Source organism: Pseudomonas sp. GW704-F2 (assembly GCF_059423025.1).
Map to the genome: position 1 here is coordinate 65195 of NZ_JBWKXO010000006.1, position 57004 is coordinate 122198.

The following is a 57004-nucleotide window of genomic DNA, read 5'->3' on the forward strand; positions in this document are numbered from 1 at the left end:
GGAGGTGCAGGAAGCCCAGGCCGAAAGCAGCGCGCATAAATTGCCTTCGCCTAAAGAAATCAGCGGCATCCTTGATCAGTACGTGATTGGTCAAGAGCGTGCAAAAAAGGTTCTGGCCGTAGCGGTGTACAACCACTACAAGCGTTTGAACCAGCGTGACAAGAAAAACGACGAAGTCGAGCTCGGCAAGAGCAACATCTTGCTGATCGGTCCTACAGGCTCGGGTAAAACCCTGCTTGCGGAAACCCTCGCTCGCCTGCTGAACGTTCCGTTCACCATCGCCGACGCCACCACCCTCACCGAGGCTGGCTACGTGGGTGAGGACGTCGAGAACATCATTCAGAAGTTGCTGCAGAAGTGCGACTACGACGTAGAGAAGGCCCAGATGGGTATCGTCTACATCGACGAAATCGATAAGATTTCGCGCAAGTCCGACAACCCGTCGATCACTCGGGATGTTTCCGGTGAAGGCGTGCAGCAAGCTTTGTTGAAACTGATCGAAGGCACGGTTGCTTCCGTACCGCCACAAGGCGGCCGCAAGCATCCACAGCAGGAATTCCTTCAGGTTGATACGCGCAATATCCTGTTCATCTGCGGCGGTGCGTTCTCCGGTCTGGAAAAGGTTATTCAAAACCGTTCCACCCGTGGCGGCATCGGCTTCAGTGCGGAAGTGCGCAGCAAGGAAGAAGGCAAGAAGGTGGGCGAGTCCCTGCGTGAAGTCGAACCTGACGATCTGGTCAAGTTTGGTCTGATCCCGGAATTCGTTGGTCGTCTGCCGGTCCTGGCGACATTGGACGAGCTGGATGAGGCTGCTCTGATTCAGATCCTCACCGAGCCGAAAAATGCCCTGACCAAACAATATGCCAAGCTGTTCGAAATGGAAGGCGTAGACCTCGAGTTCCGTACCGACGCACTCAAATCAGTGGCCAAGCGGGCACTGGAGCGCAAAACCGGTGCGCGTGGCCTGCGTTCGATCCTCGAAGGCGTATTGCTCGACACCATGTACGAAATCCCCTCGCAGTCCGAGGTGAGCAAAGTGGTGATCGACGAAAGCGTTATCGAAGGCAAGTCCAAGCCACTGTATATCTATGAAAACAGTGAGCCGGCTGCCAAGGCTGCGCCAGACGCGTAGGCGTCCGGCTGCTGCATAACAACAAGGGGCCTTTAGGGGCCCCTTTTGTTTTAAGGGCGTGTTTTTCCTGCATTTAACTGCTGGCATTGAGCTTGTTTTTTTTGCCGGCAGCCCCCATCTTGGTTTCATGCTTACTTTTCAACTGTCATAGAGGCGAAATCATGAAGACAACCATCGAATTGCCTCTCCTGCCGTTGCGTGATGTCGTCGTCTATCCGCACATGGTTATCCCGCTGTTCGTGGGGCGCGAGAAGTCTATCGAAGCCCTCGAGGCCGCGATGACGGGCGACAAGCAGATCCTGCTGTTGGCCCAGAGAAATCCTGCTGATGATGATCCAGGCGAAGACGCCCTGTATCGCGTCGGTACCGTTGCGACTGTCCTGCAATTGCTCAAGCTGCCCGACGGCACTGTCAAGGTGTTGGTGGAAGGTGAGCAGCGCGGTGCGGTCGAGCGCTTCATGGAGGTGGACGGCCACCTGCGCGCCGAAGTGGCACTGATCGACGAAGTCGAGGCCCCGGAGCGCGAGTCCGAAGTATTTGTACGCAGCCTGCTCTCGCAATTCGAGCAGTATGTGCAGTTGGGCAAGAAAGTCCCGGCTGAAGTCCTGTCTTCCCTCAACAGCATTGATGAGCCTAGCCGCCTGGTCGACACCATGGCCGCGCACATGGCGCTGAAAATCGAGCAGAAGCAAGACATCCTCGAAATCATCGACCTGCCGGCCCGTGTCGAACACGTCCTGGCGCTGCTCGATGCCGAAATCGACCTGCTGCAGGTTGAAAAGCGCATTCGTGGTCGCGTGAAGAAACAAATGGAGCGCAGCCAGCGCGAGTACTACCTGAATGAGCAGATGAAGGCCATTCAGAAAGAACTCGGCGACAGCGAGGAAGGCCACAACGAAATCGAAGAGCTGAAAAAGCGCATCGATGCCGCCGGCCTGCCGAAAGACGCCCTGACCAAGGCCAACGCCGAGCTGAACAAGCTCAAGCAAATGTCGCCGATGTCGGCCGAAGCCACCGTGGTTCGTTCCTACATCGATTGGTTGGTGCAGGTGCCGTGGAAGGCTCAGACCAAGGTGCGCCTGGACCTGGCTCGCGCCGAAGATATCCTCGATGCCGACCATTACGGCCTCGAAGAAGTCAAAGAACGCATTCTCGAATACCTTGCCGTGCAAAAGCGCGTGAAGAAAATTCGTGGCCCGGTGTTGTGCCTGGTCGGTCCGCCGGGTGTGGGTAAAACCTCCCTGGCCGAGTCGATTGCCAATGCCACCAACCGTAAATTCGTGCGAATGGCCCTTGGCGGCGTGCGTGATGAGGCGGAAATCCGTGGTCATCGCCGCACATATATCGGTTCGATGCCAGGAAGATTGATTCAAAAGATGACAAAGGTCGGCGTGCGCAACCCGCTGTTCCTGCTCGATGAAATCGACAAAATGGGCAGCGACATGCGTGGCGATCCGGCATCGGCCTTGCTCGAAGTGCTCGATCCCGAGCAGAACCACAATTTCAACGACCATTACCTGGAAGTCGACTACGACCTGTCCGACGTGATGTTCCTGTGTACCTCCAACTCCATGAACATTCCGCCAGCGTTGCTGGACCGGATGGAGGTGATTCGTCTGCCGGGTTACACCGAAGACGAGAAGATCAACATCGCCGTCAAATACCTCGCGCCCAAGCAGATTTCGGCCAATGGCCTGAAAAAAGGCGAGATCGAATTCGAGGTCGAGTCGATCCGCGATATGGTGCGTTACTACACCCGCGAGGCCGGTGTACGGGGGCTTGAGCGCCAGATTGCGAAGATTTGCCGCAAGGCGGTCAAGGAGCATGCGCTGGAAAAACGCTTCTCGGTGAAGATTACCGCCGATGTGCTGGAGCACTATCTGGGCGTGCGTAAATTCAGCTACGGGCTGGCGGAACAGCAGGATCAGGTAGGGCAGGTGACTGGCCTGGCGTGGACCCAGGTGGGTGGCGAATTGCTGACCATCGAAGCCGCGGTGATCCCGGGCAAGGGCCAATTGATCAAGACCGGTTCCCTGGGTGACGTGATGGTCGAATCCATCACCGCCGCGCAGACCGTCGTGCGCAGCCGCGCCCGGAGCCTGGGGATTCCCCTGGACTTCCATGAGAAGCACGACGTCCATATCCACATGCCGGAGGGGGCGACCCCGAAAGACGGCCCTAGCGCTGGCGTAGGCATGTGTACGGCCCTGGTATCGGCCCTGACCGGCATTCCGGTACGCGCCGATGTGGCCATGACCGGGGAAATCACCCTGCGTGGCCAGGTATTGGCCATCGGTGGTCTGAAAGAAAAATTGCTCGCCGCACACCGGGGTGGAATCAAGACCGTGATCATTCCTGAAGAGAATGTCCGCGACTTGAAGGAAATTCCTGACAATATCAAGCAAGATCTTCAGATTAAACCGGTTAAATGGATTGACGAGGTCCTGCAAATTGCGCTGCAATACGCGCCGGAGCCCTTGCCGGATGTGGCTCCGGAGATAGTCGCGAAGGACGAAAAGCGCGAGTCTGATTCCAAGGAAAGAATTAGCACGCATTAATGCGTTAAAGCCTGGGGGCTTCCTTGACAGCTTTTTAGAGCCCTTGTTATAAAGCGGCTCTTAAGTGTCTGTAGGCCATTCAGCACTGGTTTTTGCTTTCACCAAAAAACTTAGAATCATACTCAATAGATATATAAGGGGACTTAGAGTGAACAAGTCGGAACTGATTGATGCTATCGCCGCATCCGCTGATATCCCGAAAGCTGCTGCTGGCCGTGCGCTGGACGCAGTAATCGAATCCGTCACTGGCGCTCTGAAGGCCGGCGATTCGGTGGTACTGGTAGGCTTCGGTACTTTTTCTGTGACTGACCGCCCAGCTCGCACTGGCCGTAACCCACAGACTGGCAAAGCACTGCAAATCGCTGCTGCCAAGAAACCAGGTTTCAAAGCCGGTAAAGCCCTGAAAGAAGCCGTTAACTAAGCCTCGATCAAGCCTTTACCTACCCGGGTCCGACGCAGGTCTGGCCTGGCAGCGGAGCGGCAGCTGACCCACGTATCCATCGGGTCACCACGCCGGGGGTGTGGGTTCTAACCCCCGTCCGCTCCGCCAGTTACGAGAGAAGGCGCATCCTCGGATGCGCCTTTCTTCTATCCGGACTCTACCCACGCTCCACGGTTGCCAATTTTTGAAGTTCAACCGTTTCTGGGGGACGCATGCTGCAAAATATCAGGGACAATTCACAAGGCTGGATTGCCAAGACCATTATCGGGATCATCGTCGCATTGATGGCGTTCACCGGTATCGAGGCTATTTTTCAGGCTTCGACCAACACCAAGCAGGACGTGGCCAAGGTCAACGGTGAAGCAATCACCCAGACCGAACTGAGCCAGGCTGTCGACATGCAACGTCGCCAACTGATGCAACAGATGGGCAAGGATTTCGATGCTTCCCTGCTGGACGAAAAACTGCTGCGCGACGCGGCGCTCAAGAGCCTGATCGATCGCAAGCTGGTACTGCAAGGTGCCGCTGATTCCAAGTTTGCCTTCTCTGACGCCGCGCTGGACCAAGTGATCCTGCAGACGCCGGAGTTCCAGGTGGACGGCAAGTTCAACGCCGAGCGTTTTGACCAGGTGATCCGTCAACTGGGCTACAGCCGTCTGCAGTTCCGTCAGATGATGACCCAGCAAATGCTGATCGAGCAGACTCGCTTGGGCATCCTCGGTAGCGCCTTCGTGACTGATGCGCAGGTGCTGGCATTCGCCCGCCTGGAAAAACAGACCCGCGATTTCGCCACCGTCAATATCAAGGCCAACCCTGCGGCGGTGAAACTCACCGACGACGAGGTCAAGGCTTACTACGACCAGCACGCCAAAGAGTTCATGACCCCGGACCAGGTGGTCATCGACTATCTGGAGTTGAAGAAGTCGTCTTTCTTCGACCAGGTCACCGTCAAAGACGATGAACTGCAGGCAGCGTATGAGAAAGAAACCGCCAACCTCGCTGAGCAGCGTCGTGCGGCGCACATCCTGATTGAAGTCAACGACAAGGTCACCGACGCCCAAGCCAAGGCCAAGATCGAGGAAATCCAGGCGCGCCTGGCCAAGGGTGAGCAGTTCGAAGCCCTGGCCAAGGAGTTCTCCCAGGACCCGGGTTCGGCCAGCAATGGCGGTGACCTCGGCTTTGCCGGTCCTGGCGTCTACGATCCGGACTTCGAAGCTGCCCTGTACGCCTTGAATAAGGACCAGGTCTCGGCACCGGTGCGCAGCACCTTCGGTTGGCACCTGATCAAGCTGTTGGGCGTTGAAGCGCCAGAAGTGCCATCGTTCGCCAGCCTGAAAGACAAGCTGACTCACGAGCTCAAGAACCAACAGGTTGAACAGCGTTTTGTCGAAGCGACCAAGCAATTGGAAGATGCGGCGTTCGAAGCCTCCGACCTGGCTCAGCCGGCCTCCGATCTGAAGCTGACCGTTCACACCTCTGCGCCGTTTGGTCGCGAAGGCGGTGAGGGTGTCGCGGCCAACCGTGCCGTGGTCACTGCCGCGTTCAGCCCGGAAGTGTTGGATGAGGGTGCCAACAGCACCGCCATCGAGCTCGACCCGGAAACCATCATCGTGCTGCGGGCCAAAGAGCATCTGAAGCCTACGCAACTGCCGCTGGAAAGCGTGGCAGCGGCGATCCGCACCCAGATGACCAAGGAACGCGCCAGCGCGGCCGCCAAGACTCACGCTGACGAGTTGATCGCCAGCCTGCGTGATGGCAAGACCCCGCTGAACCAGCCCGTTGATGGCCAGGCCTGGAAAGTCACCGAAGCGGCTACCCGTAGCCAGGAAACGATCGACCCGGTGGTGCTGCAAGCCTTGTTCCGCATGCCCAAGCCTGCGTCCAAGGACAAGCCGACCTTCACCACCGTGACCCTCGCTGATGGCAGCCTGGTGATCGTGCGCTTGAACGGCGTCACCGAAGCGGCGGCTCCATCGGACGATGAGAAGGCGCAATACCGCCGTTTCCTCGCTTCCCGTGTTGGGCAGCAGGATTTCGCGGCGTACCGCAAGCAGTTGGAAACCAAGGCTGAGATCAAGAAGTACTGATCTCGGTTTGAATAAAAAGCCCCCGGCCTGAAAAGACCGGGGGCTTTTTCATGGGCGTTTGCAAAGGGCCAGCAACATCAACGCCACTACCGCCCAGGGAAACGCGAGCACGCCCCAGCTCTGCAACAACAACCCGCCCGCCAGACCGCCACCGGCAATGCCCAGGTTCCATACCGTCACCAGCATCGACTGCGCGGCGTCCGCCGACTCGCCCGCCGACTTGGCCAGGGCGGTTTGCAGCAAGGCCGGTAGGCCACCGAATGCCAGCCCCCAGGCCGCGACGGCGATGTAGATGATCGCCGGCGAGTCGATCCAGAACGCCAACGCCAGCGCCGACAGGCCAAACAGCATGCAACTGAACAGCACCAACGGGCGCAGCCATCGATCGATCAGCAGGCCCACCAGCCAGATGCTCAACAACGCCGTCAGGCCAAACACCAGCAGTACCCGGTCGATATCGGCCTGGATGCCGGCGGGCTCCAGCAGGGGGGCGATGTAGGTATAGAGAATGTTGTGCGCCAGCACGTAGGTAAAGGTCACCCAAAGCACCGGGCGAATACCGCGCAACCTCATCACCTGGCGCAGCCCCAGGCGTTGTTGCGCTGCTTGGCCGGCAAAGTCCGGGAGTTGCCAGCGCGCCCAGAGCAGCAATGCCAACGTCAGCCCGGTCATGATCGCAAAACTCAAGCGCCAGCCAACGAGGGTACCCAGCAGGGTGCCGGCCGGCACGCCCAGGGTCAGGGCCAGCGGTGCGCCAAGCATTGCGATGGCAATCGCCCGGCCTTGCAGGTGAGGGGCGACCATACGACTGGCGTAACCGGCCAACAGGGCCCAGAGCAACCCGGCGAATACCCCGGCGAAAAAGCGCGCTACCAGGGTCAGCCCGTAGTGGCTGGATACGGCCGTCACGCTGTTGACCAGGGCGAAGCCAGCAATGGCCACCAGCAGTAGGGGGCGTCGGCGCCAACCCCGCGTCAGCAGCGTCAAGGGGATGGCCGCGAGCAATGATCCGAGTGCATAGAGCGTGACCAGTTGGCCAACCAGGGCGGGCGACACACCCAGGCCTGCGCCCATCTGCGGCAAGAGCCCCGCAGGCATGGCTTCGGTGAGGATGGTGATAAAACCCGCGCAAGCCAGGGCCAACAAGCCTCCCAGCGGCAGCACGTCAGGCTCGGCGTTCGCCGGGCAATGGGTAAGTGAAGGGTTGTCGCTCATGACGCTTGATCCATATAAAAGGGGCAAGGCGGCAGAGTAAGGGGCTGTGCTGTGCGGAAAAACAGGCTAAGGTTCCGAACTTAGCGGACGTAGGTGTCCGTAATCAGTCGAGACGTGATCATGGACAGCTTGAGCAGCCTGTCGGTATTTGTGCAGGTGGCGGAGACGCGCAGCTTCACCGTCGCCGGTCGCGTGCTGGGGGTATCGTCGTCGGCCGTGGGCAAAAGTATCGCGCGCATGGAAGAGCGCCTGGGCGTCAGGCTGTTTCACCGCAGCACGCGCAGTATCACCCTGACCAGCGAAGGCTCGCTGTTTCTTGAGCGTTCGCGGCGCATTCTGGCCGAGGTCGAGGCGGCCGAGCAGGAATTGACGGACGCCAGCGCCACGCCGCGCGGCAAGTTGCGCGTCAGCCTGCCGCAGGTACGCGGCTTGTTGATGCCGGTGCTCAGCGACTTTATGCGCGCCTACCCGGATATCGAGTTGGATGTGGATTTTTCCGACCGCATGGTGGACGTGATCGAGGAAGGTTTCGATGCGGTGATTCGCACAGGCAAGCCCGAAGATTCGCGCTTGATGGCGCGGCATCTGGGCTATTACCAGTTGGTGCTTGTGGGCACGCCGGGCTACTTCGCTCAACACGGCACCCCGCAGCAACCGCAGGATCTCAATGATCACGCGTGCCTGCGGCACAAATTCTGCGCCACCGGCAAACTGGAAAACTGGCCGTTGCGTCACCTGCCGGGCGCCGCCGAGCCGACCTTGCGTACACCGCTGGTCAGTACCACCATTGAGTCCCTCAACCATGTGGTACACGAGGGATTGGGCATCGCCTGTCTGCCCGACTACATGGTCAACGAGGCCGTGGGGCAGGGGCGCTTGCTACGAGTGTTGGATGATTATCTCGAACACCGTGGCAGTTTCTGGATACTGTGGCCGTCAAGTCGTCATGCATCTGCCAAGTTGCGCGTGTTTATTGACCATATGTGCGCCGGGCTTTTCCCTGCAGGCACCGCTGTGTAGGCTTGTGACGTTTTATCGACAGGAATGCGCGCGCCAAGGCCTCGTTCTGTTGCACAATACCGCCCAGACCGTTTTCCTCAGGATTTTCAATGTCGACATCATTTCACTTGCGTAGCCTCGGGTTGGCGCTGGTGTTGGCGGGCGCCACGGGCTGCTCGTCACCCAAGACCGCTATTTACGAGCACGAGAATTTCGACGACTCCGGTACGTTCTCCCGTAATTACCCGGTCAGTGACATCGCCGCGTGCGAGGCCGCACGCCGTGCCTTGCTGAGCCAGGGCTACATCATCACCAGCAGCGATCCGAAGCTGGTGGTGGGTAACAAGAGTTTCCAGCAGACCGGCGAAACTCACATGCAGATCAGCTTCAATGTGGTGTGTGCCAATGATGGCAAAGGTAAAAGCCACTCGACGATGTTTGCCAACGCCCTGCAGGATCGTTATGCGCTGAAGAAGGTCAACAACTCCGCCAGCCTGGGTGTGGGTGTGCTGGGCTCGGTGTCGATGCCGATCGGCTCCACCGACGACTCGATGGTGAAGGTGGCGAGTGAGACCGTCTCGGCACCGAAGTTCTACGAGCGCTACTTCGCACTGGTGGATGTGTTCCTGCCCCAAGAGGTGAAGAAGACCGAACATATTCCCGAACAGCCCAAGGCTGAACTGGGGGTGCCGGAACCCAAAGTTGCCCCGGCAGCGGAGAAGGTGCCAGCGCCGAAGGAAGAACCTGTAGCGCCGGCCGTCTCGACGCCGGTTACACCGGCACCGGAGCCTGCGCCGATCGTCCCGCAGGCAGAACCGAGCCCTGCGCCGGCACCGGCACCTGCGCCAACCACGCCGGACCTGCCGCCGCCGACAGAGGCGATTCCGCCCCTGCCGACGCCCGCGCAGTGAGTCAGACCGCTACGGGATTGGTCTTGTCGACATTGATCCCGTAGCGACTGATCGCCTCACTGATTTTCTCGCGACCTATCAGCCCGTCATCGGCCAGCGCCTTCAGTGCCGCCAGCACAATGAAATGCCGGTCCACCTCGAAGAACTCGCGCAAGGCCTCCCGAGTATCCGACTGCCCGAAGCCGTCCGTGCCCAGCGCTACAAAGCGTCGGTTCGGCACAAAGGGGCGGATCTGGTCGGCGAACAGCTTCATGTAGTCAGTGGCCACCAGCACCGGACCCGTATGCCCGGCCAAGCATTGCTCGACGTAACTCAAGCGCGGCTCGTGTTCCGGGTGCAACAGGTTCCAGCGTTCGGCTTCATGCCCGTCACGGCGCAGCTCGGTCAGGCTGGGCGCACTCCATACGCTGCTGTGTACGGCGAAATCCTTGTCGAGCAACGCTGCCGCGGCGATCACTTCCCGCAGGATCGAACCGCTGCCCATCAATTGCACCTGTGCCTGCTGGTGTGTGCTCAGCGGATACAAACCCTTGAGAATGCCTTCTTCCACGCCTTCGGGCATTGCCGGGTGCGGGTAGTTCTCGTTGAGCAGGGTGATGTAGTAGTAAATGTCCTCCTGCTCGACATACATGCGCCGCATGCCTTCGCGAATGATCACCGCCAGTTCGTAGGCAAAAGTCGGGTCATACGATACACAGCACGGAATCACCGACGCCAGGATATGGCTATGCCCATCATCGTGTTGCAAGCCTTCGCCCATCAGGGTGGTGCGCCCGGCCGTGGCACCCAGCAGGAAGCCGCGTGCCCGGGCATCGCCTGCCGCCCAGGCCAGGTCGCCGACGCGCTGGAAGCCGAACATCGAGTAGAAGATGTAGAAGGGCACGGTCATCAGAGCATGGTTGCTGTAGGACGTACTCGCCGCGATCCAGGAGGCAATCGCACCGGACTCATTCAGACCTTCCTGCATGATCTGTCCGTCCTTGCTCTCTTTGTAGTAGCTCAGTTGCCCGGCGTCTTGTGGGGTGTAGAGCTGGCCGACGGCGGAGTGAATGCCGATCTGACGGAACAGGCTTTCCATGCCGAAGGTGCGTGATTCGTCCGGCACGATGGGCACGATCAGCTTGCCCAGGTGCGGGTCCTTGAGCAGTGTGCCGAGAATCCGCACAAAGGCCATGGTGGTGGAGATGGCGCGCTCGCCGGTGTCTTTGAGCTGGGTCGCGAAAGCGCTCAGTTCAGGAATCTGCAGCGACTCGACGGCGCTGTGGCGCGCCGGCACGTAGCCGCCCAACGCCTGGCGCCGGGCGGCGAAGTAGCGCGCCTCTTCGCTGTCGGCAGCCGGCTTGAGGTAAGGAATTTCAGCCAACTGCTCGTCGGGGACTTCCAGGCCGAAGCGATCACGGAACGCTCTGACGGCGTCGGCGCCCATTTTTTTCAGCTGATGGTTGATGTTCTGGCCTTCGCCGGCTTCGCCCATGCCGAAGCCCTTGACGGTTTTCGCCAGGATCACCGTGGGTTGGCCTGAATGACTCATGGCGGCAGCATAGGCGTTATAGACCTTGTCCGGGTCATGACCGCCGCGTGAGAGTTTCCAGATGTCCTCGTCTGACAGGTCCGCAACCAATGCCAGCAACGCCGGGTATTTGCCGAAGAAATGTTCGCGCACGTAGGCGCCGTCCTGGGATTTGTAGTTCTGATAATCACCGTCCACGCACTCCATCATGCGTTGGCGCAGCAGCCCGCTCTGGTCTTTTTCCAGCAGTGCATCCCAGCCGCCGCCCCAGATTACCTTGATCACATTCCAGCCGGCCGCGCGGTAGAGGCTTTCGAACTCCTGGATCACCTTGGCATTGCCGCGTACTGGGCCGTCCAGGCGCTGTAGGTTGCAGTTGACCACGAAGATCAGGTTGTCGAGTTTTTCACGCCCGGCCAGGGAAATGGCGGCCAGGGATTCCGGCTGGTCCATTTCGCCATCACCGAGGAACGCCCAGACCTTGCGGCCCTGGTGCTGCTTGAGCGCACGCAACTCCAGGTAGCGCATAAAGCGCGCCTGGTAGGCGGCGGTGATCGGTCCGAGCCCCATGGACACGGTGGGGAATTGCCAAAAATCCGGCATCAGCCGTGGGTGCGGGTAGGACGACAAGCCAGCACCGCCCGTTTCGCGGCGGAAGTTGTCGAGCTGGGCCTCGCTGATGCGGCCTTCGAGATACGCGCGGCCGTAGATGCCGGGGGAGGAGTGGCCCTGGATGTAGACCAGATCGCCATCGAAGGTGTCGGTGCGCCCACGGAAAAAGTGGTCGAAGCCGACGTCATACAGCACGGCGGCCGACGCGTAGGTGGCGATATGCCCACCGACGCCGGAGTGTTTACCGGCGCGCAGCACCATGGCCATGGCGTTCCAGCGGATAAACGCACTGGTGCGGCGTTCGAGGGCCAGGTTGCCAGGGTAGGGCAACTGGCGGTCCAGCGGGATTGTGTTGATGTAGGGCGTGGTTACCCGCCCGTAGACGTCACCATGTTGCGCCACGTCGAAATCCAGCAACTGGTCGATCAGGTAGTGGGCACGCGGGCGGCCTTCGGTGGACAGCACCGATTCGATGGCTTCCAGCCATTCGCGGGTTTCCTGTGGGTCGTCGTCCAGTCTTACTGCGGTATTCGGGGTCATGTGAGGCTCCAGGGTCGGCGAATATCAAGCAGCGTGCTCCTTGTGGGAGCGGCGCACATATAGTTGCAATTGCAACTACATGTCTGAATCTAGCGCGGGATGAGCTACTATTGCAACCTTCTTGAAATTCCCCGGATGGTGTTGCATGTCGTCGAAAGAGCCTGATGTCTGGTTCCGTTTTGTCAGGGCCCACAGGACGGTCATCCGTGAAATCGAGCGGCGCCTGGCCGCGGCCGACCTGCCGCCCTACGCCTGGTACGACGCATTGTGGGGCCTGGAAAGCGGCCCCGAAGGTACTCGGCGCATGCATGAATTGGCCGATGTGCTGGCCATCGAGCGCTACAACCTGACGCGCCTGGTGGACCGCCTGGAAAAAGACGGCCTGGTGGTGCGCTCCCGCTCCGACGGCGACGGCCGTGCCGCGTTTGCCACGATCACCGAGGCCGGCCGGGTGTTGCGCAAAAAGATGTGGGGCATCTACGAAAGCACGGTGGATGAGCTGTTCCTGTCGCAGATCGCACCGGAGCAGCGCCAGGGGTTTGCCGAAGCCCTGGAACGTACTGCCGGGTTGGCGATGGAGGCCGGTGTGCAGGTCCGTAACCGGCGCAAATCCTGAGACACGACGATTCAACGTGGAAGATGGCGTGGTCCCGATAACAGGCAGCTGTCGACTGACCCGCCGCTATCGGGAGCAAGCCCCTTGCGCCGTTGTTCGCATTCCGGCTCATTGCAGTGAGTAGCGCTTCATCGCCCGTTCGACCTGCTGTGCAGCGATAAGCCCGTCCTTCGCCAGGGCGCTCAATGCAGACACCGCAATCCAATAGCGACTGGGCGCCGATGCCTGCACCGAGCCCGCGCCCAGCCCCACGAACCGCGCATCCACGTAAGCCGCCAACGGGTCGACAATCGGCTGTGCATAGCCGGTCACTGCAATCACCGGCGCGGCATTCCCGGCCAGGCACTCGCGCAAGTGGCTGCTGCGTCTGGGGGCGGTGGGGTGCAGGCGATTCCAGCGTTCGGCCGCCGCGGCCTCTCGGGCCAGCCGCGTGTAGCTGGGGCAACTCCACAACTGCGCGGTGATATTCCAGTCCTGTGCCAACAAGCGTTTGGCCTGCACGACCTCTTCAAGCGCCCGACCTGCGCCGAGCAAGCGCACGTCCCCTGGGGCATCGCGCTGGAGCGGATACATACCCTTGAGCGCATCTTCACGGTCCTGCTCGGTCAACGGTACTGCGTTGTCGTCGTCATGCAGCGCCAGGTAGTAAAACCCGGGCTTGCCGTCGATATACAAGGTGCGCAGTCCCGCCAGCACGATCGCCCGGACTTCCTCACCCGTGGCAGGATCGTAGGGTGTGCAATGCGGATTGCTCGCCAGCCACAGCGGGAGAGAAGGCTGTGCGCCCTTGGGCCAGGCCGAGGGTTGGGTTTCGATGTCGTTGCACAGGATGCCGCGCTGCGCCGTCTCGGTCGACAAGGCACACAGTTGTGCCGACGACACCGCGCTGTGCAGGTACAGCAACGGTTTTTCCGCAGTTTTGCGCGCAAACCAGACGGGCCAACTGCCCACACGCCGGGAACGGGACTGGCCGCGAATCACCCAGGCCTGCCGGCTGGCTTCCAGGGTGTTGGCCATGCTCATGACGGTATGCAATGGCGAACTTCGTGTATGTCCGGCCTGGTTCAACGCATCACAGCAAAGCTGTGCGGCGTGCGCGGTGGTGGCAATCATCGGTCTGACTCCTCGGCAAGGGAGGCTTACCCTAAGGGAAATCGACTTATAATTGCAATTGCAATGGTTGCAATTGTTTTTTGATGGCCCAGTGCTAAATCCGCACAACGCTGCTACGTTTATTCTGAAGGTGTAGGAACGTCATGACACTGACATTTTTCCGTCATCACGGCACATTAGGCTGGCTGTGCAGGTCATTTACCTGCGGCTGCTTTCAACTCAAGAAGGAGTTCACCATGGACGATTACCAAGAAGAACTGCTGGAGTATCAGGCCTTTGAATGGGACCCTTTGGACCCTGCCGACGACGCTACTGAGCTGTAAGACCGGCTTCAGGCGGATTGCCGCTGACTGCGGCGAAATTCCCCTGGGGTTTGGTTGTTCCACCGCCTGAACGCCCGTTGAAAGGCCTGGGCCGAGGCAAAACCGAGCAAGTAGGCGATCTCGCCGAATGCCAGTTCCGTATCGCGGATATAGGTCATGGCCAGGTCGCGGCGGGTATCGTTGAGGATCGCCCGGAACTGAGTGCCTTCATCGGCCAGTTTGCGGCGCAGGGTCCAGGTCGGCAGCTTCAAGCGCGCCGCCACTTCTTCCAGGTCGGGTTCCCGGCCGCCATTGAGCATCGGCCCGAGCAGGCGGGTAATGCGCTCGCGCAGGCTGCGGGTGCGGGTCAACTGCTCCAACTCCCTTTCACACAGTTGTAACAGCAGTTGCCAGGTACTCGGGCAATGCTCCGGGTTGCGCAGCGCCAGGGTTGTCTGGCTCAGGCGCAGTTGATTGGCCTCGGCGCCGAAGTGGACCGGGCTGTCACCCAGCACGCTGTATTGTTCGCTGTAGTCCGGTGCTTCGAATTCGATCTCGATGCGCTGCGCCTGTACCGGCTGCTGGGCCAGGCTCGACAGTTGGTGCAGCCAGCCGGCGATGATCGAGTCGACCACAAAGCGGTTATAGGCGTTGTACGGGCTGATGGAGTAGAAACGCAGCCACGCGCCTTCGGCGTCTTCATGAAAGCTCGACTGCCCGCGATAGTTGGAGCCGTACAGCGCTTCAAAGCGCGTGAGGGTGCGGGCCGCTTCGCGCACGTTGGGCGCCTGGGCGGCCGTGACGCCGGCCAGGCCGGCCTGGCTCAAGCGGCTCGACTGGCCCATGCGCAGGCCGAGGCCCGGGTCGCCGGTCAGTTGAATGGCGGCATGGCCCAAGCGCATGTAACGCGGGATCGACAAGCGCGCGCCGGCTTCTGCGAGCCGTAGCGGGTCCAGGCCGTATTGCAGCAACAGCGGTTGCGGGTCCAGGCCGTGGCTGCTGATGGCGTCGGCCAGGGTGTGCACGAAGCCCACCGACAGATCCCCCAGGCGTACCGGCTTCACGGCGTTACAGCCAGATATTCAGCAAGCGCGCGCCACGGGCGTCGCCGTCGGCGAACACCTGGCCGTTGCTGCTGAGAAAGCTCTGGCCGGCGCTGCCCAGGTCCCAGAACTGCCCGCGCAGAAACACACTCATGCCCGCGATGGCCTGGCTGATGGGCGGCTGGCTGATCAAGGTCAGGCGCCGCCAGGCTTCGCCTTCGCTGAGTTCTTCGGGTTTGAGGCTGATTTCCGCGGGCGTCGACACGCTTTTGAAGCCGCGCCAAGGGCGGCCCCAGGTGTCGCGGCCGATAACAAACGCGGGGACGGCGATCAACCTTGCACCTTGCTCATTGAGCTTGCGGTAGTTGTCCGGGTACCAGCTGTCGCTGCCGATCAGGATGCCCAGGCGTCCGGCCGGGGTGTCGACCACGCTGACGGTGTTTTCATCCCCGGGCGCAATGAAGCCGCGCTCGTCGTAGATCGGGTAGAGCTGACGCTGCGGCTGGCCCAGGGGCAGGCCATCGGCCGCAAATACCAGGCTGGCGTTGTACAGCGCGCCATGCCCGACCTGCAGTTGCCCCTCGCTCACGCTGGGGTTGGGCAACGCGATGGAACCGGCCACCAGGGTCACGCCAAACTCCTTGGCCAGGCCGCCGAACAGCACTTGGTAGTCCCGCGCCATTGCCGGGGCTTTCATGCGCAAGTACGCGTCGTCCATGCGGTTGTCGCCGGTGGCGCTGATCCAGGCGCGCATGAACTGCAGCGGGTTGCTGATCGACAGCCAGTTCATCGCATCTTTCAGGTGGGTCGCCTGATACAGCTCGTTTTTTTCGCCGCTGAGCATCAGCCAGGTGCCGATATGTTCCGGCAGCACCACGATGGTTTTTTCATTGATCAGCCCCTGGTTTCGCGCCGTTTGCAGGTAGGCCGCGAGCTTCAGGTGCAGGCGTTCCAGGCTCTGGTAGTCGCCGGGGAACAGTTCCGGCTGAATGCCCAGCAGGTTGCCGCGATCGGCAGGCTGGCCTTCGTTGACGGCCAGGGTGATGCGCAGGTCGGACAGGTAATGCGCCACGGGGCGTTCCTGGGTCCAGACCAGATAGGCGGCGACGGCGGCAACCAGCGCCAGGGTGACGGTAAAAGCGAGAAGTTTACGCATGGGGGAACAGACAACAGACCGAGTGCAGGGTTCGCGACTAGGGTAGGGCCCGCGGCTCGGCTTGCCAAGGGGCGCTGTGCATTTGGATCAATAACTTGTCAGTTTCGGTCATTGAGTGCTAGCCGAACGCCTCTTAGTCTGTGGGACATAAACCGATGGCAAGCCGTAAGAGCGTGCCACGTCCCGTGATGATCCGTTGTGGAGCTTGACCATGACCGCTGCTGCGTACCCGCACCTGCTGGCCCCGTTGGACCTGGGTTTTACCACCTTGCGCAACCGTACCCTGATGGGCTCGATGCACACGGGGCTGGAAGAAAAACCGGGCGGTTTCGAACGCATGGCGGCCTACTTCGCCGAGCGCGCCCGTGGCGGCGTGGGCCTGATGGTCACCGGCGGCATTGGCCCGAACGATGAAGGTGGGGTGTATTCCGGCGCGGCCAAGCTGACCACCGACGAAGAGGCGCAGAAGCACAAGATCGTGACCCGCGCCGTACACGAAGCCGGCGGCAAGATCTGCATGCAGATCCTCCACGCCGGCCGTTATGCCTACAGCCCCAAGCAGGTGGCACCGAGCGCGATCCAGGCGCCGATCAACCCGTTCAAGCCCAAGGAACTGGACGAAGCGGGCATCGAGAAACAGATCCAGGATTTCGTCACCTGCTCGCTGCTGGCGCAGTCCGCCGAATACGACGGCGTGGAAATCATGGGTTCCGAAGGCTACTTCATCAACCAGTTCCTCGCCGCCCACACCAATCACCGCACCGACCGTTGGGGCGGCAGCTACGAAAACCGCATGCGCCTGGCGGTGGAGATCGTGCGCCGGGTGCGCGAAGCGGTCGGCCCGAACTTCATCATTATCTTCCGCCTGTCGATGCTCGATCTGGTGGAAGGCGGCAGCAGTTGGGAAGAAATCGTGCAACTGGCCAAGGCCATCGAGCAGGCCGGTGCGAGCATCATCAACACCGGGATCGGTTGGCACGAAGCGCGCATTCCGACCATCGCCACCAAGGTGCCGCGGGGCGCGTTCAGTAAAGTCACCGCCAAATTGCGCGGTGCGGTGCAGATCCCGCTGATCACCACCAACCGCATCAACACCCCGGAGATTGCCGAGCAGATCCTCGCCGCAGGCGATGCCGATATGGTCTCGATGGCGCGGCCGTTCCTCGCCGACCCGGAGTTCGTCAACAAGGCCGCGGCCGGTCGTGCCGATGAAATCAACACCTGCATCGGTTGCAACCAGGCCTGCCTCGACCACACCTTCGGCGGCAAGTTGACCACCTGCCTGGTCAACCCGCGCGCGTGCTACGAGACCGAGCTCAACTATCTGCCGGTCAAACAGATCAAGAAAATCGCCGTGGTCGGCGCCGGTCCCGCGGGCCTGGCCGCTGCCACGGTGGCGGCCGAACGCGGCCATCAGGTGACGTTGTTCGATTCGGCCAGCGAGATCGGTGGCCAGTTCAACATCGCCAAGCGCGTGCCGGGCAAGGAAGAGTTTTTCGAGACCCTGCGTTATTTCAACCGCAAATTGCAGACCACCCATGTGGAGGTGTGCCTCAACACCCGCGTCGACGTCGCGCAACTGACGGCAGGCGGGTACGACGAGATCATCCTCGCCACCGGTATCGCCCCGCGCACGCCGGCAATTGCGGGCATCGATAACCCGAAGGTGCTGAGCTACCTCGACGTGATCCTCGAGCGCAAACCCGTGGGCAAGCGCGTCGCGGTGATCGGTGCCGGCGGTATCGGCTTCGACGTGTCGGAATTCCTCGTGCATCAGGGCGTGTCCACCAGCCTGGACCGCGACGCGTTCTGGAAAGAGTGGGGCATCGACACGCAGTTGCAAGCGCGTGGCGGCGTCGCCGGGATCAAGCCGCAACCGCACCCGCCGGCGCGCGAGGTGTTCCTGCTGCAGCGCAAGGCTTCCAAGGTCGGCGACGGGCTGGGCAAGACCACCGGCTGGATTCACCGCACCGGGTTGAAGAACAAGCAGGTGCAGATGCTCAACAGCGTCGAGTACCTGAAGATCGACGACGCGGGCCTGCATATCCGCATCGGCGCCGAGGGCGAGCCGCAGTTGTTGGCGGTGGACAACATTGTGATCTGCGCCGGCCAGGACCCGTTGCGCGAATTGCAGGACGGCCTGGTCGCAGCGGGCCAGAACGTGCACCTGATCGGCGGTGCCGACGTCGCCGCCGAACTCGACGCCAAGCGCGCCATCAACCAGGGCTCGCGCCTGGCGGCTGAGTTGTAAAACGCCGAGAAGGGGCAGTGTTAGACTACTGCCCCTTTTTCATACGGACTTGCGCCGATGGGCCCTTTCGACTGGCTCCCCCATGCGCCCCTGGAACCGCTGCCGCTGGATTGGCTGAACGGGGTCGAATTGGCCGTGCTGCGCCTGGACCGCATCGACCCGCTGATCAGCGGCAACAAGTGGTTCAAGCTCAGCGAACACCTGGCCCTGGCGCAACAGGCCGGTGCCGGCGGGATCATCAGTCTCGGCGGGGCGTACTCCAACCACCTGCATGCGCTGGCGGCGGCCGGCAAGCGTTTTGATTTTCCCACCGTCGGCCTGTTGCGCGGCCATCCCCAAGACACGCCCACCGTTCTCGATTTGAAAGCCTTCGGCATGCAGTTGCATTGGCTGGGCTATGGCGGCTACCGCGCGCGGCATGAACCCGATTTCTGGCAGCCGTGGCACGAACACTATCCCCATCTCTACCCGGTGCCCGAAGGCGGCGGGGGCATCGCCGGGGCGTTGGGTTGCGGTGTATTGGTCGAGCAGGCGCGTGCGCAATTGAGCAACGTGGGGTGGGACGATTACGACGCATGGTGGCTGGCGGCAGGCACCGGCACGACTGTGGCCGGGCTGGCGCTGGCCGAGGCGGGGAGACATCCGGTATACGGTGCAATGGCGGTGCCGGACGATCACGGCGTGGCGCAGAACGTGCGCGCTATCGTGCAGGACGGCTTTGCGTTGTTGGACGCCAGCCGGGGCGGCTTCGCCAAGGTCGACCCGTTGTTGCTCGACTTTATCGAGACCACGCAACGGGCCTGCGGCCTGCCGCTGGAGCCGCTCTATACCGGCAAGGCACTGCTGGCGTTGAAGCAACAGGTCGAAGCCGGGCGCTTCCCTCCCGGCACGCGTCTGATCTTCGTCCACACCGGCGGCTTGCAAGGCCGCCGAGGGTTGGCTGCCTAACGCTTGGGCAGCATGCGCAACACGGTGTTATCGCGGATGAAGTAGTGGTGGTACAGACCTGCCACGGCATGCAGGCCGATCAACCAATAACCGATGGAGCCGCCCAGCTCGTGCCACTCTTTGATCTGCTTGGACAAGTCCTTGTTTTCGCCGATCAGGGGCGGTAACTCGATCCCATAGAACATCACGGAATGCCCTTGGGCGCTGACGATCAGCCAGCCAGCGATCGGCATGCCGATCATGAAGGCATACAGTGCAAAGTGCATCAGGGTCGCCAGCAGGCTCTGCCATTGCGGCGGTGCCGGTACGATTTTCGGCGCGACCCCCAGCGAGCGGGCAAACAGGCGCAGCCAGACCAGCACAAACACGGTCAGGCCGAACATGAAGTGCATTTCCACGATCAGCGCCCGCCCGCCACTGCCTTTGGGGAAGATCCCGCGAAACTCAATACAGGCGTAGACCACCGCCAGCAGCACCACCATCAACCAGTGCAACGCAACCGACATGGTGCTGTAACGTGACTCGGAATTTTTCCACGGCATCGCTTGATTCCTCACTCATCAGGGCAAACCTCCGTTCTTTGGCGACGAAGTCCTTTTACTGTAAGCCTGTTTTGCAGGGTTTGCCCGGCGCGAATGCCGTTGAGTTGACCTCGATCAGTGGCTTTGCGGCATTTCACCGCGGGCCAGGCGCTGGTTGATGTCGGCGATCACCGCTGGCAGGTCGGTGATGGTGTCGATCATGTAGTGCGGGCGCGAGCCTTCGAACATCGCTTCGATACGCGTGCGCTCATGGGCCAGGCCGGCGCTGTCCAGGGCGCGGAACTGCGCGTAGGTCAGGCCCAGGGCGTTGCCGGAACAGGTCAGCGCCACGGTCCACATCCCGGCGCGACGGCCTTCGAGAATGCCCGGTACGGTGTCGTCGACCTTGACGCATGCCGCCACATCGTCAACGCCCAGGGCGATCACGTTGGCCAGGGCCTGCGCCGGCCATGGGCGGCCGTTGGGCACTTCGTCGGTGGCGACTACATGGTCGGCGACGTAGCCGTTGGTGGCGGCCAGCGCGACGACCTTGTCCATCACTTGCTTGGGATAGCCGGAGCAGGAGCCGATCTTGAGCCCTTGCGCACGCAGTGCGGCGATGCAGTCGAGGGCGCCGGGGATCAGCGCCGAGTGCTCGGCGATCTTTTCGATCTGCAGCGGCATGAAGCGCTGGTAGATCGCGCTCACGTCCTCGTCGCTGGGCGTGCGGCCGAACGCCTGGCGGTAACGCTCGGCGACCTGCGGCTGGTTGCACAGGGTGCGGATATGGTCCCATTTGCCCATGCCCATCGGGCCACGGGCTTCTTCGATGGAGACCTGGACGCCGAACTCGGCGAAGGCTTCGACAAAAATCTGCGTCGGCGCGAACGAACCGAAGTCGACCACGGTGCCGGCCCAGTCGAGGATGACAGCCTGCAGGGTATTAGGGTGTTGATAGTTCATGGTTCAGATCCTGGGGGTAAAAAGGGCAATCAGATGTCCAGCACTTGCATCGCGTGCAGCGCCTGCGCAATGGCCGCGACCGCCGCGCGCATCTCGGTCGCATCGACGTGGCCGATGCAGCCCACGCGAAAGGTGTCCACTTCGGTCAATTTGCCGGGGTACAGAATGAAACCCTTGGCCTTGACCCGTTCGTAGAACGCCTTGAACTGGTAGCGCGGGTCTGTCGGCGCGTGGAAGGTGACGATGATCGGTGCCTGGATCGCCGCCGGCAGGAAGCTGCGCAGGCCCAGTTCGGCCATGCCGTCCAGCAGCACCTGGCAATTGTTGGCATAGCGTCGCTGGCGCGCGGGCAGGCCGCCGTCTTCGTGGTATTGCAGCAGCGCTTCGTGCAGCGCGGCGACCACATGGGTCGGCGGGGTGAAGCGCCACTGGCCGGTCCTGGCCATGTACTCGTGCTGCTCGAACAGGTCCAGCGCCAGGGAGTGGCAGTTGCCTTGGGCGGCGCCCAGCGCGTGTTTTTCAGCGAAGACAAAGCCCATGCCCGGCACGCCTTCCAGGCACTTGCCCGAGGCGGCGATGAGGGCGTCGAACGGTACTTCGCGGGCATCGATCGGCAGCGCGCCGAAGGAACTCATCGCGTCGACGATCAGGCGCTTGCCATGCTCTTTGACCACCTGGGCGATCTGCGGCAGCGGGTTGAGCAGGCCGGTACTGGTTTCGCAATGGATCAACGCGACGTGAGTGATGGCCGGGTCGGCGTGCAGCAGGCGGTCGACGTCGGCGGCGGTAGTGGGTTCGTCCTCGGCGGTTTCAAAGGTGCTGAAATCGCGGCCGAGCACTTCGCAGATCTGCGCCAGGCGCTTGCCATAGGCGCCGTTGATCAGCACCAGCACCTTGCCGTTGCGTGGCACCAGGGTGCCGATGGCCGCTTCGACGGCGAAGGTGCCGCTGCCTTGCAACGGCACGCAATGGTGAGTGGCGGCGCCGTTGAGGATCGCCAGCAGTTGCGAGCAGACGCTGGCGGTCAGTTGATTGAAGCGCTCATCCCATGAACCCCAGTCCACCAGCATTGCCTGGCGGGTGCGGGCAGAGGTGGTCAGGGGGCCTGGGGTCAGCAGGATCGGCGCGGCGCTGCTCATTTCAAGTCCTCGCAAAGTGTCCGGGGGTGGACGTTACGGCGCCTAAATTGCAGTTTGGCTTGTCATCAATCAAATTGTTTGTTGTTATGCGAGCTATCAGTCAGGCCGATAGAAAGGTCACTCAACATGAATTTGTTCCAACTGCGCGCATTCGATGCAGTGGCCCGTGAGGGCAGCTTTACCCGCGCGGCGGCGCGGTTGTTCATCAGCCAGCCGGCGGTGACCGGGCACATCAAGGCCCTTGAAGAGCACTACCAGATCCCCTTGTTGCGCCGCACTGCGCGGCGCGTCGAGTTGACCGAAGAGGGGACACGCCTGGCAGCGATCACCCGGGCGATCTTTGGCCTGGTGGACGAAGCCCAGGCCCTGCTGGAGGCCAATCGGCAGTTGCTCAGCGGGCGCCTCGAAGTGGCGGCGGACGGACCGCACCTGGTGATGCCGATGATCGCCAGCCTGCGCGCGCGCTACCCAGGGATCACCGTGAACCTGCGCCTGGGCAATGCCCAGGAAACCCTGGCGGCGCTGCTGTCCGAGCATGCGGATGTGGCGGTGCTCACCGAAGTCGAACCACGCAACGGCCTGCACTTGCAGGCGCTGGGCGAATCGCGGATCTGCGCGTTGGTGCCGGCCAGCCACCCGTGGGCGACGCTGGCCCAGGGCATTCAGTTGGAGCAATTGCACGAGGTAATCATGGTGCTGCGCGAGCCGGGCTCCATTACCCGGCGCACCTTCGATCACGCCTGCCTCGGCGCCGGGGTGCAGCCGAAAGTGCTGCTGGAGCTGGACAGCCGTGAAGCGGTGACCGAAGCCGTTGCCGCCGAGTTGGGGGTTGGCGTGGTGTCCTCGATGGAGGTCAGCCCGGACCCACGCGTGCGTGCGCTGCCGATCCACGGGCAGGGGCTGCTCAACCGACACATGTTGGGGTGCATGGAGCGCCGTCGGTCGCTGCGTTTGATTCAGGCGTTTTTCGAGCTGGCGCCGTGAAGGTTTTTTGGTGGAACGTTGCGTTTTTGCCCTATAAACTCTGCCCCCAAAGCGCCGGCCAGTAGACGTCTCGGCGCGATGCATGAGGAAGAGAGCAAGTCATGGGCGCACAGTGGAAAGTCAAACATAAAGAAGCGGCAGCCAATGCCAAGGGCAAGATCTTCGGCAAACTGGTGAAAGAGATCACCATCGCTGCCCGTAACGGTGCCGACACCGCGACCAACGCCCACTTGCGTCTGGTGGTGGAGCAGGCCAAAAAAGCCTCGATGCCCAAGGAAACCCTGGACCGTGCCATCAAGAAAGGCGCCGGTCTGCTCGGGGAAACCGTGCAGTACCACCGCGTGACCTACGAAGGGTTCGCCCCGCATCAGGTGCCGCTGATCGTTGAGTGCGTGACCGACAACATCAACCGCACCGTGGCGGAAATCCGCGTGGCGTTCCGCAAGGGCCAACTGGGCGCTTCCGGCTCCGTGGCCTGGGACTTCAACCACGTCGGCCTGATCGAAGCCGCGCCGGACAGCCCGGACGCCGATCCTGAAATGGCGGCCATTGAAGCCGGCGCCCAGGATTTCGAAGAGGGCGAAGAAGAGGGCACCACCCTGTTCATCACCGAAACCACCGACCTCGACGCCGTGCAGAAAGCGCTGCCGGAGCAGGGTTTTACCGTGCTGTCGGCCAAACTGGGCTATATCGCGAAGAACCCGGTGACGGGGTTGACCGACGAGCAGATGGCTGAAGTCGAAGCCTTCCTCGAAGGCCTGGACAACCACGATGACGTGCAGGATATGTTCGTCGGCCTGGCCGGCTGATCCATGCCTGAATAAACGCGCTCAAAACTGTGGGAGGGGGCTTGCCCCCGATAGCGGTGTGTCAGTCAACGACAATGTTGAATGGGCCACAGCCATCGGGGCAAGCCCCCTCCCACATTGGGTTCAGTGCTGTGGAATAGATTGCAGCAGCGCTTCGACTTCCTCGAAGCCCGGCCGCGCCAGCACTTCGGGCTGACAGCAGCGCGCCTGCAAGCCTTCCAGGATCTGGCGTGTGGTGTCGCTCAAGCCTACGTCGATCCGCTGCAACAACTCCCCGAGCAACACTCCGAACGCACGCACTTCAATGCGTTGCAGTGCCCGGGTTTCCAGGGTGTCGGCGGTGGCATGGAACGACGCCGCGCCGAAATCCCCGAGCAAGCAGTCGCCCGCCGCGTTCCACAGAATATTGTGGCCGTACAGGTCGCCATGGGTGATGCCATGGCGGTGCAGGTGCGCGCCCACCGAGGCGATGCCGCGAGCCATGCGCAATGCCACCGCGAGGCTGAAGCGGGTAGCCGGTTCGTAGATGTCGCGGGTGCAGGACGCCAGGCTCGGCAGGGCGGCGAGGTTGCGGTAGCTCGGCTCGATCAGGTCCATCACCAGCGCGGCCTGGTCGTCGGGGTGGCCAACCACGCGGCCTTCCACCTTGATCAGGTTGGGGTGCAACCCGGCGGCAATGCATGCCTGCATTTCGTGCAGCGGTGAGCCGTCGCTGGTGATGCTGCCTTTGTACAGCTTGACCGCCACCGGCTTGGCCGAGGGCTGCCAGAGTGCCTTGCGGATCACCCCGGAGGCGCCTTCCCCGAGCACCTCGGCCAGTTCCAGCGCCGACCATGGAATGTCGGGCGTCGCATCGTCGGCGGCCACGTCCGCCGCCATTTCCACCGGGTTGCCGGCGTAGGCCAGCCAGGTCAGGCTGGGCAGCGCCAGGAGCCAATCGGGCAAGCCGGTGAGGCGGTTGGAGGCGATGCGGATCAGCTCCAGGTTGTGACAATTGGCCAGGCTTGGCGGCAGGTGCGCCAGGTGGTTGCCGGCCAGCATCAGTTTTTGCAGCAGCGGCCGCTCGCCCAATTCGTCGGGCAGTTGGCTGATGCAGTTATCGGTGAGGATCAACCAGCGCAACAGCGGCGGCAACGCGGCGGCCGGCACGTGGCGGATGCGGTTGGCCTTGAAGCCGATCATGCTCAGCTTTGCGCATTGGCCCAGGCAGGCCGGCAGTTCGGTAAAGGCGTTGTCCGAGCAGAACAGCACGCGCAGGTGCGGCAGGCGATGCAGGTCGTCGGGCAGGCTGCTCAGGGCGTTGCCGCTGAGGTTGAGGATTTCCAGGGAGTCGGCCAGTTCGAAGATTTCCCGGGGGAATTCGGTCAGCCCACAGGACAGGTCCAGGCGCTGGATGCCGGCCAATTGGCCGGCCTTGAGTTGGACGAGGGTATTCATGAACGGCGCGGTCACTCGGCAAGGGGGCGTAAAAAGGCGCTCATGATACCGGGTCGGGCGTGTGTTGCGGGCGGACCGCCTGCAATTGGTTCAGGCGACTGGCGGTGCGCGCCAGATCGATGGCCTGGCCGCTCAAGGCCTGCTCCAGCGGGTGCGCGCCGATCAGGATCAGCTGTTTATCCTGGTCGTAGAGCACGTCCACCAGGTTGATAAAGCGCTGTTGCACGGCGATCGGGCAGTCTGCCAGGTGCGGCAGCCCGTCGATGATCCACTCGTCGAAGTCCTGGCACAGCAGCAGGTAATCCATCACCGCCGTGAGTTGTTCGCAGAGGTCATGGAAGGTGAAGGCGATGCGCCGTGCCTGCTGGCTGCGGCAGCGCAACTGGCGGTTGCCGACCGTCAGCGCCTGCGCCGGGCAATCCGTGGCCGGCAGCCCGAGCGCGGTTCGCTGCGCCGGTGTACCCGGCCACACGTACCGACCGCTGCTGAAGCGCTGTTCGGCATGGGCCTGGGGCAGGCTGCGAAAGTCCTTGGGCGAGCTGACTTCCAGCACGTCCATGCGCGCTGCGATCAGGTCGATCACCGGCTTGAATCGCTCGTGGTACAGCGGGTTGGGCAACAGCCCTTGCGGTGGATAATTGGACGTCACCAGCACCAGGACGCGACGTTGGAACAACGCCTTGAACAGGCGGTTGATCAGCATCGCATCGCCGATATCGTGGACATGGAATTCGTCGAAACACAGCACGCGGCAGCCATCCAGCAGCGCATCCAGGGTCACGGCCAGCGCATCGTGGTGCTGACGGTGGGCGAACATGCCCCGGTGCAGGCGGGCGAAAAAATCATGGAAATGCACGCGTTGTTTTTCGGCGATCGGCAATGCCTGGAAAAACCCGTCCAGCAGCCAACTTTTGCCGCGCCCCACCGGCCCGTGCAAATACAGGCTGCGGGTGGGCTGGCCGGCGAGCAGGTGGTGGGTCTCGCGCGCCATCGCCGCAATCGCCCGGGCCTGTGCGGCGCTGAGGGTATAGCCGTGCTGCTCGGCCTTGGTCTGAAAGAAGGTGGGGATGGGTGAGTCGTCGTGGGTGGGGTGTTTTTTACCGAGCAAACGACGGATCAGGGAACGCGGCGCCAAGGGGAGTCACTCTGTGTGCGGTGGTCGCTCACTTTAGGGCGACAATCGGGATTTGACCAATAGCGAAGCGCGCCGCCAGCCATCTCGAAAACGCATGGCCTTTACGGGGCGTGGGCTTCAGAACTGCAGCAGCGGCGTGGTCGGCAGCCCCTGCGGGCTGACCATTGCGTAGTTGTACCCGCCGCCGGACCAGTACTCGGCGAGCAAACCATCGGCGCTGCGGCTGCCGCGGGGCAGGAAGTTATTTTCCGGGCCCGGCGGGCGGATGTAGAAACTGATGTGCCGGCCTTGCCGATCCTCGTACAGCACCATCGCCGCCGCGCCTTGTTCGGTGCTGAGCAAGCGCCCGCTGACGGCGGTGAAACCCGCCTGGCTCAAGTCGGGCAGACGCTGGGCCTGGTTGAAATAGCGGTCGAGCCAGGTTTGCATCGTGGCGTTGCCCTGGGCGTGATAGTCGGCGGGCAGCACGCCGTCCTGGGCAAACAGGCGGTAAGCCTGCATGGCATCGGCCATGGGCAGCATGGGCGGTTGCGTGGCTTCGCGCGCCTGCCAGCCACCCAGGCCGCCGAGGCTGACCGCCATCAGCAGCACCGCCGCCGTGGCGAAATGGCGGCGCGACTGCTGCTTGATGCGCTGGCGGATCAGCGCCGGGTCCAGGGCCGGGTTGGCCGGCTGCTGCAACGCGCCACTCAAGGCGGCGCGCAATACGTGCGCGTCCTGCTGCCAGGCATGCACCTGGGCGGCGACCTCGGGGTGGGCGGCCAAGTAGGTTTCCAGCACGCGTCGATCGCTCTCCGGCAGTTGCTGGTCGACATAGGCATGCAAATCGCGTTCGCTGGGGGGCAGGCTGATCATTTGAGTATCCGCAGGGAAGGGCTGGTCATTTCGCCATCGCTGAGTTGACGCAGGGCTTGGCGCGCCCTGGACAGACGCGACATCACAGTGCCGATGGGCACGTCGAGAATCTGCGCGACTTCCTTGTAGCTCAAGCCTTCGACCGACACCCACAACAGCAGGGCGCGCTGTTCGCTGTTGAGCCGGTCGAAGGCTTGCAGGGTCGACTGGGCGATTACCGTGCGTTCGACCGACGGCTGCACATCGTCGCGGCCGGTGAAGAACTCGAGCATGCGCGCATAACGCCGGGTGCGCCGATGGGCATCGAGGAACTGCCGGTAGAGGATCGAGAACAGCCAGGCGCGCAGGTCGCCGTCGACGGTTTTGTCGGCCCAGCGGGTGATCGCCCGTTCCAGGGTCGATTGCACCAGGTCGTCGGCGCTGCTGGCGTTACGGCTCAGGGACAGGGCAAAGCGCCGCAGCCTGGGGATGAGTTCACGTAACTGTTCGTCGAGTTCATGCATGGGGAGTCGAGTCTAACCGGTTGTGTGCAGGTAGACGCTGCTCCCCGTAGGTTATTCCACTCGCGATGAAAAGAAACTTTACGCGTGTCGGTGAGAAGTTTCTGTAAAGCCTGAGCGCCTGTAATCGCGGGCTCGTACCTCAATCCACCCTCATACCTGCCAGCCATTTTTCGGCAGTCAACCGATGAGGGTGTATCCATGATGTTTTCACCGACCGAAAAACCGCTTTTTTCCCCGCCCATGCTGGCGCCTCTGCCTGTCCTGCAGCGCGCCTTGGTTGAACAATGGGGCTTTGGCCCATCGACCCCGCCGAGCGCCGCCTGTATCCACCACGCCATCGAAGCGCAAGCGGCGCTGGCGCCGCATGCGACGGCGGCAGTGTGTGCGGGGCAGCGCATCAGTTATGAACAACTCAACCGCCAAGCCAATCGTTTGGCCGCGGGCTTGATCGAGCAGGGCGTCAAACGCGGCGACACTGTGGCGCTGTTCGTCGAGCGTTCGATCCCCATGCTGGTGGGCCTGTTGGCCGTGTTGAAGGTCGGCGCCGCGTATGTGCCGCAGGACGCCAGAATCGTCCCGCCCCTGCAACTGGCCATGGTCCTCGAGTCATTGACCAGCCCGCTGATCCTGACCCTGTCGCACCTGGCGGATCGCATCCCGTCAGACGCCGCCCATCGCAGCTTGTGCCTGGACACGTTCCTGGCCGAAGTACCCTGGATCGCCCAGGACAATAAGCCGGTGGGCGCCGTCGTCGACACCCATGACCTGTGTTTCGTGCTGTTCACGTCCGGCACCACGGGGCGCCCCAACGGCGTGTGTGTCAGTCACCGTAACGTATGCAACATCCTGTTGACGCAGCCTGGGCGGATGGGCATGGCGCCGGGCCGCAACGTCGGGCAGATCCTCAATATCGGCTTCGACATGGCGGCCTGGGAAATACTCGGCTGCCTGGCCCATGGCGCGACGTTGCTGATTCGCGGCAAAGCCATTGCGCAGACCGCTGCACAGTGCCATGTGTTGATCGCAACCCCTTCGATCCTGGCCGGCCTCGATCCTCGGCAGTGCCCCGATCTCCAGGTGGTCGCGGTCGCCGGAGAACCCTGTTCCCAGGCCCTGGCCGAGCGTTGGGCGGCGCATTGCACGTTCTACAACGGCTGCGGCCCCACCGAAACCACCATCGTCAATACGCTGCATCGGCATGTACCTGGCACCCCATTGACCATCGGCCAGCCGACCCCCAACAACAGCGTGTACGTGCTCGACGAACAGGGCTACCCCTGTGAGGCGGGGCAAGCCGGGGAAATGTGGGCGGGCGGCGCCGGGGTAACGGCGGGCTACCTGAACAACCGCGCATTGACCCACGAACGGTACCGTCCGGACCCCTTTGTGGGCGGCGACGCTATGATGTTCCGCACACGCGACCTGGGGCGCTGGACGGCCGACGGGCAACTCGAGCACCTGGGGCGCGTCGATGACCAAGTGAAAGTCCGAGGGTTCCGGGTGGAACTGGACGCGGTGTCCAGCGCCCTGGAAGCCGGCGATGGCTGCACGCGGGCCGTCACGCTAAAACTCGACAGCCGCACCTTGGTCGCCTTTGTTTCGCCGGCCAGCGCCGACGTGGCGTCCTGCCGACGCCAATGCGAGCAGCGCCTGGCCTACTACTGCGTGCCGGCGCTGATCGACGCAGTGGAGCATTTTCCACTGACCGCCCGCGGCAAGATCGACAAGGCGCTGTTGCTGCAACGGGCGCGTGAAAGATGGGTGGCCATGCAGGCGTTCGCGGTGCAGGAGCCCGGCCATGCTTGATGCCCTGAGTCAAACCGTGGTGCCGCCCAAACCGGCGCTCTGGCGGCGCTGGACGGCGTTGCCGGTGTTTTCCTACTACAACCGCCTGGCAGCGCTGGTGTTGCTCAGCAACCTGGCGTTTGCGGTGCTGGGCGTCGGCCTGCAGGGCGTCAGCGCCCAGACGTTGTCGGCGCTGGTGCTGATCAACCTGTCGCTGGCCATCCTGATTCGCCAGCAATACCTGATCAATGCGTTGTTCTGGCTGGCGACGCGCATCCCCGTCACCTGGCCGCTGCGTGTGCGGCGCAGCGCGGCCAAGGTGTACCACGTCGGCGGGCTGCACAGTGGCGCGGCCCTGGCGGCCACGGGCTGGTTCGCGGGGTGGGTCGGTGTGCAGGCCACGGACTATCTGCAGCGGCCGGGCAGCGTTTCGTCCGCTGGGTTGTGGCTTGGCGTGACGCTGCTCGGCGTGTTGCTGTTGATGGTGGGCATGGCGCAACCGCGCATCCGGGGGCGATTTCACAATGGCTTCGAGCGGGTTCATCGGTTTGCGGGGTGGGCCGCGTTGCTGTTGTTTTGGGCGCAGACCTTGCTGGCGTCCGTCGAACGCGGTGCGAGCCTGCTGCACAGTGGCGCGTTCTGGATGCTGGTGCTGTTGACGCTGAGCATCGCGCTGCCCTGGCTGCGGCTGCGCAAGGTCGCCGTTGAGCACACGCGGCCTTCCGGGCATGCGGTGATTACGCGCTTTACCCACACCACGCCATTCGCCGGTTCGTCGACCGCGATCAGCCGACATCCGCTGTTGGAGTGGCACTCGTTTGCCAACATCCCCACACCGGGCCAAACCGGGTTTCGGCTGACCATTTCCCGCGCCGGGGATTGGACGGGGCGGTTTATCGAGGACCTGCCGCGCCATGTGTGGGTCAAGGGCATCACCACCGCTGGCGTGGCCCATGTGGAAACCCTGTTCAAGTCGGTGGTGTACGTCGCCACCGGCAGCGGGATCGGCCCGGTCATGCCGCATTTACTCGCGGCGCGGCTGCCGATCCAGCTGATCTGGTCGACCCGCAGCCCGCGCAAGACCTACGGCGACGAATGGGTCGACGAGATCCTGCGTGCCCAGCCCGACGCGTTGATCTGGGACACCGATGAGCGCGGCAAACCTGACCTGGTGCAGTTGGCCTACGGCGCGGTGCAAGCCTGTGGCGCGGAGGCTGTGATCTGTATCGCCAACCAACGACTGACGCGGCAGGTCGTGCAAGAGCTGGAAGCCCGGGGGATACCCGCCTATGGCGCGATCTGGGATTCGTGAAGCGCATGTGTTCATTAAACGATATCAATCAATGGAGGTGCCTATGAATGTAGTGATCGAGCGTCAGGGTCGGGTGGTCCTGGTCAGGCTCAATCGTCCCCAGGTCAAGAATGCGCTGAACTCGGCGCTGATGACCGAGCTGGTTTCCTGTCTGGAGGCCCTGGACCAGGACCCCCAGGTCGGGTGTTTTGTCATTACCGGCGGTGCGCAGTATTTTGCCGCCGGAGCCGATATCAAGGAGATGAGCGGCAAGACCTATCAGGACATGCTCAACGAGGATTACTTCGTCGGCTGGGAGGCATTTACCCGCCTGCGCACGCCGACCATCGCCGCCGTCAACGGTTACGCCTTCGGCGGAGGGTGCGAACTGGCGCTGATGTGCGACATGATCTTTGCCGCCGATAGCGCCACCTTTGCCCAGCCGGAGATCAAGCTCGGCGTGATCCCTGGCATGGGGGCGACCCAACGTCTGACAGGCTTGATCGGCAAGGCCAAGACCATGGATCTGGTGCTGACCGGGCGGCCGATGACGGCTCACGAGGCTGAACAGGCCGGGTTGGTGTCGCGGGTCTATCCGGCGGCGAGCTTGCTGGAGCAGACGCTGGCAGTGGCCGCGCAAATCGCCGGTTTTTCTCGCCTGGCCACCCGGGCGGCGCGCGAGGCGGTCGAGCAATCCCTGCAGCTCGGGCTGCACGAGGGCGTGCGGCTGGAACGTCGACTGTTCCACAGTCTGTTCGCCACGCCCGATCAGCAGGAGGGCATGCAGGCGTTTCTCGACAAGCGACCGGCCGCGTTTAATCGGGTGTAGGAGGGCCAAGGACTCGGCGCTGGCTGCTCTGAAAAAAACTACAGTGAAGGAGGAATAAACCTACATGGGATTCGTCTCATAGCTCAATTTCCCCTTGGCCATGTGCCCTGGAGCTTTTCATGGTAGATCACTCATCACCGCCCCGTCCGCCACTCAGCACGGCCAGCCTGGCGATCAGGCTGGCGTGTATCGGTGGCGTGGTAGCGGCTGTCGCCGGGGCGTTTGCCTACGTCAACGGCACCTTCGACCCACAACGGCTGCAGCCCAAAACCCTGGTCAATGCCCTGGAAACCAATAACGGCATCCACCCGGGGTTTCGGCGCAACCATGCCAAGGGCGTATGTGTCGCGGGGTACTTCGAGAGCAGCGCCGAGGCGCGTGCCTACTCCAGTGCCCAGGTATTCAATGCGGCCAGGACCCCTTTGATCGGTCGGTTTGCCTTGCCCAGCGGTAACCCCTACGCGCCGGACAGCAGTGTGCCGATCCGCAGTTTTGCCGTGCAATTCAGCCAGGCCAACGGCCAGCAGTGGCGCACCGGGATGAACAGCATGCCGGTGTTTCCGGTGGGCACCCCCGAGGCGTTCTACCAACTGCTCAAGGCCGGCGCGCCCGATCCGGCCACGGGCAAGCCCAACCCGGCGAATATGCCGGCGTTCTTTGCGGCCCATCCCGAGGCCGCGCCGTTCCTGGCGTGGGTCAAGACGGCCAAGCCATCCGCCAGCTATGCGACGGAAACCTACAACGGCATCAACGCGTTTTTCCTGGTGGGCGCCGATGGCAAGCGCCAGGCCGTGCGTTGGGCGGTTGTCGCGCAAAGCCAGGATGCTGTGGGCGATACCGCGCCAGCCGGCAGTGACTTCCTGGAAAAAGACCTGGTGCAACGCCTGGCTTCAGGACCGCTGCGTTGGCAGTTGAACCTGACCCTGGCCAACCCCGGCGATCCGCTCGACGATGCAAGCAAACCCTGGATCGGTGAGCACAAAATACTCAACGCCGGCACGCTGGTGCTGCAAAGCAGCCAAGCGCAAGCAGACGGCGATTGCCGCGACATCAACTTCGATCCGCTGATTCTGCCAAGCGGCATCGAGGCTTCGAATGACCCGCTATTGGCCGCGCGTTCGGCCGCCTATGCCAGTTCCTACCTGCGCCGCGCCGCAGAAGTCAGCCCGTTGCACCGCCCCCCTCAGGAGTCGAAGCCATGAATGCCCAACCACGGTTTTTCGCCCCTCTGGCGCGCCTGCTGCACTGGCTGATGGCGCTGATGATCATCGCCATGCTGTTCATCGGCGCGGGCCTGGCAGCGTCGGTTTCCGAACGGCATGAATGGTTGATCCACCTGCACAAGCCGCTGGGTATCGCGATCCTGGCGTTGGTGATCGTGCGCTTGGCAGTGCGCTTTTCCACGCGCCAACCGCCGTTGCCTGGCGATTTGCCGCGATGGCAAGTGTTGGCGGCCAAGGCTTCCCATTGGCTGCTGTATGCCTTGATGCTGGTGTTGCCGCTGCTCGGCTGGGCGATGATTTCGGCGGCGGGCGACCCGGTGATGCTCAGCCATTCGGTGCAACTGCCGGCGCTGGTGTCGGCCAACGCACCGCTGTTCGCGGTGCTGCGCAAGGCCCATGGCTATCTTGCCTACGTGCTGTTTTTCACGGTGTTGTTGCACCTGGCGGCGGCGCTGTTCCATGGGTTGATTCGCCGTGACGGCGTGCTGCAGAGCATGACGGGCACCCAGGACTGAGGCCCGCGCTTGATCCGTGTGGCGAGCACGCTCGCCACATTCAGCGCAACAGGCCGACGATATCGGCCACGCTGCTCAACACATCCTTGCCCAACTGCATCGAGCGTTTGCCCGACCAGCCGGTGTTCGGGTTGGGCGCGTCGTCGTTGTCCTTGAAGGGCATCTCCAGGGTCAGCGACAGGCAGTCGTACTTCTCACCGACGGCATTGCAAGCCAGGGTCATATTGGCTTCGCCCGGCAGGTCGCGGGTGTAGCCGTGGGTGGTCTGGAAGTCACGGGTCAAGGCGCTCAGGTGGCTGCGAAAGTGCTTTTCCAGGGCTTCGATACGCGGGGTGTAGCCGGGGTTGCCTTCGCAGGCGGCGGCGAATACGTAGGGGATTTCTTCGTCACCGTGGATGTCGAGGAACAGGTCGATGCCATACTTTTCCATTTGCGTCTGGACGAACAGCACTTCCGGGCTGATCTCCTGGCTGGCGCTCTGCCAGGCGCGATTGAGGTCCTGGCCCATGGCGTTGGTGCGCAGGTGGCCGTGAAACGCGCCGTCGGGGTTCATGTTCGGCACCAGGTACAGGTCGGCGACGGCCAACAGCTTTTTCAGCTCGGCGTCACCGTCCTGCTGCAGGCGTTCGATGATGCCTTCCATAAACCATTCGGCCATGTGCTCGCCGGGGTGCTGCTGGGCGATGATCCACACCTTGCGCCGGCCTTCGCCACCTTTGCCACGGCGCAACAGTTGGATATCGCGGCCTTCGACACTTTTACCGGTGGCCAGCAAGCGGGTGCCCGCATGGTTCAGCGCCTGGTCGATGAGCCAGTCGTGGCGTTCGCGGCTGTAGGGTTCGAAGTAGGCAAACCAGGCGTGTTTCTCACGGGTTTCGAGACTGATGTGCAGGGTTTCGCCGTCGAAACGCGTAGGCACCCGAAACCAATTGACGTGGTCATACGACGCCACGGCGTTGTAGCCGCTCCAGGCGTGCTTATAGGACGATTGCCCGGCATTGCTCAGGCGGAAGGTGTGGGTGTGGCCCACGTGCATGCCTTCGGCCTTGAAGTGGAACCATTGGAAATGGTGACTGCGGGTATCGGGTTTGATTGCCAGCAACAAGTGATAGGCATCGCTGGCATCCAGAACTTGGATGTTGCCGCTGTCGAAGTTGGTGCTGATTTTGATGGAGGTCAAGGCCACGGTCATAGTCTGGCTGCCTGAGTATGAGTGTTGTGGCGGTTATCTTACACAGAGGCCGGGCAAAATCCGGATGCAAAATTGTTGCGGGAGGAGGGGGGCGTCATCCTTGACGCCGCAGCAGCTTAGAATTTATGAGATTGATTCTCAAGTGCTATTTCGCAAAGGTCTGAGCTAGAGCGGTCGCCCGACTTTCTTTTGACGATGGTCTTTTGCTATCATGCGTGCCATCAAGCAACACACAGTCTTCATTAGCCTGAAGCAAAGCCAGAAACGCTGGCAAAAAAAAGACCCGGCCAAAGAGCCGGGTCAAAAACCGTGATTAGCCTGATGAGGAGATATTCCAAGAGTCCGACCTAAGGTCCCTTGGTCTATCGACTGATCTCGCGATCAGCTTGGCCCAATAATAATCATTATCATTTGCAAGTCAAATGTTTTTATCCGTGGGATAGAAATATTTTTCTTTCGCGTGGCTCATGCACCGTCCTGAGCCTGCGGCGCCTGCAACGATCGCTCCACCATCGCCTTCGCCATATCAATCAAATACACCACTGAAAATGCCAGGTCACGCTGGTTGCCTTGATGGCTGCTCGCCGATTCGTAGGCTGTGGCAGCCGCGCTGCGCAACAGGTCCGAGGCATGCACCAGGGCTTCCTCCGGGCTGACACCGGGCTTGATGCTGAAGAAGGCGTCGTTCGGGGCCGAGGCGCACATCTCTTCTTTCAAATAGTAATCCAGCGCACGTTGGGCGGCGCCGCTGCTGCGCATGTCGAGCAGCTCATGGGATTCGGGTTCGCAGGGCAGGCGATACGGGCTTGTCGTCATAGGGCGGTACTCGGGTTGGGTGTCGAAACGCTGATACCCGATGATAGTACGTATCGTATTTATGTCGTTTTATGGATTACTACAAACTGTTTATTGCCCTGAAAAATACGCGACGTATTGTCAGGCCCCATGGATAAATGGATCGCGTTGGTCAGGGCCAACATGAAAGACCGCAAGGTCACGCAGGATGAACTGGCCGAACGCCTGGGCATGTCCCAGGGCGGTGTCGGGCATTGGCTGAACAAGCGCCGGGTGCCAAGCCTGGCGGACATGAACCGGGTGCTGGAAGCGCTGGGGCTGGGCTCCCTGGAAGTCGCGCTGGATGTTCGTCGCAAGGCCGATGCGCTGCCGGTTGGGCCACCACACTACAACCCGTACTTCCGCTACCCGGTCAGCGATTGGAAAGGCGTGTGCGAACTTCGCGAAGAGCGCCCGGCCTACGGCGCGGCGCGCTTCGAGCTGACGGACTACCATGCCCGGGGCGAGGCTTACTGGCTGCCCGTGGTCGGCGACGCGATGACCGCGCCCACTGGCCTGAGCATCGGTGCCGGGATGATGATCCTGGTGGACCCGGCCATCGACGCCGAACCCGGCAAGCTGGTGGTCGCGCAGTGGGCGTACAGCCCGCAGGCGACCTTCCGCCAGTTGCGCGAAGAGAGCGGCCAGCTGTACCTGGTACCGCTCAATCCGACTTACCCCAAGCGCCTGTTCAGCGACGATTGCCGTATCCTCGGCGTCGTCGTGCAGGCCACGGCGAAGTTCTAGTCCGCGGGTTCAAGCTCGACCAGCGCGCAACCTTCGGCAACCATTTCGCCTTCCTGGCAGAACAGTGCCTTGACCACACCGGCCTGGGGCGCGCGGATGCTGTGTTCCATCTTCATCGCCTCCAGCACCACCAACTGCGTGCCGGCTTCGACGGTCTGGCCGATGTCCACCAGCACCCGCACGATGCTGCCGTTCATCGGTGCGGTGAGGCCGCCTTGGTGGGATTGGTTGGCTTCGACTGCCGCAATCGGATCGAACAGGCTGACGGCATGCATGTCGCCCTCCCTGCGCAGGAACAGCGTGCCTGCGCTACGCACGGCCAGATGGGCACGGCGCACGCCCTGATGGTCGATCAGCAGCTGTTCGCCTTGCAGTCGCGGCGTGTGTTGCGCCAACGTCACCAGGCGATCCTGGCCGTTGCAGCTCAAGTGCAGCGAGACTTCGGCGGGCAGCCCTGTGCGAAAGCCGCGGGTGTCTGCCCACGGTCCGTCGCCGGTCGGCAGACTCTGCATGAAGGCCGAACCCGCGGCCTGCCAGAATTCGTCGCTCAATGCTCCGGGCAGCGGCAGCAGTTCGTCCTGATAGCGCGGAATAAAGCCGGTATCCAGCTCGGCGGCGGCAAACGCCGGATGGGCGATGATGCGTCGCACGAAGCCCAGGTTGGTCTTGAGCCCGCCGACGGCGAACTCGTCGAGCATGCTCAACAGCCGCAGCCGCGCTTGTTCGCGGTCCTCGCCCCAGGCAATCAGCTTGCCGAGCATCGGGTCGTAGAAGGGCGAAACGCTGTCGCCTTGCTCGACGCCGCTGTCCACGCGGCGGCCCGGGCCGGGTGCGGATTCGCGGTACAGCGTCAGGTGGCCGGTCGCGGGGAGGAAATCATTGGCCGGGTCTTCGGCATACAAGCGCACCTCGATCGCATGGCCGATCAACGGCACCTGTGCCTGGGTGATCGGCAGCGCTTCGCCCTGAGCCACGCGAATCTGCCAGGCCACCAGGTCGAGGCCGGTAATCGCCTCGGTCACCGGGTGTTCCACTTGCAGCCGCGTGTTCATCTCCATAAAGAAAAACTCGCCACGGGCATCCAGCAAAAATTCCACCGTGCCCGCGCCCACATAACCGATGGCCTGGGCCGCACGCACCGCGGCTTCACCCATCGCCCGGCGCTGGTCGGCGCTCAAGCCGGGCGCCGGGGCTTCCTCGACGACTTTTTGGTGGCGCCGCTGGATCGAACAATCGCGCTCGTTGAGGTACAGGCAGTGCCCCTGCTGATCGGCAAATACCTGGATCTCCACATGGCGTGGCTTGAGCAAGTACTTCTCCACCAGCATCTGCGCGTTGCCGAAGGACGACAGCGCCTCACGCTGGGCGGAAGCCAGGGCTTCGGCCAGTTGACTGACGTCCTCGACCACTTTCATGCCCTTGCCGCCGCCACCGGCCGTGGCCTTGAGCAGCACCGGGTAGCCGATGCGCGCGCAGGCGGCGCGGAAGGTGTCCAGGTCCTGAGCTTCGCCGTGGTAGCCCGGCACCAGCGGCACGCCGGCGGTTTCCATCAGTGACTTGGCGGCGGATTTGCTGCCCATGGCGTCGATTGCCGAGGCGGGCGGGCCGAGAAAGATCAACCCGGCCGCCTCGACGGCGCGGGCAAAACCGGCGTTTTCGGAAAGGAAGCCGTAGCCCGGATGAATCGCCTGGGCGCCGCTGGCCTGGGCGGCGGCGATCAGTTTGTCGATTTGCAGGTAACTGTCGGTCGCTTTGCTGCCGCCCAGGTCGACGCGGATATCGGCTTCGCGGCTATGGCGCGCATCGCGATCGGTGGCGCTGTGGACCGCCACGGTGGTCAACCCCATCGCCTTGGCGGTACGCATCACGCGGCAGGCAATTTCGCCACGGTTGGCCACCAGTACGGTGGTCAGTGTGCTCATGAGCGTGGCTCCTGCGACTGCCAGCTGGGTGGGCGTTTTTGCAGGAATGCGCGTAAACCTTCCTGGCCTTCGGCGCTGACGCGGATCCGGGCGATGGCATTTTCGCAATAGCGCCGCAGCGCCGGGGTGAGGGCGCCGTTACCGACTTCGCGCAGCAGATCCTTGCTTGCACGCATCGCTGCCGGGCTGTTTTGCAGGAGGTTGGCAATCCAGTGGTCGACCTGTTGATCCAGGGTTTCGGCCGGATAGCTTTCCGCCAGCAGGCCGATGTCGCGCGCGCGTTCGCCGCCAAAGCGTTCGGCCGTGAGCGCATAACGACGCGCCGCGCGTTCCCCGATGGCTTGCACCACAAACGGGCTGATCACCGCAGGCGCCAAACCGATGCGTACTTCCGACAGGCAGAACTGCGCGTCATCGGCCCCGATCGCCATATCGCAGCAACTGATCAGGCCCAGCGCGCCACCGTAGGCCGCGCCTTGCACCACTGCCAGCGTCGGGATTTTCAGCTTGGCCAGGTTGTACATCAGCTCCGCCAGTTCGCGCGCGTCGTCGAGGTTGGTGGCGTAATCCAGTTCGGCCGACTGTTGCATCCAGGCCAGGTCGGCGCCGGCGCTGAAGTGTTTGCCGCGCCCGCGCAGGACCAGAAAGCGTAGCGCCGCATTGCCCTGCACCTGGTCGAGGGCGATGATCAGTTCGCGGATCATCTCGGCGTTGAAGGCGTTGTGCTTGGCTTCGCGACTGAGCCACAGCGTGGCGAAACCACGGCTGTCGGTGATCAGTTCGAGGGTGTTGAAATCGTTCATGGGGTACAGCTCCATTTACATGCGGAACACGCCGAAGCGGCTCGGCTCGATGGGGGCGTTCAGTGCGGCAGACAGGGCCAGGGCCAGCACGTCGCGGGTCTGCAACGGGTCGATGACGCCGTCATCCCACAGGCGTGCGCTGGAGTAATACGGGTGGCCCTGGGTTTCGTACTGGTCGAGGATCGGCTGTTTGATCGCCGCTTCCTCTTGCGCGCTGAAGCCGTTGCCGGCGCGTTCGGCCTGCTCGCGCTTGACCTGCACCAGCACGCCGGCCGCCTGTTCGGCGCCCATCACGCCGATGCGCGCGTTGGGCCACATCCACAAAAAACGCGGGTCGTAGGCGCGGCCGCACATGCCGTAGTTACCCGCGCCAAAACTGCCGCCGATGATCACGGTGAATTTCGGCACCTTGGCGCAGGCCACCGCCGTGACCAGCTTGGCGCCGTGCTTGGCGATACCGCCGGCCTCGTACTTCTGGCCGACCATAAAACCGGTGATGTTTTGCAGGAACAGCAACGGAATCCCGCGCTGACACGCAAGCTCGATGAAGTGCGCGCCTTTTTGCGCGGCTTCGGCGAACAGAATCCCGTTGTTGGCCAGGATCGCTATCGGGTAGCCGTGCAAGTGTGCAAAGCCGCAGACCAGGGTGGTGCCGAACAGCGCCTTGAACTCATCGAACACCGAGCCGTCCACCAGTCGGGCAATCACTTCGCGCACATCGAACGGCTGCTTGGCATCGGCCGGGATCACGCCGTACAACTCTTCGCCGCTGTACAGCGGCGCCACTGGCGTGCGTTGCAGCAACTGGCCTTGTTTGCGCCAGTTGAGGTTGGCCACGCTGCGCCGGGCCAGGGCCAGGGCGTGTTCATCGCTGTCGGCATAGTGGTCGGCCACGCCGGAGATCTTGCAGTGTACGTCGGCACCGCCGAGGTCTTCGGCGCTGACCACTTCACCGGTGGCGGCCTTCACCAGCGGCGGGCCGGCGAGGAAGATGGTGGCTTGCTGGCGCACCATGATTGCTTCGTCCGCCATCGCCGGCACATAGGCGCCGCCGGCGGTACACGAGCCCATCACCACCGCAATCTGCGGGATGCCCTGGGCGCTCATGTTGGCCTGGTTGAAGAAGATCCGCCCGAAGTGCTCGCGGTCGGGGAAGACCTCATCCTGGCGCGGCAGGTTGGCGCCGCCGGAATCCACCAGGTAGATGCATGGCAGGCGGTTCTGTTCGGCGATGGTCTGCGCGCGCAGGTGTTTCTTGACCGTCAGCGGGTAGTAGGAGCCGCCTTTCACCGTGGCGTCGTTGGCGACGATCATGCATTCGACGCCTTCCACGCGGCCGATCCCGACAATCACCCCGGCGGCGGGCACGTCTTCGCCATACACCTGATGAGCGGCCAGTTGGCTGAGTTCCAGGAACGGCGAGCCCGGGTCGAGCAAGCGGTTGATCCGCTCGCGTGGCAGCAGTTTGCCGCGCGAGGTGTGGCGCTCCTGGGCCTTGGCGCCGCCGCCTTGCTGCACCTGGGCAAGCAGGGTGTGCAGGGCGTCGACCTGTTGGCGCATCGCTGCGCTGTTGGCGGCGAACTCCGCCGAGCGCGGGTTGAGCTGGGTGTGCAAGGTGGCCATGGCGCGCTCCTTCAGCGGGTTTCGTTGAAGAGTTCGCGACCGATCAACATGCGCCGGATCTCACTGGTGCCGGCGCCGATTTCGTACAGCTTGGCGTCGCGCAGCAGGCGTCCGGCGGGGAATTCATTGATGTAGCCATTGCCGCCCAGGATCTGGATCGCGTCGAGGGCCATTTGCGTGGCGCGTTCGGCGCTGTAGAGGATCACCCCGGCCGCGTCCTTGCGCGTGGTTTCGCCGCGCTCGCAGGCCTGGGCCACCGCGTACAGGTAGGCGCGGCTGGCGTTGAGCTGGGTGTACATGTCGGCGACCTTGCCCTGGATCAGCTGGAATTCGCCGATGCTCTGGCCGAACTGCTTGCGGTCGTGGATGTACGGCACGATCAGGTCCATGCAGGCTTGCATGATCCCGGTCGGGCCGCCGGACAGTACGACGCGTTCGTAGTCCAGGCCGCTCATCAGCACTTTGACGCCGCCGTTGAGCACGCCGAGGATGTTGTCCTCCGGCACTTCCACGTCATCGAAGAACAGCTCGCAGGTGTTGGAGCCGCGCATGCCGAGCTTGTCGAACTTGTTGCTGCGGCTGAAGCCTTTCCAGTCGCGCTCGACGATGAACGCCGTGATGCCGTGGGCGCCTTTCTCCAGGTCGGTCTTGGCGTAGATCACGTAGGTGCTGGCGTCGGGGCCGTTGGTGATCCAGGTCTTGCTGCCGTTGAGCACGTAGTGGTCGCCGCGCTTGTCGGCGCGCAGTTTCATCGAGACCACGTCGGAGCCGGCATTCGGCTCGCTCATGGCCAGGGCGCCGACGTGTTCGCCGCTGATCAGCTTCGGCAGGTACTTGAGTTTCTGTTCATGGCTGCCGTTGCGGTTGATCTGGTTCACGCAGAGGTTGGAGTGGGCGCCGTAGGACAACGCCACCGACGCCGAACCACGGCTGATCTCTTCCATGGCCACCACATGGGCCAGGTAGCCCAGGCCGGCACCGCCGTATTCTTCGGCCACGGTAATGCCCAGCAGGCCCATGTCACCGAACTTGCGCCACAGGTCGGCGGGGAACAGGTTGTCGATGTCGATTTGTGCCGCGCGCGGAGAAATCTCCTTGGCCACGAAGGACTGCACTTGGTCGCGCAGCATGTCGATGGTTTCGCCGAGGGCGAAGTTCAGGGAGGGGTAACTCATGGACAGGCACCTTTATTGAGCTTTGTTGTTGTGGGGTGACGGCACCGGGGGAGGGGATGCTCACCTTTACGTTAACGTAAGCTTGCGTTGCGGCGCTGTCAATCGTAGTTTACGTTTACGTCAACCTACAAAAAAGACAACAGGGGTCGTTATGGATCAACCGAATCAGAGCTACAGCCGTGGCTCTCAGGACAAGACCTTGTTGGCCATGACGATCGGTCAGGCCTTCGATCACACGGTTGCGCAATCTCCCGATGGGGAAGCCTTGGTGGTGCGTCACCAGCAACGCCGCTACACCTGGCAGCAACTGGCTGAGACCGTTGACCTGCACGCCCGCGCGCTGCTGGCGTTGGGCCTGCAGCGCGGCGATCGCCTGGGCATCTGGGCGCCGAACTGCGCCGAGTGGTGCATCAGCCAGCTGGCCAGCGCCAAGCTCGGGGTGATCCTGGTCAATATCAATCCGGCCTATCGCAGCACTGAGCTGGAATACGTGCTCAAGCAATCCGGCTGCCAATGGCTGGTGTGTGCCGGTTCGTTCAAGACCTCCGATTACCACGCGATGTTGCAGGAACTGCTGCCCGAGCTGGCGGAGCAACCTGTCGGCCGCTTGAACTGCGAAAAACTGGCGGACCTGCGCGGCGTGATCAGCCTTGCGCCGCGCCCGCCCACGGGCTTTTTGCCCTGGTCGCAACTGGCGGCCCTTGGTGCGGGTATCCCGCCTGAGCGATTGACCGCGCGCCAAGCCAGCCTGCACTTCGACCAGGCCGTCAATATCCAGTACACCTCCGGCACCACCGGCTTTCCCAAGGGCGCCACCCTCAGTCATCTCAATATCCTCAACAACGGTTACATGGTCGGCGAAAGCCTGGGCTTGACCGCGCAGGACCGCCTGGTGATCCCCGTGCCGCTGTATCACTGTTTCGGCATGGTGATGGGCAACCTGGGCTGCATCACCCACGGCACCACCATGATTTACCCGAACGACGGCTTCGACCCGCTGCTGACCCTGGCCGCCGTCGCCGAAGAACGCGCCACCGCCCTGTACGGCGTGCCGACCATGTTTATCGCCATGCTCGACCATCCGCAACGCGGCGAGTTCGACCTGTCCAGCCTGCGCACCGGGATCATGGCCGGTGCCACCTGCCCGATCGAAGTGATGCGCCGGGTCATCGGCGAAATGCACATGAGCGAAGTGCAGATTGCCTACGGCATGACCGAAACCAGCCCGGTGTCCCTGCAGACCGGCCCCGATGACGACCTGGAGCGCCGCGTCACCACGGTCGGCCGCACCCAGCCGCAATTGGAAAGCAAGATCGTCGACCTCGCCGGTCACACCGTCGCGCGTGGCGAGATCGGTGAGCTGTGTACCCGTGGCTACAGCGTGATGCTCGGTTACTGGAACAACCCCGACGGCACCCGCGACGCAATCGACGACGCCGGCTGGATGCATACCGGTGACCTGGCGACCATGGACGAGCACGGCTACGTGTGCATCGTCGGGCGCAACAAGGACATGATCATTCGCGGTGGCGAGAACGTGTACCCGCGCGAGTTGGAAGAGTTTTTCTTCACGCACCCGGCGGTGGCCGATGTGCAGGTCATTGGTATTCCGGATGAGCGTTATGGCGAAGAGATTGTTGCCTGGGTCAAGTTTCACCCCGGGCATGTGGCCAGCGCGCTGGAGTTGCACACGTGGTGCAAGGGGCGTATCGCGCACTTCAAGACGCCCAAGCATTTCAAGTTCGTGGACGAATTCCCGATGACGGTCACCGGCAAGATCCAGAAATTCCGCATGCGCGAGATCTCGATCGAAGAGCTGCGAACGCAGTCTTAGTCGTTTCGCTGAAAGGGAGGGAGCAAGCCCCCTCCCACAGTTTAAATTGCGTAATCCCAGACAGCACAAAGGGGACCCGAAGGTCCCCTTTAATTTGTTGTTACGTGCTCTTTTTTTATTATTGAGGGGCGGTCTATTGTTGTTTTTGGCAACCGTTACCCTTTACCGCTGTTTTTGGCGACCCCATCCAGGGTCAAGAGCAAACGTATTTTTTTGAGCGCTGATCTGCTTCTTCGTACACGATCCAACCAGTGGGTAGCTACCTGAGGTAGTTTTATTTTTCTCTATCCGGTTGCGGGTTTCGGCATGCCGTACCCTGCGAAGCACATCTTCTCCAAAAAAATCTGTTAGCTGCGTCTCTGCCGTGTTGTTTTTGTTATGTCAGAGTCGTTTCGTCTTATTTTTATTAGGTTTGGCGCTTTTTATTCTTGTTATGCCATAGAGATAGCAGAAGCCGTGCCAACTTTTAAAAATCGTTTAAAATCAATGAGTTGAGTTTTTTGTGAGAAATGCCCTACGGTAAACACGGGAAAATATGTTCCCGTGTTACTCGTCCGGCCGGCCTGCGGTAACACATTGTCACGGCTAAGCTACTCAACTGGCGTTACGCGCCCTGGCAACGCGCGAGCCGCTGGGCCGGCCGAGTACGTCGCTGATCTGCCGGCCCGCGAGAATCAATCGCTCCAGGTCGATGCCGGTCTCGATCCCGAGGCCGTTGAGCAGGTACACCACATCTTCGGTGGCGACGTTACCGCTGGCGCCCTTGGCGTATGGGCAACCGCCGAGGCCGGCGATAGAGCTGTCGAACACGTTGATCCCTTCCAGCAGGCTGGCGTAGACGTTGGCGACGGCCTGCCCATAGGTGTCATGGAAGTGCCCCGCCAACTTGTCCCGTGGCACGTGCGCGCCCACCACCTCGAACAGCCGGCGCGTGGCTCCCGCGGTGCCGGTGCCGATGGTGTCGCCCAGGGACACTTCATAGCAGCCCATGGCATACAGCTCGCGGGCCACCGCCGCCACTTGTTCCGGGGCGACCGCGCCTTCGTAAGGGCAACCCAGCACGCAGGACACATAGCCGCGCACACTGACACCCTGCTGTTTGGCGGCCGCCATGATCGGCACGAATCGCTCCAGGCTTTCGCTGATCGAGCAGTTGATGTTGCGCTGCGAAAACGCCTCGGACGCCGCAGCAAACACCGCGACCTCCTTGACCCCGGCGGCCAGCGCATCTTCAAAGCCGCGCAGGTTCGGCGCCAGCGCGCCGTAGGTCACGCCGGGCTTGCGCTGGATCTGCGCAAAGACTTCGGCGGAACCGGCCATCTGCGGCACCCATTTGGGCGAAACAAAACTGCCGACTTCGATGTAGCTCAGGCCCGCGGCGCTGAGGGCATCCACCAACTGCACCTTGTCGGCCACGCTGATGGGTTGGGCTTCATTCTGCAAACCGTCGCGCGGGCCGACTTCGACCAGGCGCACGTGGGAGGGGAGGGACATGGCAACTACCTTATGATCAATGGCCAGCCTGGCCTTGGATGGTTTCGGCCAGGGCCTGGGTGCAGCGCTCTTCGGCGGTGTCCAGTTCCAGCTTCATTTGTTCGATGTCCAGTAACTGCTGCTCCAACTGTTCGCGACGCTCGGCGATTTTCACCAGCATGCTGTTGAGTTGGACATGGTTGCCGCTGGTGGGGTCGTAGAGTTCGATCAGTTCACGGCATTCGGCCAGGGAAAAACCGATGCGCTTGCCGCGCAGGATCAGCTTGAGGCTGACCTTGTCCCGCGCCGAGTAGATGCGTTCCTGGCCCCGGCGTTCCGGGGCCAGCAGGCCTTGTTCCTCATAGAAGCGAATGGCGCGGGTGGTGATGTCGAGCTCGCGGGCGAGGTCGGAAATGCTGTAGGTCGTGCTCATGAAGGCGCTCAAGAAAGTCTTGGCGCTAAGCTAATGTCAGGTTGACGTAAACGTCAAGGTCGATCGTCAATCCCTGTAGGAGCGAGCTTGCTCGCGAAAAACGTCAACGCTAACGCGGTAGCCCTGATACCCAAAGGCGCCCTCGGGTTTTTCGCGAGCAAGCTCGCTCCTACACGGCGACAGGTTCAGGCTTGCAGCTTGTCGAGTTTCTTCTCGTGCGCCGTGACCTGCTGGCACAACTCGATCATTTGCTCGCGCATCCAGCGGTTGGCCGGGTCCTGGTCGGTGCTCTCGTGCCAGTACAGGTGGGTTTCCACCGGCGGCACATCGTTGACCGGCAGGTTGAACCAGTGCAGTTCATGGCGGCGGGCGAAGCGCTCGGGCACGGTCATCACCATGTCGGTCTGCTGCAACACTTGCGAGGCCATCAGGTAGTGCTGGGAGCGCAGGGCGATCTTGCGCTGGATGCCCATCTTGCCCAGGGCCAGGTCGACATGGCCCAGGCCGTTGCGGCGGCTGGAGATATGGATATGGGTCAGCGACAGGTAATCGTCCAGGGTGAACTTGTCCTTGCCCGCCATCGGATGGCCCTTGCGCATGGCGCACACGTAGCGGTCTTCCATCAGCTTGACGTGGCGCACCTGCGGGTCGGTGTTGAGCGGTGCGTCGACGGCAAAATCCAGGCGCCCGGCGGCCAGTTCCTTGGTGGTCTCACGGCGTTTGGACAGGAAACTCTCGATCACCACCGTCGGCGCCAGGCGACGCAAGCGCTGGAACAGCAGTGGCAGGATCACCGCTTCGGTCAAGTCGGTCATGCTGATGCGGTAGGTCTTGGCCGCCTGTTGCGGGTTGAAAATCCGGCTTTCCTGCACCGACACGCGCAGCAATGACAGTGCGTTACGCACCGGGCCGATGATGTTCTGCGCCATCGGCGTGGGCACCATGCCTTGGGCGGTCCGCACGAACAGCGGGTCGTTGAAGGTCTCGCGCAGGCGTGCCAGAGCGTTGGACACCGCCGGTTGGGTGATGCCGACAATCTGCCCGGCACGGGTCAGGTTGGCTTCGGTGTAGATCGCGTCAAAGACGATAAACAGGTTGAGGTCGACCTTGCTCAGATTCATTTCGTTGCGCTCTTATTGTTAGGTGGCCATGCCCCGATCATATATCGGTGATGAATGTTAATACACGCCGAGAATAGGCTAGGTAAATTATCAACGCTGTTCTAGCATCGATTGCATGACCTAAACAACCTCTCAAAGAAGGGAGCTGCTCATGGATTTCGCCTATTCGCCCAAGGTTCAGGAACTGCGTGAACGCGTCACTGCGTTCATGGACGCTTACGTTTACCCGGCCGAACCGGTGTTCGAACGCCAGGTCAGCGAAGGCGACCGCTGGCAACCCACCGCGATCATGGAGGAGCTCAAAGCCAAGGCGAAAGCCGAAGGCCTGTGGAACCTGTTCCTGCCCGAATCCGAACTGGGCGCTGGCCTGACCAACCTTGAATACGCGCCGCTGGCGGAAATCATGGGCCGTTCGCTGCTGGGCCCGGAGCCGTTCAATTGCTCCGCCCCGGACACCGGCAACATGGAGGTGCTGGTACGCTACGCCAACGCCGAACAGAAACAGCGCTGGCTCGAACCGCTGTTGCGCGGCGAGATCCGTTCGGCCTTCGCCATGACCGAGCCCGACGTGGCCTCCTCGGACGCGACCAACATGGCCGCCCGCGCCGAGCGCCAGGGCGACGAGTGGGTGATCAACGGCAAGAAATGGTGGACCTCCGGCGCCTGCGACCCGCGCTGCAAGATCCTGATCTTCATGGGCCTGAGCAATCCCGATGCGCCGCGCCACCAGCAGCACTCGATGATCCTGGTGCCGGTGGACGCCCCTGGCGTGAAAATCGTGCGCCCGCTGCCGGTGTTCGGCTACGACGATGCGCCCCACGGCCACGCCGAAGTGCTGTTCGACAACGTGCGCGTGCCGTATGAAAACGTCCTGCTGGGTGAAGGTCGCGGCTTTGAAATTGCTCAGGGGCGTCTTGGCCCGGGCCGCATTCACCACTGCATGCGCTCCATCGGCATGGCCGAGCGCGCGCTGGAACTGATGTGCAAACGCGCCATCAGCCGCACCGCGTTCGGCAAACCGTTGGCGCGCCTGGGCGGTAATATCGACAAGATCGCCGACTCGCGCATGGAAATCGACATGGCACGCCTGCTGACCCTGAAAGCCGCCTACATGATGGACACCGTGGGTAACAAAGTGGCGAAAAGCGAAATCGCCCAGATCAAGGTGGTGGCGCCGAACGTGGCGTTGAAGGTGATCGACCGGGCGATCCAGATCCATGGCGGCGCCGGCGTCTCCAACGACTTCCCGTTGGCCTACATGTACGCCATGCAACGCACCCTGCGCCTGGCCGACGGCCCGGACGAAGTCCACCGTGCGGCGATCGGCAAGTTCGAGATCGGCAAGTATGTGCCTAAAGAGCTGATGCGCGGCGGGCAGTAACACCGCGTCGCCTGCCATCGCGGGCAAGCCCCCTCCCACAGTTGACCGAGTTGTGCATGAGAACGCGGTCTAGTGTGGGAGGGGGCTTGCCCGCGACGAGGCCCGTGCGAACAACACAAAACACAAACCTCAGTACACCCAAACCTCCACCCGCCGATTCTTGATCCGACCCTCATCCGCGGTATTCGCCGCCACCGGCATCTGTGCGCCAAACCCGCGGATATCGCGGAGCACCACGCCGCTCTTGACCAATTCCCGACGCACCGCCATCGCCCGCAGTTTGGACAACAGCGCCGCGCGTTGCGGGTCATTCTTGATATCGCCGAACCCTACCAGCGTCACCTGCTTGTCGAGCTTGCCGTGGCCTTTTATATACGCCACCACGCGCTGCACATCCTGGCGCGCCTTGTTGTCCAGGCTCGCGCTGCCTTCTTCGAAGCGGAAATTCACCGTCAGGCGCTGGGCCTCGCGGGCAATTGCCTGATAGTCCTCGGGCATGGACGGGCGCGGTTCCACGCTTATCGCCTGGACCCGCTGCGCGATAAACCCGTTGGCCGCCACGATCGCCTGGCCCTTGCTGCTCTGGGTGAAGTCCACCAGCGCCTTGGCCCACGGATTGTGCGAGGTCGGCGGCAGGTAAAAGAACAGGCGGCGCGACAGCGGGTAGTCCTCGGTGGCAATCAGGCTGTTCAGCGGCAGCATCGGTTGCGAGTCACCGTCGACGATCGCCACCGCTTTGGCCTGGCGCACATAGGGCAGGCCGATGAAACCGATGCCTTGTGGGTCCTGGCTCACCGCGTCCGACAGTTGCTCGCTGGCCTCGAACCGCTTGGCCGACGCGGCGAGCGGCTTGCCGCGACGGCTCAGGACCAGGTCCTTGAAGGTGTCATAGGTGCCCGACCGATCATCCCGCGCATATAAATGAATCGCCCCGCCGATGCCGCCGAGTGCTTCCCAGGTGCTGATTTCACCGTTGAAAATTTGCGCCAGTTGCTCGGTATTCAGCGTATTCAGCGGGTTGCGCGGGTTGAGGATGATGGCCAGGCCGTCGATGGCGATCACCTGTTCGGCCTCGGGGCTTTTCAGGTCGCCCAGGGGTTCGAGGTCCACCAGTTCGCTGTCTTTGATCGGGCGGGAGGAGGCGGCGAGGTCGGCGCTGGCTTTGTGCAGCGCGGCAAAACCGGTGCTGGAACCATGGGCGTCGACCTCGATGGTCAGCGTCTTACCCTGGCGGGTCTTGCCGATCACGCGCTGTTCATTGGCGCCTTCGGCGGGTTCTGCGTGGACCCCTTGCAGGCCCTGCTGCTCCATCAACCCCTTGACCAGCGCCGGGCCAAGCGCCGCGCCGATCGTGTTGGAGCCCTGGATGCGCAAGGCGGGGCCCTGATCGGGGATGGGCAGCGGCGCGCTAACGGCACTCAGGGGAAAAAGGGTCAGCAGTAACAGAACGCGCAGGGTCATGCCGGCACCGTCTCAAGGCAAAGGGAGTGCTGCGAGATTAAGTCAGTTGGGTTTCAGTAATATGACTGTCACTCAACCGTAAAAATGTGAGAGCGGGCTTGCTCCCACATTGTTTAAGCGTGCCGTCCGTGAAGTCAGCTCAATTCCAGCCAGATCGGTGCATGGTCCGAGGGTTTTTCCAGGCCGCGCAGTTCGTAGTCCACCCCAGCATCCTTGACCCTGGGCAGCAAGCCGTTGGACGCCAGGATCACATCGATACGCAGGCCACGCTTGGGTTCATCTTCAAACCCGCGACTGCGGTAGTCGAACCAGCTGAAGCGGTCGGTCACGTCGGGGTTGAGGTGGCGGAAGCTGTCCACCAGGCCCCAGTTCTTCAGGCGGGCCATCCACTCGCGCTCTTCCGGCAGGAAGCTGCACTTGCCGGTTTTCAGCCAGCGCTTGGCATTGTCGGGGCCAATGCCGATGTCACAGTCTTCCGGGGAAATATTCACATCGCCCATCACCACCAGCGCCTGGTCGTTGCTGAACTGGCTTTCCAGCAACTGTTGCAGGTCTGCGTAGAAGCGCTGCTTGGCCGGGAACTTGGTGGGGTGGTCGCGGCTTTCGCCTTGGGGGAAATAGCCGTTCATGATGGTGATCGGGTTGCCTTGCGCATCGGCGAAGGTGCCCCAGATAAAGCGGCGCTGGGCGTCTTCTTCATCGCTGGCAAAGCCTTTGTGTACGCTCAGCGCTTCCTGGCGCGAGAGCAGGGCCACGCCGTAATGGCCTTTCTGGCCGTGGTAGTACACGTGATACCCCAGGGCCTGCACTTCTGCCAGCGGGAACTGGTCGTCGTGGACCTTGGTTTCCTGCAGGCCGATCACATCGGGTTGATGCTTTTCAATCAGCGCCGCCAACTGATGCGGGCGAGCCCGTAGCCCGTTGATATTGAAAGAGACGATTTTCATGGTCGGCTGTCCAGTCTGGCAAAAGGGCGATGCTAGCCGACAAGTCGGACGGGGGCCAGCGTGGCGGTAGGACGGATGCGCTGCTAATGTCTGGGAACGACTCGCGCTGCGTAAGTTCGTACCCATAAGAACGCCGTCTTTTGAATGGCGCCCAGGGAGATTCACTGTATGTCTGACACTTCAACTGCGATTGCCGAAATCCGCCTGCTCAATAGCGACTATTCCAGCGAAGCGCGCTCCCTGTTGTACCAGGCTTATCGCCATGAGCCGACGTTCGCCTACATCTTCGAAGCTGAGCGGCCGGGGTATGAGCAGCGGGTCCGTGCCACCGTGCGCGAGTTGGTCAAACAGCATTTTTTCCAGAAGCTTCCCGCCATCGGCCTGTTCGTCGACGACCGACTGATCGGCGTTGCGTTGATCGCGCCACCCCAGCGGCGCCTGGGCATCACCGAGAGCTGGGCGTGGCAATTGCGCATGTGGTTGAGCACCGGTGTGCGGGGGACGCGGCGTTACCTGGATTATCACCAGGCGGTGCTGGCGTGCCTGCCCAGCGATTCGGTGCATGTGTTGCCGTTGCTGGGTATTCACCCGCAATTCCAGGGCAAGCACTTCGGTGAGCAACTGCTCGGCGCGGTACACAACTGGTGCGCCGAGGACCCGCATTCGTCCGGTGTGGTGCTCGATACCGGCAACTCACGTTACCTGGAGTTCTACAAGCGTCAGGGTTATGAGGAAATCGGCGAAGTTGCTGTAGGACCGATCCTGGAGCATGTGTTTTTCCATGCCAATCCACAGCCGTTACAGGCTGTAACGACTTGAGTCAGGATTTTCAGATAAATCCGAGTTCAAAGAGTCTCCTCAGCTCGTGTAGCATCCGCGCCTATGAAGTTTCCAGGAAGATTCACCAGCGGCTTGATTCTGCTGTTCACAAGCTGCGGCGCTTTGGCGCAAAGCGAACTGGACGTGCGAGTCAAACCCTCAAACGACGCGTTGAAAGCCAACATCGAAGGCTACATCGGCGGGGTAGGCGATCGCGATGAAGAAGCGTTGCTGCGCTTCAGCCGTGGCGCCGAAGAGCAGGCGCGCAAAGCGGCCCAGGCCTTGGGCTTCTATCAGCCGCAGATCAGCAGTGATGTGCAGGGCGGCAAGAACCCGCGCCTGACCCTGACCATCGAGCCCGGCGAACCGGTGCATTTGCGCGACGTGACCATTCGGGTCGACGGCCCGGCCGCGGCCCTCAAAGCCTTTCGTGTGCCTGCCAGCCGCGACCTTGAATCCGGTGCCGTGCTCAACCACGGCCATTACGAAGACGCCAAGCGTCTGATCCAGAACCAGGCCTCGCGCTACGGCTTTTTCAATGGGCGCTTTACCCGCCAGACCCTGTCGGTCGACCCCAAGGCGGGCGTCGCCGATATCGAACTGGTGTATTACAGCGGCCCGCGCTACACCTTGGGCAAGGTCAATTTTGCCGGCGATACGCCGTTCGATGAAGAACTGTTGCAACGCATGGTGCCGTTCAAAAACGGCGCGCCCTACGATTCCGAACTGATCGCCGAGTTGAACCAGAACCTGCAAGCCAGCGGCTTTTTCGAGGGCGTGCGGGTGGACGCCGCGCCGGCTGCGTCGGCCAACGATGTGATCCCGGTCGCGGTGCAACTGGAAACCCGCAAGCCACGCACCATGGGCCTGGGCCTCGGCTTTTCCACCGACGTCGGCCCGCGCGGCAAAGCCAACTGGACGCGCCACTGGGTCAATCCGCAGGGCCACAGTTACGGCTGGGAAGCCGAATTGTCGGCGCCACGGCAGAACGTCGGCCTGTGGTACGACATCCCGCTCGACCCACCGCTTACCGACAAACTGCGTTTTGCCGGCGGCTACCAGAATGAAGAACTGGCCAACACCGACACCCTGAGTAAATTGCTCACCCTCGGCCCGGAATGGCACAGCAAGTTGCCCAGCGGCTGGACCCGGGTGGTCTCCCTCAAGTGGCAGCGTGAAGAGTATCGCCTGGGCGATGACTCGGGCCTGAGCAACCTGTTGATGCCGGGGCTCAGCTATTCCTATTTGCGCAGCGACAACCGCATCGATCCCCACCACGGCTATCGCCTGCAATTCGACACCAAGCTGGCCAAGGAAGGCTTCGGCTCCGACACCAACCTGCTTTACGGCACGGCCATGGTCAAAGGCCTGACCACCGTGTGGGACAAGCACCGCTTCCTCGCGCGGGCGCAGATCGGCGGCAGCGCCACCAACGGCTACAAGTCGGTGCCGCCGTCGCTGCGTTTCTTTGCCGGTGGCGACCAGAGCGTGCGTGGTTACGAGTACCAGACCCTGTCGCCGGAGAACGACCGTGGCGACCGCATCGGTGGCCGCTACATGGTGGCCTTGAGCGCCGAGTATCAATATTCCATCGCCGAAAAATGGCGGATCGCGACCTTTATCGACCAGGGCAACTCCTTCAACACCCTGGAAATGCCAAGCCTGAAAACCGGCGTGGGCGTCGGCCTGCGCTGGGTGTCGCCCGTCGGGCCGATTCGCCTCGACCTGGCCCATGCCCTGGAAGACCCGGGCGGTATCCGTTTGCACTTTTCCATGGGGCCTGAGCTGTGATGCGTGGTTTGAAAATAGCCGGGCTGGCTGCCGTTGCCCTCCTGGCCGTGGTGTTGCTGGCGCTGTGGACCGTACTCGGAACCCAGGCGGGCAGCCGTTGGGCGTTGGGCCAGGTGCCGGGCTTGAGCGTGGACAATTTTCAGGGCCGTTTGGGCGGCCAATGGAGTGCCGAGCATCTGCTGTGGCAGCAGGGCAGTGACCGTGTCGAACTCAACGCGCCGACGTTCGACTGGTCGCCGGCCTGCCTGCTGCGCCTGACGCTGTGCATTGACCGGTTGGCGGTGGATCAAGTCAGCCTGCAATTTGCGCCGAGCACGGAGCCGAGCAGCGGGCCGATCCAGCTGCCGGCGCTGAAGTTGCCGGTTGCGCTCCAGTTGGGCGACGTTCGCGTCGGCAGCCTGCTGTTTAACGGCAGCGAGGAACTCAAGGGTATGCAACTGGCGGCGCATTGGACCGCCGCGGGCCTGCAGATCGATTCCGTGCATCTGCAACGCGACGATCTGGTGCTGGACCTGTCCGGGCTACTCCAACCCAGCGGTGACTGGCCGTTGACCGCCAGCGGCAACCTGAGCCTGCCTTACGCCCCCGGCGGCGCGCCGTGGACGGTGGCGTTCAGGGCCGATGGCGACCTGCTCAAGACCCTCAAGCTCGACGCCGACAGCAGCGGCTACCTGCCGGCCAAGCTCAGCGGCGAGTTGCAGCCGCTGGTGGAAAACCTGCCGGCACAGCTGCACATCACCGCCGACGCCTTCAAACCCAGCGCCGATTTGCCTGACACCCTGCAACTCAATCAACTTGACCTCACCGCCAAAGGCGACCTGGACAGCGGTTACCAATTGCTCGGCAAAGCCGTACTGCCCGCAGAAAAGGGCCCGGTGGACTTACTGCTGCAAGGTAAGGTCGATGCCAAGGGCGCGCAGATCGCCGGCCTGGATCTGAGCGCCGGTGACAAGCAAAGCCTGAAACTCACGGCACAGCTGGACTGGCAGCAGGGCTTCAGCGCCGATGCGAAAATCGATTGGCTGGACTTTCCCTGGCATCGCCTCTACCCCTTGATTGACGAGCCGCAAGTCATCTTGCGCACCTTCAATGGTGAAATTTCCTATAAAGACGGCAACTACCTCGGCAACCTCAAGGCCGACCTCGATGGCCCCGCGGGCAAATTCAATGTGGTCACGCCGTTCAGCGGCGACCTCAAACAAGTGTTCCTGCCCGAGCTGAAACTGACCGCTGGCCAAGGCAAGGCCGAAGGCCACCTCAACCTGCAGTTCGCCGACGGCCTCGCCTGGGACACGGCGCTCGACCTGTCGGCGCTGAACCCGGCGTACTGGGTCGCGGAGTTGCCAGGCACGCTGGCCGGACCGCTGCGCAGCAAAGGCGAGTTCAAGAACCAGCAGCTCAAACTGAGCGCCGACCTCGGCCTCAAGGGCCGTCTGCGCGGGCAGCCCGCCGTATTGGCCGCCAAGGCCGAAGGCGCGGGTGAGCAATGGACCCTGGCCAACCTGGATATCCGCCTGGGCGACAACCGCATCAACGGCAGCGGCAGCCTGCAACAACGCCTGGCCGGGCAGATCGATATCAAACTGACGCGGCTGGCCCAGCTGTGGCCGCAGTTACGCGGGCAGGTCAATGGCCGACTCGATGTGGCCGGTAGCCTCAAAGCGCCTCAAGGCAAACTCGACCTCAAGGGCCAGCAACTGGCGTTTGCCGACAATCGCCTGCAAAGCCTGAGCCTCGACGCCACGCTCGATAACGCCCAGCGCGCAAAGATCGACCTCAAGGGCAGCGGCATCCAAAGCGGCGACAGCCAAGTCGGCACCCTGACAGCCAGCGCCCAGGGCGATGTCAGGCAACAGAAGGTCCAGTTGGATCTGGCCGGCCCACTGGTCAAGCTGGCCCTGGCCCTGGATGGCAACCTCGACCAAGGCAACTGGCGCGGACGCCTGGCCAGCGGTGACGTGCAGGCCGGCGGCCAGGACTGGAAGCTGCAGGCCCCGGCGAAAATCGAGCGCCTGGCCGATGGCAGGCTGACCTTCGCCGCCCACTGCTGGGTCGCGGGCCCGGCCAGCCTGTGTGCTGAAGATCAGCGCCTGATGCCTGAACCGAAGCTGCGTTACCACCTCAAGCAATTCCCCATCGATAGCCTGGCGGCCTGGTTGCCCAAGGACTTCGCCTGGCAGGGCACGCTCAACGCCGACGTACAGCTCGACCTGCCGGCCAGCGGCCCCAAAGGCGTGATCGCAGTGGATGCCAGTGGCGGCACGTTGCGCGTCAAGGACAAGCACCAGTGGCTGGATTTCCCCTACGACACGCTGCAATTGGACGCCACTCTCAACCCCAAGCGCATCGACACCCAGCTCAACTTCCAGGGCGGCAAGCTCGGTGAGTTGCGGTTGCAGGCACAGATCAACCCGCTGGCGAAAAACAAGCCGATCACCGGTACTTTCAGCCTCACCGGTCTGGACCTCACCGTGGCGCGGCCGTTTGTGCCGATGGTGGAAAAACTCAACGGCAAGCTCAACGGCAATGGCCGCATCTCCGGTGGCCTGCTGGCGCCGCTGGTCAACGGCAGCATGAATCTGGTGGGCGGCGAGATTTCCGGGGCGGAACTGCCCATCAGCCTCGAAGGCTTGAACGTACAGGCGCTGATTGCCGGCGAAAGCGTGCAACTCGATGGCCGCTGGCACAGCGGCAAGGCCGGGCAGGGCAGCCTCAAGGGCCACATCGACTGGGGCCGCGCCCTGGCGGTCGACCTCAGCCTGCAAGGCGCGCACCTGCCGGTCACCGTCGAACCTTACGCGGTGCTGGAAGTTGCGCCCGACCTGAAGATCAGCCTGAAGAACGACAAGCTCGCGATCGCCGGCAAGGTGCAGATCCCGCGGGGTGACATCACCGTGCGCGAACTGCCGCCGTCGACGGTCAAGGTCTCCGATGACACGGTGATCGTCGGCAGCCAGACCGAAGAGGGCAAGCCGCCGATGGCAATGGCGATGGATATCGACGTGGCGGTGGGTGAAGACCAGCTCAACTTCTCGGGCTTCGGCCTCACCGCCAAGGTGCAGGGGCATGTGCATATCGGCGACAACCTGGACACCCGCGGCGAGCTGTGGCTCAACGACGGCCGCTACCGTGCCTACGGCCAGAAGCTGGATGTGCGCCGTGCGCGTTTGCTGTTCGCCGGGCCGCTCGACCAGCCTTATCTGGATATCGAAGCGATCCGCAAGACCGGCGATGTCGTCGCCGGTATCCGCCTGAGCGGCAGCGCCGAACAGCCCACTACGCAGATCTTCTCCGAGCCGGCCATGAGCCAGGAGCAGGCGCTGTCCTACCTGGTGCTCGGCCGCCCGCTGAGCACCACCGGTGAAGACAACAATATGCTCGCCCAAGCCGCCCTGGGCCTGGGCTTGATGGGCAGTGCCGGCGTGACCTCGGACATTGCCAAGGACCTCGGCATCCAGGATTTCGAGCTCGACACCCAAGGCAGCGGCACCAACACCGCCGTGGTCGCCAGCGGCAAGATCTCGGAGAAGCTCAGCCTGCGTTATGGGGTCGGGGTGTTCGAGCCGGCCAGCACCATTGCCTTGCGTTACCTGTTGAGCAAGAAGGTGTACCTGGAAGTGGCCAGTGGGGTGGCCAGTTCGTTGGATATTTTCTACAAGCGCGATTTCTAGCGCCGGACTCGGTAAAAAAGTGGGAGCGGGTGTCTGTGCTCGCATATACCAAGCAAGCTAATCATTTCATTTGACATTAGCTGCCTAAGCAGTAATATCTCGTCACACATTCGCTGCCTAGGCAGTAATAAGGTGACTTCCGATGAAACACTTCACCCCGGACAACTTCCACAACTGCCGCCTCGGGCTGTTGCTGGGCCGTGCGGCGATCCTTAAAGACAAAATCATCGACACCCATATGGAACCGCACGGCATCACCGCCGCGCAGTTCAAGGTGTTGATCATCATGGCGCAGTTCGGTGTCGACACCCCGGCGGAGCTGTGTCGCCACCTGTCCCTGGACAGCGGTTCGA

General features: G+C 62.4%; 47 protein-coding genes and 1 pseudogene (2 of these 48 cut by a window edge). 25 read left to right on the top strand and 23 right to left on the bottom strand.

What is annotated here, in order from left to right; all coding sequences use genetic code 11:
* From clpX to AC07W0_RS07040, 4 genes are all read left to right on the top strand, one after another.
* Nucleotides 1–1132, top strand: partial view of an ATP-dependent Clp protease ATP-binding subunit ClpX gene (gene clpX, locus AC07W0_RS07025; protein ID WP_017848146.1) — the 3' portion only. Its footprint begins 152 nt before the window's first position; the window shows 1132 of its 1284 coding nt (coding positions 153–1284); the start codon falls outside the window, past its left edge; the stop codon is at nt 1130–1132.
* Nucleotides 1133–1293: 161 nt separating this feature from the next.
* Complete coding sequence (lon, locus tag AC07W0_RS07030) at nt 1294–3690, top strand: endopeptidase La (RefSeq protein ID WP_017848145.1); 2397 nt, start codon at nt 1294–1296, stop codon at nt 3688–3690.
* 133 nt (nt 3691–3823) lie between these two features.
* Entirely contained in the window at nt 3824–4111 is a 288-nt protein-coding gene (locus tag AC07W0_RS07035; protein ID WP_221034285.1) for an HU family DNA-binding protein, read from the top strand.
* A gap of 233 nt (nt 4112–4344) precedes the next feature.
* Nucleotides 4345–6219: a SurA N-terminal domain-containing protein gene (locus AC07W0_RS07040; protein ID WP_057004465.1), complete on the top strand. Its 1875-nt coding sequence runs from the start codon at nt 4345–4347 to the stop codon at nt 6217–6219.
* A 48-nt stretch (nt 6220–6267) separates the two neighbouring features.
* Here the strand turns inward: AC07W0_RS07040 and AC07W0_RS07045 are convergent, their stop codons facing one another.
* Nucleotides 6268–7434: an MFS transporter gene (locus AC07W0_RS07045; RefSeq protein ID WP_102617265.1), complete on the bottom strand. Its 1167-nt coding sequence runs from the start codon at nt 7432–7434 to the stop codon at nt 6268–6270.
* A 120-nt stretch (nt 7435–7554) separates the two neighbouring features.
* Between AC07W0_RS07045 and AC07W0_RS07050 the strand changes: the two genes are divergently transcribed.
* Together AC07W0_RS07050 and AC07W0_RS07055 are read left to right on the top strand one after the other, a co-directional pair.
* Nucleotides 7555–8454, top strand: coding sequence for a LysR family transcriptional regulator (locus AC07W0_RS07050; protein ID WP_046382850.1), 900 nt, complete (start codon nt 7555–7557; stop codon nt 8452–8454).
* A gap of 89 nt (nt 8455–8543) precedes the next feature.
* Nucleotides 8544–9344, top strand: a complete 801-nt coding sequence (locus AC07W0_RS07055) for a DUF2242 domain-containing protein (RefSeq protein ID WP_102617264.1) — start codon at nt 8544–8546, stop codon at nt 9342–9344.
* Between the two features lies 1 nt (nt 9345).
* Here AC07W0_RS07055 and aceE read toward each other — a convergent pair whose 3' ends face one another.
* Nucleotides 9346–12006 carry a pyruvate dehydrogenase (acetyl-transferring), homodimeric type gene (aceE, locus tag AC07W0_RS07060; RefSeq protein WP_102617263.1) on the bottom strand — a complete coding sequence of 887 codons (2661 nt, stop codon included), beginning with the start codon at nt 12004–12006 and terminating at the stop codon, nt 9346–9348.
* 145 nt (nt 12007–12151) lie between these two features.
* Between aceE and AC07W0_RS07065 the strand changes: the two genes are divergently transcribed.
* Nucleotides 12152–12622: a MarR family winged helix-turn-helix transcriptional regulator gene (locus AC07W0_RS07065; protein WP_017848139.1), complete on the top strand. Its 471-nt coding sequence runs from the start codon at nt 12152–12154 to the stop codon at nt 12620–12622.
* Nucleotides 12623–12730: 108 nt separating this feature from the next.
* Here the strand turns inward: AC07W0_RS07065 and AC07W0_RS07070 are convergent, their stop codons facing one another.
* Complete coding sequence (locus tag AC07W0_RS07070) at nt 12731–13735, bottom strand: transketolase-like TK C-terminal-containing protein (RefSeq protein WP_102617262.1); 1005 nt, start codon at nt 13733–13735, stop codon at nt 12731–12733.
* Nucleotides 13736–13878: 143 nt separating this feature from the next.
* On the opposite strand from AC07W0_RS07070, the gene AC07W0_RS07075 reads away from it, so the two are divergent.
* Nucleotides 13879–14058 carry a hypothetical protein gene (locus tag AC07W0_RS07075; RefSeq protein WP_146013163.1) on the top strand — a complete coding sequence of 60 codons (180 nt, stop codon included), beginning with the start codon at nt 13879–13881 and terminating at the stop codon, nt 14056–14058.
* 8 nt (nt 14059–14066) lie between these two features.
* Here AC07W0_RS07075 and AC07W0_RS07080 read toward each other — a convergent pair whose 3' ends face one another.
* Nucleotides 14067–15101, bottom strand: coding sequence for an AraC family transcriptional regulator (locus AC07W0_RS07080; RefSeq protein ID WP_046485428.1), 1035 nt, complete (start codon nt 15099–15101; stop codon nt 14067–14069).
* Nucleotides 15102–15105: 4 nt separating this feature from the next.
* Nucleotides 15106–16236 (bottom strand): carbon-nitrogen hydrolase family protein, encoded by a 1131-nt coding sequence (locus AC07W0_RS07085; RefSeq protein WP_102617261.1) that lies wholly within the window; start codon nt 16234–16236, stop codon nt 15106–15108.
* Nucleotides 16237–16447: 211 nt separating this feature from the next.
* On the opposite strand from AC07W0_RS07085, the gene AC07W0_RS07090 reads away from it, so the two are divergent.
* Nucleotides 16448–18487, top strand: a complete 2040-nt coding sequence (locus AC07W0_RS07090; protein WP_017848135.1) for an NADPH-dependent 2,4-dienoyl-CoA reductase — start codon at nt 16448–16450, stop codon at nt 18485–18487.
* 57 nt (nt 18488–18544) lie between these two features.
* A complete protein-coding gene (locus AC07W0_RS07095) occupies nt 18545–19435 on the top strand; it encodes a 1-aminocyclopropane-1-carboxylate deaminase/D-cysteine desulfhydrase (RefSeq protein ID WP_102617260.1) in 891 nt (296 codons plus the stop codon).
* Here AC07W0_RS07095 and AC07W0_RS07100 read toward each other — a convergent pair.
* The 3 genes from AC07W0_RS07100 to AC07W0_RS07110 all read right to left on the bottom strand — a co-directional run bounded on the left by AC07W0_RS07100 (nt 19432) and on the right by AC07W0_RS07110 (nt 22058).
* Complete coding sequence (locus AC07W0_RS07100) at nt 19432–19977, bottom strand: cytochrome b (protein WP_046485421.1); 546 nt, start codon at nt 19975–19977, stop codon at nt 19432–19434. The genes AC07W0_RS07095 and AC07W0_RS07100 overlap by 4 nt on opposite strands.
* 114 nt (nt 19978–20091) lie before the next feature.
* A complete protein-coding gene (gene phnX / locus AC07W0_RS07105) occupies nt 20092–20919 on the bottom strand; it encodes a phosphonoacetaldehyde hydrolase (RefSeq protein WP_102617259.1) in 828 nt (275 codons plus the stop codon).
* Nucleotides 20920–20948: 29 nt separating this feature from the next.
* Nucleotides 20949–22058 carry a 2-aminoethylphosphonate--pyruvate transaminase gene (locus AC07W0_RS07110; protein ID WP_102617258.1) on the bottom strand — a complete coding sequence of 370 codons (1110 nt, stop codon included), beginning with the start codon at nt 22056–22058 and terminating at the stop codon, nt 20949–20951.
* 126 nt (nt 22059–22184) lie between these two features.
* On the opposite strand from AC07W0_RS07110, the gene AC07W0_RS07115 reads away from it, so the two are divergent.
* Both AC07W0_RS07115 and AC07W0_RS07120 read left to right on the top strand, forming a co-directional pair.
* Entirely contained in the window at nt 22185–23042 is an 858-nt protein-coding gene (locus tag AC07W0_RS07115; RefSeq protein ID WP_017848130.1) for a LysR substrate-binding domain-containing protein, read from the top strand.
* Between the two features lie 101 nt (nt 23043–23143).
* On the top strand, nt 23144–23851 hold the full coding sequence (locus tag AC07W0_RS07120) for a YebC/PmpR family DNA-binding transcriptional regulator (protein ID WP_017848129.1): 708 nt from the start codon (nt 23144–23146) through the stop codon (nt 23849–23851).
* 123 nt (nt 23852–23974) lie between these two features.
* Here AC07W0_RS07120 and AC07W0_RS07125 read toward each other — a convergent pair whose 3' ends face one another.
* The 4 genes from AC07W0_RS07125 to AC07W0_RS07140 all read right to left on the bottom strand — a co-directional run bounded on the left by AC07W0_RS07125 (nt 23975) and on the right by AC07W0_RS07140 (nt 27781).
* Complete coding sequence (locus AC07W0_RS07125; RefSeq protein WP_102617291.1) at nt 23975–25288, bottom strand: leucine-rich repeat-containing protein kinase family protein; 1314 nt, start codon at nt 25286–25288, stop codon at nt 23975–23977.
* A gap of 40 nt (nt 25289–25328) precedes the next feature.
* Nucleotides 25329–26423 (bottom strand): cell division protein ZapE, encoded by a 1095-nt coding sequence (zapE, locus tag AC07W0_RS07130; RefSeq protein WP_046485411.1) that lies wholly within the window; start codon nt 26421–26423, stop codon nt 25329–25331.
* A 117-nt stretch (nt 26424–26540) separates the two neighbouring features.
* Complete coding sequence (locus tag AC07W0_RS07135) at nt 26541–27278, bottom strand: anti-sigma factor family protein (RefSeq protein WP_017848126.1); 738 nt, start codon at nt 27276–27278, stop codon at nt 26541–26543.
* Nucleotides 27275–27781, bottom strand: coding sequence for a sigma-70 family RNA polymerase sigma factor (locus AC07W0_RS07140; RefSeq protein ID WP_046382864.1), 507 nt, complete (start codon nt 27779–27781; stop codon nt 27275–27277). The genes AC07W0_RS07135 and AC07W0_RS07140 overlap by 4 nt, the downstream gene beginning before the upstream one ends.
* 198 nt (nt 27782–27979) lie before the next feature.
* Here AC07W0_RS07140 and AC07W0_RS07145 point away from each other — a divergent pair, with 198 nt between their 5' ends.
* The 5 genes from AC07W0_RS07145 (at nt 27980) to AC07W0_RS07165 (ending at nt 33424) form a co-directional block, all read left to right on the top strand.
* The gene (locus tag AC07W0_RS07145) at nt 27980–29587 is read left to right on the top strand and encodes an amino acid adenylation domain-containing protein (protein WP_102617257.1); all 1608 of its coding nucleotides are present in this window, start codon (nt 27980–27982) and stop codon (nt 29585–29587) included.
* Nucleotides 29580–30878 (top strand): ferredoxin reductase domain-containing protein, encoded by a 1299-nt coding sequence (locus tag AC07W0_RS07150; protein WP_102617256.1) that lies wholly within the window; start codon nt 29580–29582, stop codon nt 30876–30878. The genes AC07W0_RS07145 and AC07W0_RS07150 overlap by 8 nt, the downstream gene beginning before the upstream one ends.
* A 43-nt stretch (nt 30879–30921) precedes the next feature.
* The gene (locus AC07W0_RS07155) at nt 30922–31686 is read left to right on the top strand and encodes an enoyl-CoA hydratase-related protein (protein ID WP_017848122.1); all 765 of its coding nucleotides are present in this window, start codon (nt 30922–30924) and stop codon (nt 31684–31686) included.
* A 119-nt stretch (nt 31687–31805) separates the two neighbouring features.
* Nucleotides 31806–32888: a catalase family peroxidase gene (locus tag AC07W0_RS07160; RefSeq protein ID WP_017848121.1), complete on the top strand. Its 1083-nt coding sequence runs from the start codon at nt 31806–31808 to the stop codon at nt 32886–32888.
* A complete protein-coding gene (locus tag AC07W0_RS07165) occupies nt 32885–33424 on the top strand; it encodes a cytochrome b (protein WP_017848120.1) in 540 nt (179 codons plus the stop codon). Before AC07W0_RS07160 ends, AC07W0_RS07165 begins: the two co-directional genes overlap by 4 nt.
* Before the next feature lie 40 nt (nt 33425–33464).
* On the opposite strand, the gene AC07W0_RS07170 is transcribed toward AC07W0_RS07165, so the two are convergent.
* Both AC07W0_RS07170 and AC07W0_RS07175 read right to left on the bottom strand, forming a co-directional pair.
* Complete coding sequence (locus AC07W0_RS07170; RefSeq protein ID WP_102617255.1) at nt 33465–34616, bottom strand: M14 family metallopeptidase; 1152 nt, start codon at nt 34614–34616, stop codon at nt 33465–33467.
* Between the two features lie 465 nt (nt 34617–35081).
* Complete coding sequence (locus tag AC07W0_RS07175) at nt 35082–35432, bottom strand: DUF6124 family protein (protein WP_026140171.1); 351 nt, start codon at nt 35430–35432, stop codon at nt 35082–35084.
* 129 nt (nt 35433–35561) lie between these two features.
* On the opposite strand from AC07W0_RS07175, the gene AC07W0_RS07180 reads away from it, so the two are divergent.
* A complete protein-coding gene (locus AC07W0_RS07180) occupies nt 35562–36197 on the top strand; it encodes a LexA family protein (RefSeq protein ID WP_102617254.1) in 636 nt (211 codons plus the stop codon).
* Here AC07W0_RS07180 and AC07W0_RS07185 read toward each other — a convergent pair.
* The 4 genes from AC07W0_RS07185 to AC07W0_RS07200 are packed head-to-tail and all read right to left on the bottom strand — an operon-like array spanning nt 36194 to nt 41720.
* Nucleotides 36194–38119 (bottom strand): acetyl/propionyl/methylcrotonyl-CoA carboxylase subunit alpha, encoded by a 1926-nt coding sequence (locus tag AC07W0_RS07185; protein WP_102617253.1) that lies wholly within the window; start codon nt 38117–38119, stop codon nt 36194–36196. The two genes, AC07W0_RS07180 and AC07W0_RS07185, sit on opposite strands and share 4 nt — an antisense overlap.
* On the bottom strand, nt 38116–38922 hold the full coding sequence (locus AC07W0_RS07190; protein ID WP_046485393.1) for a gamma-carboxygeranoyl-CoA hydratase: 807 nt from the start codon (nt 38920–38922) through the stop codon (nt 38116–38118). The genes AC07W0_RS07185 and AC07W0_RS07190 overlap by 4 nt, the downstream gene beginning before the upstream one ends.
* 15 nt (nt 38923–38937) lie before the next feature.
* Nucleotides 38938–40545: a carboxyl transferase domain-containing protein gene (locus AC07W0_RS07195; protein ID WP_046382869.1), complete on the bottom strand. Its 1608-nt coding sequence runs from the start codon at nt 40543–40545 to the stop codon at nt 38938–38940.
* An 11-nt stretch (nt 40546–40556) separates the two neighbouring features.
* Entirely contained in the window at nt 40557–41720 is a 1164-nt protein-coding gene (locus tag AC07W0_RS07200) for an isovaleryl-CoA dehydrogenase (RefSeq protein ID WP_046382870.1), read from the bottom strand.
* A 151-nt stretch (nt 41721–41871) separates the two neighbouring features.
* Between AC07W0_RS07200 and AC07W0_RS07205 the strand changes: the two genes are divergently transcribed.
* The gene (locus tag AC07W0_RS07205; RefSeq protein ID WP_102617252.1) at nt 41872–43554 is read left to right on the top strand and encodes an AMP-binding protein; all 1683 of its coding nucleotides are present in this window, start codon (nt 41872–41874) and stop codon (nt 43552–43554) included.
* Nucleotides 43555–44148: 594 nt separating this feature from the next.
* Here the strand turns inward: AC07W0_RS07205 and AC07W0_RS07210 are convergent.
* Nucleotides 44149–45048, bottom strand: coding sequence for a hydroxymethylglutaryl-CoA lyase (locus AC07W0_RS07210; RefSeq protein ID WP_017848110.1), 900 nt, complete (start codon nt 45046–45048; stop codon nt 44149–44151).
* A gap of 16 nt (nt 45049–45064) precedes the next feature.
* Nucleotides 45065–45460 (bottom strand): MerR family transcriptional regulator, encoded by a 396-nt coding sequence (locus AC07W0_RS07215; RefSeq protein WP_017848109.1) that lies wholly within the window; start codon nt 45458–45460, stop codon nt 45065–45067.
* Nucleotides 45461–45547: 87 nt separating this feature from the next.
* Here AC07W0_RS07215 and AC07W0_RS07220 point away from each other — a divergent pair.
* A pseudogene (locus tag AC07W0_RS07220) lies at nt 45548–45634 on the top strand (outer membrane lipoprotein carrier protein LolA); the annotation flags it as partial.
* Between the two features lie 11 nt (nt 45635–45645).
* Here the strand turns inward: AC07W0_RS07220 and AC07W0_RS07225 are convergent.
* Entirely contained in the window at nt 45646–46581 is a 936-nt protein-coding gene (locus AC07W0_RS07225) for a LysR family transcriptional regulator (RefSeq protein ID WP_017848108.1), read from the bottom strand.
* A 151-nt stretch (nt 46582–46732) separates the two neighbouring features.
* Here AC07W0_RS07225 and AC07W0_RS07230 point away from each other — a divergent pair, with 151 nt between their 5' ends.
* Nucleotides 46733–47962, top strand: a complete 1230-nt coding sequence (locus tag AC07W0_RS07230; protein ID WP_017848107.1) for an acyl-CoA dehydrogenase — start codon at nt 46733–46735, stop codon at nt 47960–47962.
* Nucleotides 47963–48091: 129 nt separating this feature from the next.
* Here the strand turns inward: AC07W0_RS07230 and AC07W0_RS07235 are convergent, their stop codons facing one another.
* Nucleotides 48092–49423 carry a substrate-binding domain-containing protein gene (locus tag AC07W0_RS07235; protein ID WP_102617251.1) on the bottom strand — a complete coding sequence of 444 codons (1332 nt, stop codon included), beginning with the start codon at nt 49421–49423 and terminating at the stop codon, nt 48092–48094.
* Between the two features lie 134 nt (nt 49424–49557).
* Entirely contained in the window at nt 49558–50370 is an 813-nt protein-coding gene (xthA, locus tag AC07W0_RS07240; RefSeq protein WP_046382874.1) for an exodeoxyribonuclease III, read from the bottom strand.
* 168 nt (nt 50371–50538) lie between these two features.
* Here xthA and AC07W0_RS07245 point away from each other — a divergent pair, with 168 nt between their 5' ends.
* The 4 genes from AC07W0_RS07245 to AC07W0_RS07260 form a co-directional block, all read left to right on the top strand.
* Nucleotides 50539–51189 carry a GNAT family N-acetyltransferase gene (locus AC07W0_RS07245; RefSeq protein ID WP_017848104.1) on the top strand — a complete coding sequence of 217 codons (651 nt, stop codon included), beginning with the start codon at nt 50539–50541 and terminating at the stop codon, nt 51187–51189.
* A gap of 63 nt (nt 51190–51252) precedes the next feature.
* Nucleotides 51253–52980, top strand: a complete 1728-nt coding sequence (locus tag AC07W0_RS07250) for an autotransporter assembly complex protein TamA (protein ID WP_102617250.1) — start codon at nt 51253–51255, stop codon at nt 52978–52980.
* Nucleotides 52980–56651, top strand: a complete 3672-nt coding sequence (locus tag AC07W0_RS07255; protein WP_102617249.1) for a translocation/assembly module TamB domain-containing protein — start codon at nt 52980–52982, stop codon at nt 56649–56651. The genes AC07W0_RS07250 and AC07W0_RS07255 overlap by 1 nt, the downstream gene beginning before the upstream one ends.
* Before the next feature lie 142 nt (nt 56652–56793).
* Nucleotides 56794–57004, top strand: the 5' portion of a protein-coding gene (locus tag AC07W0_RS07260) for a MarR family winged helix-turn-helix transcriptional regulator (RefSeq protein WP_017848101.1). It continues 263 nt past the right edge of the window; the window shows 211 of its 474 coding nt (coding positions 1–211); its start codon is at nt 56794–56796; the stop codon falls past the right edge of the window.

Bases quoted from the DNA above. Each gene is read 5' to 3' on its own strand.
- AC07W0_RS07185 (WP_102617253.1), bottom strand. From the start codon at position 38,119: ATGAGCACACTGACCACCGTACTGGTGGCCAACCGTGGCGAAATTGCC.
- AC07W0_RS07215 (WP_017848109.1), bottom strand. From the start codon at position 45,460: ATGAGCACGACCTACAGCATTTCCGACCTCGCCCGCGAGCTCGACATC.
- AC07W0_RS07100 (WP_046485421.1), bottom strand. From the start codon at position 19,977: ATGCCGTGGAAAAATTCCGAGTCACGTTACAGCACCATGTCGGTTGCG.
- AC07W0_RS07055 (WP_102617264.1), top strand. From the start codon at position 8,544: ATGTCGACATCATTTCACTTGCGTAGCCTCGGGTTGGCGCTGGTGTTG.
- AC07W0_RS07235 (WP_102617251.1), bottom strand. From the start codon at position 49,423: ATGACCCTGCGCGTTCTGTTACTGCTGACCCTTTTTCCCCTGAGTGCC.
- AC07W0_RS07050 (WP_046382850.1), top strand. From the start codon at position 7,555: ATGGACAGCTTGAGCAGCCTGTCGGTATTTGTGCAGGTGGCGGAGACG.
- AC07W0_RS07065 (WP_017848139.1), top strand. From the start codon at position 12,152: ATGTCGTCGAAAGAGCCTGATGTCTGGTTCCGTTTTGTCAGGGCCCAC.
- AC07W0_RS07075 (WP_146013163.1), top strand. From the start codon at position 13,879: ATGACACTGACATTTTTCCGTCATCACGGCACATTAGGCTGGCTGTGC.
- AC07W0_RS07095 (WP_102617260.1), top strand. From the start codon at position 18,545: ATGGGCCCTTTCGACTGGCTCCCCCATGCGCCCCTGGAACCGCTGCCG.
- AC07W0_RS07070 (WP_102617262.1), bottom strand. From the start codon at position 13,735: ATGATTGCCACCACCGCGCACGCCGCACAGCTTTGCTGTGATGCGTTG.
- AC07W0_RS07160 (WP_017848121.1), top strand. From the start codon at position 31,806: ATGGTAGATCACTCATCACCGCCCCGTCCGCCACTCAGCACGGCCAGC.
- AC07W0_RS07255 (WP_102617249.1), top strand. From the start codon at position 52,980: ATGCGTGGTTTGAAAATAGCCGGGCTGGCTGCCGTTGCCCTCCTGGCC.
- AC07W0_RS07120 (WP_017848129.1), top strand. From the start codon at position 23,144: ATGGGCGCACAGTGGAAAGTCAAACATAAAGAAGCGGCAGCCAATGCC.
- AC07W0_RS07195 (WP_046382869.1), bottom strand. From the start codon at position 40,545: ATGGCCACCTTGCACACCCAGCTCAACCCGCGCTCGGCGGAGTTCGCC.
- AC07W0_RS07230 (WP_017848107.1), top strand. From the start codon at position 46,733: ATGGATTTCGCCTATTCGCCCAAGGTTCAGGAACTGCGTGAACGCGTC.
- AC07W0_RS07200 (WP_046382870.1), bottom strand. From the start codon at position 41,720: ATGAGTTACCCCTCCCTGAACTTCGCCCTCGGCGAAACCATCGACATG.
- AC07W0_RS07210 (WP_017848110.1), bottom strand. From the start codon at position 45,048: ATGTCCCTCCCCTCCCACGTGCGCCTGGTCGAAGTCGGCCCGCGCGAC.
- AC07W0_RS07125 (WP_102617291.1), bottom strand. From the start codon at position 25,288: ATGAATACCCTCGTCCAACTCAAGGCCGGCCAATTGGCCGGCATCCAG.
- AC07W0_RS07155 (WP_017848122.1), top strand. From the start codon at position 30,922: ATGAATGTAGTGATCGAGCGTCAGGGTCGGGTGGTCCTGGTCAGGCTC.
- AC07W0_RS07190 (WP_046485393.1), bottom strand. From the start codon at position 38,922: ATGAACGATTTCAACACCCTCGAACTGATCACCGACAGCCGTGGTTTC.
- AC07W0_RS07085 (WP_102617261.1), bottom strand. From the start codon at position 16,236: ATGCGTAAACTTCTCGCTTTTACCGTCACCCTGGCGCTGGTTGCCGCC.
- AC07W0_RS07250 (WP_102617250.1), top strand. From the start codon at position 51,253: ATGAAGTTTCCAGGAAGATTCACCAGCGGCTTGATTCTGCTGTTCACA.
- AC07W0_RS07145 (WP_102617257.1), top strand. From the start codon at position 27,980: ATGATGTTTTCACCGACCGAAAAACCGCTTTTTTCCCCGCCCATGCTG.
- AC07W0_RS07225 (WP_017848108.1), bottom strand. From the start codon at position 46,581: ATGAATCTGAGCAAGGTCGACCTCAACCTGTTTATCGTCTTTGACGCG.
- AC07W0_RS07170 (WP_102617255.1), bottom strand. From the start codon at position 34,616: ATGACCGTGGCCTTGACCTCCATCAAAATCAGCACCAACTTCGACAGC.
- AC07W0_RS07205 (WP_102617252.1), top strand. From the start codon at position 41,872: ATGGATCAACCGAATCAGAGCTACAGCCGTGGCTCTCAGGACAAGACC.
- AC07W0_RS07040 (WP_057004465.1), top strand. From the start codon at position 4,345: ATGCTGCAAAATATCAGGGACAATTCACAAGGCTGGATTGCCAAGACC.
- AC07W0_RS07150 (WP_102617256.1), top strand. From the start codon at position 29,580: ATGCTTGATGCCCTGAGTCAAACCGTGGTGCCGCCCAAACCGGCGCTC.
- AC07W0_RS07165 (WP_017848120.1), top strand. From the start codon at position 32,885: ATGAATGCCCAACCACGGTTTTTCGCCCCTCTGGCGCGCCTGCTGCAC.
- AC07W0_RS07090 (WP_017848135.1), top strand. From the start codon at position 16,448: ATGACCGCTGCTGCGTACCCGCACCTGCTGGCCCCGTTGGACCTGGGT.
- AC07W0_RS07110 (WP_102617258.1), bottom strand. From the start codon at position 22,058: ATGAGCAGCGCCGCGCCGATCCTGCTGACCCCAGGCCCCCTGACCACC.
- AC07W0_RS07140 (WP_046382864.1), bottom strand. From the start codon at position 27,781: ATGCATGAACTCGACGAACAGTTACGTGAACTCATCCCCAGGCTGCGG.
- AC07W0_RS07180 (WP_102617254.1), top strand. From the start codon at position 35,562: ATGGATAAATGGATCGCGTTGGTCAGGGCCAACATGAAAGACCGCAAG.
- AC07W0_RS07245 (WP_017848104.1), top strand. From the start codon at position 50,539: ATGTCTGACACTTCAACTGCGATTGCCGAAATCCGCCTGCTCAATAGC.
- phnX (WP_102617259.1), bottom strand. From the start codon at position 20,919: ATGAACTATCAACACCCTAATACCCTGCAGGCTGTCATCCTCGACTGG.
- AC07W0_RS07175 (WP_026140171.1), bottom strand. From the start codon at position 35,432: ATGACGACAAGCCCGTATCGCCTGCCCTGCGAACCCGAATCCCATGAG.
- AC07W0_RS07135 (WP_017848126.1), bottom strand. From the start codon at position 27,278: ATGATCAGCCTGCCCCCCAGCGAACGCGATTTGCATGCCTATGTCGAC.
- AC07W0_RS07045 (WP_102617265.1), bottom strand. From the start codon at position 7,434: ATGAGCGACAACCCTTCACTTACCCATTGCCCGGCGAACGCCGAGCCT.
- xthA (WP_046382874.1), bottom strand. From the start codon at position 50,370: ATGAAAATCGTCTCTTTCAATATCAACGGGCTACGGGCTCGCCCGCAT.
- AC07W0_RS07115 (WP_017848130.1), top strand. From the start codon at position 22,185: ATGAATTTGTTCCAACTGCGCGCATTCGATGCAGTGGCCCGTGAGGGC.
- aceE (WP_102617263.1), bottom strand. From the start codon at position 12,006: ATGACCCCGAATACCGCAGTAAGACTGGACGACGACCCACAGGAAACC.
- lon (WP_017848145.1), top strand. From the start codon at position 1,294: ATGAAGACAACCATCGAATTGCCTCTCCTGCCGTTGCGTGATGTCGTC.